The 55,730-nt window shown below is 71.9% G+C and carries 52 protein-coding genes and 1 pseudogene (1 of these 53 running past the window's edge); 25 read left to right on the forward strand and 28 right to left on the reverse strand.

Annotation, left to right across the window (positions count from 1 at the left end):
• The first annotated feature begins 119 nt into the window (after nt 1–119).
• Entirely contained in the window at nt 120–956 is an 837-nt protein-coding gene (locus ACZ6ZR_RS26215; RefSeq protein WP_465646233.1) for a beta-galactosidase small subunit, read from the forward strand.
• Nucleotides 957–1,073: 117 nt separating this feature from the next.
• Nucleotides 1,074–1,838 (forward strand): hypothetical protein, encoded by a 765-nt coding sequence (locus ACZ6ZR_RS26220; RefSeq protein WP_465646235.1) that lies wholly within the window; start codon nt 1,074–1,076, stop codon nt 1,836–1,838.
• A 244-nt stretch (nt 1,839–2,082) separates the two neighbouring features.
• Here the strand turns inward: ACZ6ZR_RS26220 and ACZ6ZR_RS26225 are convergent, their stop codons facing one another.
• The 3 genes from ACZ6ZR_RS26225 to ACZ6ZR_RS26235 form a co-directional block, all read right to left on the reverse strand.
• Nucleotides 2,083–3,111 carry an ABC transporter permease gene (locus ACZ6ZR_RS26225; protein WP_465646237.1) on the reverse strand — a complete coding sequence of 343 codons (1,029 nt, stop codon included), beginning with the start codon at nt 3,109–3,111 and terminating at the stop codon, nt 2,083–2,085.
• On the reverse strand, nt 3,104–4,651 hold the full coding sequence (locus ACZ6ZR_RS26230) for a sugar ABC transporter ATP-binding protein (protein WP_465646239.1): 1,548 nt from the start codon (nt 4,649–4,651) through the stop codon (nt 3,104–3,106). Before ACZ6ZR_RS26230 ends, ACZ6ZR_RS26225 begins: the two co-directional genes overlap by 8 nt.
• A gap of 73 nt (nt 4,652–4,724) precedes the next feature.
• Complete coding sequence (locus ACZ6ZR_RS26235) at nt 4,725–5,777, reverse strand: sugar ABC transporter substrate-binding protein (RefSeq protein ID WP_465646241.1); 1,053 nt, start codon at nt 5,775–5,777, stop codon at nt 4,725–4,727.
• A gap of 423 nt (nt 5,778–6,200) precedes the next feature.
• Here ACZ6ZR_RS26235 and ACZ6ZR_RS26240 point away from each other — a divergent pair, with 423 nt between their 5' ends.
• Genes ACZ6ZR_RS26240 through ACZ6ZR_RS26280 form a run of 9 tightly spaced genes read left to right on the forward strand, consistent with a single transcriptional unit; the run spans nt 6,201 to nt 14,362 of the window.
• Entirely contained in the window at nt 6,201–7,052 is an 852-nt protein-coding gene (locus tag ACZ6ZR_RS26240) for a fumarylacetoacetate hydrolase family protein (RefSeq protein ID WP_465646243.1), read from the forward strand.
• Between the two features lie 11 nt (nt 7,053–7,063).
• Nucleotides 7,064–8,389 (forward strand): enolase C-terminal domain-like protein, encoded by a 1,326-nt coding sequence (locus ACZ6ZR_RS26245; RefSeq protein WP_465646245.1) that lies wholly within the window; start codon nt 7,064–7,066, stop codon nt 8,387–8,389.
• Complete coding sequence (locus tag ACZ6ZR_RS26250; protein ID WP_465646247.1) at nt 8,386–9,147, forward strand: SDR family NAD(P)-dependent oxidoreductase; 762 nt, start codon at nt 8,386–8,388, stop codon at nt 9,145–9,147. Before ACZ6ZR_RS26245 ends, ACZ6ZR_RS26250 begins: the two co-directional genes overlap by 4 nt.
• The gene (locus ACZ6ZR_RS26255; RefSeq protein WP_465646249.1) at nt 9,144–10,133 is read left to right on the forward strand and encodes an aldo/keto reductase; all 990 of its coding nucleotides are present in this window, start codon (nt 9,144–9,146) and stop codon (nt 10,131–10,133) included. The genes ACZ6ZR_RS26250 and ACZ6ZR_RS26255 overlap by 4 nt, the downstream gene beginning before the upstream one ends.
• Nucleotides 10,133–10,873 carry a (Fe-S)-binding protein gene (locus ACZ6ZR_RS26260; RefSeq protein WP_465646251.1) on the forward strand — a complete coding sequence of 247 codons (741 nt, stop codon included), beginning with the start codon at nt 10,133–10,135 and terminating at the stop codon, nt 10,871–10,873. The genes ACZ6ZR_RS26255 and ACZ6ZR_RS26260 overlap by 1 nt, the downstream gene beginning before the upstream one ends.
• The gene (locus tag ACZ6ZR_RS26265) at nt 10,870–12,324 is read left to right on the forward strand and encodes a lactate utilization protein B (protein ID WP_465646253.1); all 1,455 of its coding nucleotides are present in this window, start codon (nt 10,870–10,872) and stop codon (nt 12,322–12,324) included. Before ACZ6ZR_RS26260 ends, ACZ6ZR_RS26265 begins: the two co-directional genes overlap by 4 nt.
• On the forward strand, nt 12,321–12,950 hold the full coding sequence (locus ACZ6ZR_RS26270; protein WP_465646255.1) for a LutC/YkgG family protein: 630 nt from the start codon (nt 12,321–12,323) through the stop codon (nt 12,948–12,950). Before ACZ6ZR_RS26265 ends, ACZ6ZR_RS26270 begins: the two co-directional genes overlap by 4 nt.
• Nucleotides 12,951–12,997: 47 nt before the next feature.
• Complete coding sequence (locus ACZ6ZR_RS26275; protein ID WP_465646257.1) at nt 12,998–13,693, forward strand: FadR/GntR family transcriptional regulator; 696 nt, start codon at nt 12,998–13,000, stop codon at nt 13,691–13,693.
• A 57-nt stretch (nt 13,694–13,750) separates the two neighbouring features.
• Nucleotides 13,751–14,362: a hypothetical protein gene (locus ACZ6ZR_RS26280; protein WP_465646259.1), complete on the forward strand. Its 612-nt coding sequence runs from the start codon at nt 13,751–13,753 to the stop codon at nt 14,360–14,362.
• Nucleotides 14,363–14,450: 88 nt separating this feature from the next.
• Here ACZ6ZR_RS26280 and ACZ6ZR_RS26285 read toward each other — a convergent pair whose 3' ends face one another.
• Nucleotides 14,451–15,371 (reverse strand): LysR family transcriptional regulator, encoded by a 921-nt coding sequence (locus ACZ6ZR_RS26285; RefSeq protein ID WP_465646261.1) that lies wholly within the window; start codon nt 15,369–15,371, stop codon nt 14,451–14,453.
• Between the two features lie 452 nt (nt 15,372–15,823).
• On the opposite strand from ACZ6ZR_RS26285, the gene ACZ6ZR_RS26290 reads away from it, so the two are divergent.
• Complete coding sequence (locus ACZ6ZR_RS26290; RefSeq protein ID WP_465646263.1) at nt 15,824–16,516, forward strand: SDR family oxidoreductase; 693 nt, start codon at nt 15,824–15,826, stop codon at nt 16,514–16,516.
• Nucleotides 16,517–16,579: 63 nt separating this feature from the next.
• Here the strand turns inward: ACZ6ZR_RS26290 and ACZ6ZR_RS26295 are convergent, their stop codons facing one another.
• The 7 genes and pseudogenes from ACZ6ZR_RS26295 to ACZ6ZR_RS26325 form a co-directional block, all read right to left on the reverse strand.
• Nucleotides 16,580–18,703, reverse strand: a complete 2,124-nt coding sequence (locus ACZ6ZR_RS26295) for a beta-galactosidase (RefSeq protein WP_465646265.1) — start codon at nt 18,701–18,703, stop codon at nt 16,580–16,582.
• A 392-nt stretch (nt 18,704–19,095) separates the two neighbouring features.
• Nucleotides 19,096–19,575 carry a hypothetical protein gene (locus ACZ6ZR_RS26300; RefSeq protein ID WP_465646267.1) on the reverse strand — a complete coding sequence of 160 codons (480 nt, stop codon included), beginning with the start codon at nt 19,573–19,575 and terminating at the stop codon, nt 19,096–19,098.
• Nucleotides 19,572–20,336 carry an SDR family oxidoreductase gene (locus tag ACZ6ZR_RS26305; protein WP_465646269.1) on the reverse strand — a complete coding sequence of 255 codons (765 nt, stop codon included), beginning with the start codon at nt 20,334–20,336 and terminating at the stop codon, nt 19,572–19,574. Before ACZ6ZR_RS26305 ends, ACZ6ZR_RS26300 begins: the two co-directional genes overlap by 4 nt.
• Nucleotides 20,333–21,376, reverse strand: a complete 1,044-nt coding sequence (locus ACZ6ZR_RS26310) for a zinc-dependent alcohol dehydrogenase (protein WP_465646271.1) — start codon at nt 21,374–21,376, stop codon at nt 20,333–20,335. The genes ACZ6ZR_RS26305 and ACZ6ZR_RS26310 overlap by 4 nt, the downstream gene beginning before the upstream one ends.
• A 4-nt stretch (nt 21,377–21,380) precedes the next feature.
• Nucleotides 21,381–22,271 carry an amidohydrolase family protein gene (locus ACZ6ZR_RS26315; RefSeq protein ID WP_465646273.1) on the reverse strand — a complete coding sequence of 297 codons (891 nt, stop codon included), beginning with the start codon at nt 22,269–22,271 and terminating at the stop codon, nt 21,381–21,383.
• Nucleotides 22,272–22,300: 29 nt separating this feature from the next.
• Entirely contained in the window at nt 22,301–22,639 is a 339-nt protein-coding gene (locus ACZ6ZR_RS26320; RefSeq protein ID WP_465646275.1) for an L-rhamnose mutarotase, read from the reverse strand.
• 175 nt (nt 22,640–22,814) lie between these two features.
• Nucleotides 22,815–23,543: pseudogene (locus tag ACZ6ZR_RS26325) on the reverse strand (DUF8034 domain-containing protein); the annotation flags it as partial.
• On the opposite strand from ACZ6ZR_RS26325, the gene ACZ6ZR_RS26330 reads away from it, so the two are divergent.
• Nucleotides 23,448–24,134, forward strand: coding sequence for a glycosyl hydrolase family 95 catalytic domain-containing protein (locus ACZ6ZR_RS26330; RefSeq protein WP_465646277.1), 687 nt, complete (start codon nt 23,448–23,450; stop codon nt 24,132–24,134). The pseudogene ACZ6ZR_RS26325 and the gene ACZ6ZR_RS26330 sit on opposite strands and share 96 nt — an antisense overlap.
• On the opposite strand, the gene ACZ6ZR_RS26335 is transcribed toward ACZ6ZR_RS26330, so the two are convergent.
• The gene (locus ACZ6ZR_RS26335) at nt 24,107–24,565 is read right to left on the reverse strand and encodes a DUF6326 family protein (RefSeq protein ID WP_465646279.1); all 459 of its coding nucleotides are present in this window, start codon (nt 24,563–24,565) and stop codon (nt 24,107–24,109) included. The two genes, ACZ6ZR_RS26330 and ACZ6ZR_RS26335, sit on opposite strands and share 28 nt — an antisense overlap.
• A gap of 162 nt (nt 24,566–24,727) precedes the next feature.
• Here ACZ6ZR_RS26335 and ACZ6ZR_RS26340 point away from each other — a divergent pair, with 162 nt between their 5' ends.
• The 3 genes from ACZ6ZR_RS26340 (at nt 24,728) to ACZ6ZR_RS26350 (ending at nt 27,091) form a co-directional block, all read left to right on the forward strand.
• Nucleotides 24,728–25,867, forward strand: coding sequence for a sensor histidine kinase (locus ACZ6ZR_RS26340; protein ID WP_465646281.1), 1,140 nt, complete (start codon nt 24,728–24,730; stop codon nt 25,865–25,867).
• Nucleotides 25,864–26,526 carry a response regulator gene (locus ACZ6ZR_RS26345; RefSeq protein WP_465646283.1) on the forward strand — a complete coding sequence of 221 codons (663 nt, stop codon included), beginning with the start codon at nt 25,864–25,866 and terminating at the stop codon, nt 26,524–26,526. The genes ACZ6ZR_RS26340 and ACZ6ZR_RS26345 overlap by 4 nt, the downstream gene beginning before the upstream one ends.
• 169 nt (nt 26,527–26,695) lie before the next feature.
• The gene (locus ACZ6ZR_RS26350) at nt 26,696–27,091 is read left to right on the forward strand and encodes a hypothetical protein (RefSeq protein ID WP_465646285.1); all 396 of its coding nucleotides are present in this window, start codon (nt 26,696–26,698) and stop codon (nt 27,089–27,091) included.
• A 134-nt stretch (nt 27,092–27,225) separates the two neighbouring features.
• Here ACZ6ZR_RS26350 and ACZ6ZR_RS26355 read toward each other — a convergent pair whose 3' ends face one another.
• Complete coding sequence (locus tag ACZ6ZR_RS26355) at nt 27,226–27,639, reverse strand: VOC family protein (RefSeq protein ID WP_465646287.1); 414 nt, start codon at nt 27,637–27,639, stop codon at nt 27,226–27,228.
• Nucleotides 27,640–27,732: 93 nt separating this feature from the next.
• The gene (locus tag ACZ6ZR_RS26360) at nt 27,733–28,332 is read right to left on the reverse strand and encodes a hypothetical protein (protein WP_465646289.1); all 600 of its coding nucleotides are present in this window, start codon (nt 28,330–28,332) and stop codon (nt 27,733–27,735) included.
• A gap of 181 nt (nt 28,333–28,513) precedes the next feature.
• On the opposite strand from ACZ6ZR_RS26360, the gene ACZ6ZR_RS26365 reads away from it, so the two are divergent.
• Entirely contained in the window at nt 28,514–28,888 is a 375-nt protein-coding gene (locus tag ACZ6ZR_RS26365) for a peptidase inhibitor family I36 protein (RefSeq protein WP_465646291.1), read from the forward strand.
• Between the two features lie 109 nt (nt 28,889–28,997).
• On the opposite strand, the gene ACZ6ZR_RS26370 is transcribed toward ACZ6ZR_RS26365, so the two are convergent.
• A complete protein-coding gene (locus ACZ6ZR_RS26370; RefSeq protein WP_465646379.1) occupies nt 28,998–29,255 on the reverse strand; it encodes a DUF7848 domain-containing protein in 258 nt (85 codons plus the stop codon).
• A gap of 64 nt (nt 29,256–29,319) precedes the next feature.
• Here ACZ6ZR_RS26370 and ACZ6ZR_RS26375 point away from each other — a divergent pair, with 64 nt between their 5' ends.
• Nucleotides 29,320–30,153 (forward strand): helix-turn-helix domain-containing protein, encoded by an 834-nt coding sequence (locus ACZ6ZR_RS26375; RefSeq protein ID WP_465646293.1) that lies wholly within the window; start codon nt 29,320–29,322, stop codon nt 30,151–30,153.
• An 11-nt stretch (nt 30,154–30,164) separates the two neighbouring features.
• Nucleotides 30,165–30,722: a class IV adenylate cyclase gene (cyaB, locus tag ACZ6ZR_RS26380; RefSeq protein WP_465646295.1), complete on the forward strand. Its 558-nt coding sequence runs from the start codon at nt 30,165–30,167 to the stop codon at nt 30,720–30,722.
• A gap of 310 nt (nt 30,723–31,032) precedes the next feature.
• On the opposite strand, the gene xylA is transcribed toward cyaB, so the two are convergent.
• A complete protein-coding gene (gene xylA, locus ACZ6ZR_RS26385; RefSeq protein WP_465646297.1) occupies nt 31,033–32,205 on the reverse strand; it encodes a xylose isomerase in 1,173 nt (390 codons plus the stop codon).
• Between the two features lie 96 nt (nt 32,206–32,301).
• On the opposite strand from xylA, the gene xylB reads away from it, so the two are divergent.
• From xylB to mmsB, 6 genes are all read left to right on the forward strand, one after another.
• The gene (gene xylB, locus ACZ6ZR_RS26390) at nt 32,302–33,729 is read left to right on the forward strand and encodes a xylulokinase (protein ID WP_465646299.1); all 1,428 of its coding nucleotides are present in this window, start codon (nt 32,302–32,304) and stop codon (nt 33,727–33,729) included.
• A 194-nt stretch (nt 33,730–33,923) separates the two neighbouring features.
• Complete coding sequence (locus ACZ6ZR_RS26395) at nt 33,924–35,138, forward strand: ROK family transcriptional regulator (RefSeq protein ID WP_465646381.1); 1,215 nt, start codon at nt 33,924–33,926, stop codon at nt 35,136–35,138.
• A gap of 64 nt (nt 35,139–35,202) precedes the next feature.
• A complete protein-coding gene (locus tag ACZ6ZR_RS26400; protein WP_465646301.1) occupies nt 35,203–36,225 on the forward strand; it encodes a LacI family DNA-binding transcriptional regulator in 1,023 nt (340 codons plus the stop codon).
• A gap of 181 nt (nt 36,226–36,406) precedes the next feature.
• Nucleotides 36,407–37,507: a multiple monosaccharide ABC transporter substrate-binding protein gene (gene chvE, locus ACZ6ZR_RS26405; protein WP_465646303.1), complete on the forward strand. Its 1,101-nt coding sequence runs from the start codon at nt 36,407–36,409 to the stop codon at nt 37,505–37,507.
• 87 nt (nt 37,508–37,594) lie between these two features.
• Nucleotides 37,595–39,136 (forward strand): multiple monosaccharide ABC transporter ATP-binding protein, encoded by a 1,542-nt coding sequence (mmsA, locus tag ACZ6ZR_RS26410; RefSeq protein WP_465646305.1) that lies wholly within the window; start codon nt 37,595–37,597, stop codon nt 39,134–39,136.
• Nucleotides 39,137–39,140: 4 nt separating this feature from the next.
• A complete protein-coding gene (mmsB, locus tag ACZ6ZR_RS26415) occupies nt 39,141–40,358 on the forward strand; it encodes a multiple monosaccharide ABC transporter permease (protein WP_465646307.1) in 1,218 nt (405 codons plus the stop codon).
• 64 nt (nt 40,359–40,422) lie between these two features.
• Here the strand turns inward: mmsB and ACZ6ZR_RS26420 are convergent, their stop codons facing one another.
• The 12 genes from ACZ6ZR_RS26420 to ACZ6ZR_RS26475 form a co-directional block, all read right to left on the reverse strand.
• The gene (locus ACZ6ZR_RS26420; RefSeq protein ID WP_465646309.1) at nt 40,423–41,757 is read right to left on the reverse strand and encodes a glycoside hydrolase family 43 protein; all 1,335 of its coding nucleotides are present in this window, start codon (nt 41,755–41,757) and stop codon (nt 40,423–40,425) included.
• Nucleotides 41,758–41,827: 70 nt separating this feature from the next.
• Nucleotides 41,828–43,270 carry a family 43 glycosylhydrolase gene (locus ACZ6ZR_RS26425; RefSeq protein WP_465646311.1) on the reverse strand — a complete coding sequence of 481 codons (1,443 nt, stop codon included), beginning with the start codon at nt 43,268–43,270 and terminating at the stop codon, nt 41,828–41,830.
• Between the two features lie 11 nt (nt 43,271–43,281).
• Nucleotides 43,282–44,760, reverse strand: a complete 1,479-nt coding sequence (locus ACZ6ZR_RS26430; protein ID WP_465646313.1) for a family 43 glycosylhydrolase — start codon at nt 44,758–44,760, stop codon at nt 43,282–43,284.
• Nucleotides 44,761–44,804: 44 nt separating this feature from the next.
• A complete protein-coding gene (locus ACZ6ZR_RS26435; protein ID WP_465646315.1) occupies nt 44,805–45,875 on the reverse strand; it encodes an aldose epimerase family protein in 1,071 nt (356 codons plus the stop codon).
• Between the two features lie 79 nt (nt 45,876–45,954).
• Nucleotides 45,955–47,463 (reverse strand): L-arabinose isomerase, encoded by a 1,509-nt coding sequence (gene araA / locus ACZ6ZR_RS26440; RefSeq protein WP_465646317.1) that lies wholly within the window; start codon nt 47,461–47,463, stop codon nt 45,955–45,957.
• Between the two features lie 11 nt (nt 47,464–47,474).
• Nucleotides 47,475–48,146, reverse strand: a complete 672-nt coding sequence (locus ACZ6ZR_RS26445; RefSeq protein ID WP_465646319.1) for an L-ribulose-5-phosphate 4-epimerase — start codon at nt 48,144–48,146, stop codon at nt 47,475–47,477.
• Nucleotides 48,146–49,849, reverse strand: coding sequence for a ribulokinase (locus tag ACZ6ZR_RS26450; RefSeq protein ID WP_465646321.1), 1,704 nt, complete (start codon nt 49,847–49,849; stop codon nt 48,146–48,148). The genes ACZ6ZR_RS26445 and ACZ6ZR_RS26450 overlap by 1 nt, the downstream gene beginning before the upstream one ends.
• Before the next feature lie 157 nt (nt 49,850–50,006).
• Nucleotides 50,007–50,993, reverse strand: coding sequence for a galactofuranose ABC transporter, permease protein YjfF (gene yjfF, locus ACZ6ZR_RS26455; RefSeq protein WP_465646323.1), 987 nt, complete (start codon nt 50,991–50,993; stop codon nt 50,007–50,009).
• Nucleotides 50,990–52,039 carry an ABC transporter permease gene (locus ACZ6ZR_RS26460; protein ID WP_465646325.1) on the reverse strand — a complete coding sequence of 350 codons (1,050 nt, stop codon included), beginning with the start codon at nt 52,037–52,039 and terminating at the stop codon, nt 50,990–50,992. Before ACZ6ZR_RS26460 ends, yjfF begins: the two co-directional genes overlap by 4 nt.
• Nucleotides 52,036–53,547: a sugar ABC transporter ATP-binding protein gene (locus tag ACZ6ZR_RS26465; RefSeq protein WP_465646327.1), complete on the reverse strand. Its 1,512-nt coding sequence runs from the start codon at nt 53,545–53,547 to the stop codon at nt 52,036–52,038. Before ACZ6ZR_RS26465 ends, ACZ6ZR_RS26460 begins: the two co-directional genes overlap by 4 nt.
• Before the next feature lie 111 nt (nt 53,548–53,658).
• Complete coding sequence (locus ACZ6ZR_RS26470; protein ID WP_465646328.1) at nt 53,659–54,645, reverse strand: ABC transporter substrate-binding protein; 987 nt, start codon at nt 54,643–54,645, stop codon at nt 53,659–53,661.
• Between the two features lie 276 nt (nt 54,646–54,921).
• A protein-coding gene (locus ACZ6ZR_RS26475) for a LacI family DNA-binding transcriptional regulator (protein WP_465646330.1) crosses the window boundary here: on the reverse strand, nt 54,922–55,730 show its 3' portion. 223 nt of this gene lie beyond the right edge of the window; 809 of the gene's 1,032 nt are visible here — the last part of the coding sequence; its start codon lies beyond the right edge, outside the window; its stop codon occupies nt 54,922–54,924.

Consider the following 55,730-nt stretch of genomic DNA (forward strand, 5'->3'; position numbering starts at 1 on the left):
GACCTGATCCATCTCCCCAGGTGTCACACACCATCAACGCGCCAACCGGCAGCAAGACACGCCACCGGCGAGTACACCTGACCAAGCCCTACTAGCACGCCGTACCGGCTCAGACCGAGGTGCGCTGGAACTGCTGGTTCGCCCCCAGCCCGCAGCGCGCCCCCACCGACAACGACCACGGCTGGCACCAGCGCGACGCCGCCTACTGGAAGGACCGCGGGCTGCACCGGCTGCGGCACCGCACCGTCTCCGTCACCCCTGACGCCCAGGGCCTGACCGTCGTCGTCCGCAGCGCCGCTGCCGCGGGCAACTCCGGCTACATCACCACCCACCGCTGGGACAGCGACGGTGACAGCCTGCGCCTGCGGGTACACGCCGAACCCGTCGGCCACTGGCCGGAGCGCGGTGACGACTTCCGGGACACCATGGCGGACCCGGCGCTCCCGCCGGAGGAGTACCAGGAGTTGCTGCGCAGGAACGGCTCACGCTCACTGGCCCGCATCGGACTCGACTGGGAGCTTCCCACCGACCGGTCCCAGGTGGAGTGGTTCGGCACGGGCCCGGGCGAGGCCTACCCCGACTCGCGACAGGCGGTTCGCGTCGGACGGTTCCGCGCGAGCGTGGAGGAGTTGCAGACGCCGTACGTCCGCCCCCAGGAGAACGGCAACCGTGCGGACACCCGCTGGGCCACCCTCACCGACGGGGCCGGGAGCGGGCTGCACGTCCTCGGCGAGGAGCCGTTCCACCTCGCCGCGCGCCGCTGGACCGACCAGCAGCTCGACGCCGCCCGGCACCACAGCGATCTCGTCCCGGGCCCTGTGATCCACCTCCACACCGACCACGCCGTCCAGGGCCTCGGCAGCGCCGCCGTGGGTCCCGGTGTCCTGCCTCAGCACCGGCTCGAACTCGGGCCGGTGGACTTCGCGTTCGTCCTGACGCTCCTTCAGCAGGACTGACAGCGCCGAACGCGCGTGCACGGCATCGGTGTTCCAGCGGATGCGCGGGCCGGGCGTACGCCTCACCGGAGGCGGCCGCCCGGCCCCGTCGAGAAGGCGGCCCCTAGACTCGCCGGAATGAACACCGCGATCCCCACCGAAGCCGACCTCACCCGCCTGGTCGAGGTGTTGCTGGCCACCTCCGATTCCGCCGGCCGTGACCGGGCCGGGTGGGAGCGGCTCGCCCGCGACGCCTTCACCGCCGAACGCCCGGACGAGCAGCCCGACCACTGGTGGCTGGCGGTCCCGGGCACCACGTACGAGGCCGCCTTCGAGGTGCTGGGCCTGCACGACCGGATCCCGGTGACGGTGCGGTACGGGCAGGAGGCCCAGCAGGAGGACACCAAGTACGCGCCGGGCGCTGTACACCGGGTGTTCGTCACCCCGGAGTACGCGGGCTGGCGGCTGATCTACGCCAACGAGCCGCTGGGGACGACCACTTGGGGTCCGTACGAGGTGATCGAGCGGCTCAGCAAGGCGTGCGGCCGGGCCCAGGTGTACTACCAGGACCCGTTCGCCGACGCGGTGATCTGGGCAGCGGCCGAGGAGGGCGAGGTGATCCGGGGCTACTGGCGCCACGAGGACTCCGAGTGGACCGGCACGCCGCTGCCCTGGGAGACCGTGCTGACCGAGGCGGACTTCGCGGACGACCCGGACGAGTACGAGGAGTACGCCGAGGACCCGGGCCGGGCGGAGACCACCGACGTCAACACCGCCGCCGCACACCTGTCGGTGGACCCGGCCGCGATCGACGCCGACACCCCCGTCCGGGGCCACGGCTGGCTCGCCCTGACGGCGGCCGGCGCCGGCCACGACGGCTTCGACGAGTACCCGGAGCTCTGAACCCACCTGCCCGCAGGCCTGTCGGCGAGGGCCGGCCGACCTGCGGGCAGGCGTGAACACTCCGCAGGGCGCGCTCAGTTGAGCTTGGTGAGCGTCCAGCCCTGCGGGGAGCCGCCGTTGACGGTCCATTGGATGACCGTGGCGCCCTCGGCGGTGGAGTTGCCGTTGTCCAGGGGTCGCGCTTGACCCGCTCGTCCTGGCCGACCGCCCCTCCCCGGCGGCTTTCGTCACCTCCGGGGAGGTGTCACTCCTGCTTCTCGCCGGAGGCGAACCGGGAGATGATCAGCGCGACGATGATGATCGCGCCGTTGAGGAACTGGTTCCACAGCGGCGGCACGCCCGCCAGGGTCATGACGTTGACGACCAGTTGGAGGGTGAGCACACCGGTCAGGGCGCCGAACAGGGTGCCGCGGCCGCCGTTGAGGCTCACGCCGCCGATGACGGTGGCGGCGAAGACCTGGAAGATCCAGCCGTTGCCCTGGTCGGCGGAGATGGAGCCGTAGTGGCCGGTGTAGAGGATGCCGGCGAAGGCCGCGAGCAGGCTGCCGATGATCAGCACCACCCAGCTGATCCGGTCGACCCGGATGCCCGCGGCGCGGGCGGCCTCGGCGTTGCCGCCGATCGCGTAGAGGGCGCGGCCGTGGCGCAGCCAGGCGAGGGCGCTGCCACCCGCGAGGAAGAGCAGGGCGCAGATCCAGATCGCGGCGGGGACGCCGAGCCAGCTGGTGCGGCCGAGGTAGGTGAAGGAGCTCGGCAGGTTGATGATCGACTGGCCCTGGGAGATGGCGACCTGAAGACCCCTCAGCAGGGTGAGCATGCCGAGGGTGACGATGAAGCCGTTGAGGCGCAGCTTGAGGATCAGGAAGCCGTTGACCGCACCGATCAGCGCGCCGATCAGCAGGCAGAGCGGGAAGGCCGTCCACTCGGGGAGGAGGCCGAGGCCCAGGAAGCGCGCGCCGTGGTCGGGCAGCACCAGCCAGACGGCGATCACCGGGGCGACGCCGATCGTGGACTCCAGCGAGAGGTCCATCCGGGCGGCGATCAGGATCAGCGCCTCGGCCAGCACCAGCAGGCTCAGCTCGGTGGCCTGCTGGCCTACGCCGAGCAGGTTGTCGGAGGTGAGGAAGGCGGGCGAGACGATGAACCCGATGAGGCCCAGCACCAGCAGGACCGGGACGAGCGAGAGGTCGCGGTAGCGGGCGAGCTGGAAGCGGCTCCCGCCGGGGGCGGCCACGGTCGCGGCGCCCGTGGCGAGCTCGGTGGTGTCAGACATGGGTTTCCTTCGGGTCGCTCGGGCCGGCCATGCCCTCCATGGCCGAGACCAGTTCTTCGTCGCTCCAGCCGTGGCCGAACTCGGCGACCACCCGGCCGTGGAACATGGCCAGCACGCGATCGCAGACCCGCAGGTCGTCGAGTTCGTCGGAGACGATCAGCGCGCTCTTGCCGGCGTCGGCGACCTGGCGGACGGTGCCGAGCAGGGCCTCCTTGGACTTGACGTCCACGCCGTTGGTGGGACGGATCGCGACCAGGACGTGCGGCTCGGTGGCCAGCGCCCGGGCGATCACCACCTTCTGCTGGTTGCCGCCGGAGAGCGCGGCGACCGGGGTCGAGGCGCCGGGCGTCTTGATGTCGAGGTCGGCGATCATCCGCTCGGCGAAGACCCGGGTGCGCGACGGCAGCACCGTGCCGAACGGGCCGAGCTGGTCGGTGACGGTCAGGGTGGCGTTCTCGGCCACGCTGCGCTGCGGGATGATGCCCTGGATGTGCCGGTCCTCGGGGACGAAGCCGATCCCGGCGGCCAGCGCGGCGGGGACCTGGCCGGTGCGCACGGGCCGTCCGGCGACGGTGATGGTGCCGGCCTGCGGGCGGTGCAGTCCGGCGATGGTCTCGCCGAGCCGGACGTTGCCGCTGGCGGCCGCTCCGGCCAGGCCGACCACCTCGCCGGGGCGGGCGGTGAGCGCGAAGTCCTGGTAGTGGCCGGCCAGGCTGAGCCCGGAGACCTCCAACAGCGCTTCGCCCTCGGCCTGTTGACGGCCGGTCACCGACCAGGTGGGCTCGCTGCCCCGCGAGCGCTCGCCGGTCATCGCCTCCACCAGCGCCTGCTGGTCGAGTTCGGCCACCGGGGCGGTGGTGATGTGCCGGGCGTCCCGGTAGACGGTGACGGTGTCGCAGAGGTCGTAGACCTCCTGGAGGTGGTGCGAGATGAACAGGAAGGCGACGCCCTGCCGCTGGAGCTCGCGCAGCTTGTCGAAGAGCTTCTCGATGCCGCGGGCGTCCAGCCTGGCGGTCGGCTCGTCGAGGATGATGAACCGGGCGCCGAAGGACAGGGCGCGGGCGATCTCGACGAACTGCCGTTGCTCGACGCTCAGTTGACCGGCCCGCACGGAGGGGTCCACGTCGACGCCGTACTCGGCGAGCAACTCGCCCGCCCGGTGGCGCAGTTGCTTCCAGCTGATCGGGCGCAGCGCGCCGGAGCTCTGCCGGTCCAAGAAGAGGTTCTCGGCGACGGTGAGCGCCGGGATGATGGTGGAGCGCTGGTAGACGCAGGCCACCCGGGAGCGCCAGGCGTCGGTGTCGCCGGGGGCGGGGGCGGGCTCGCCGTTGAAGCGCAGGGTGCCGGTGTCGGCGGTCTGCAGGCCGGTCAGGATCGAGACGAGGGTGGACTTGCCCGCGCCGTTGCGCCCGACCAGGGCGTGCGACTCGCCGGGGGCGACCGAGATGCGGGCGTCGGCGAGGGCGACGGTGGCGCCGAAGCGCTTGCTGATCCCGTCGGCCTCGACGACGGGGCCCCGGGCGGGGCTGGGATCCGCCATGGCGGGTGTCCTTTCCAGGTGGTCCCGTGAACGGCGGCCCCAAAGGGTGGGCCGCCGTTCACGGAGAAGGGGGCTACTTGCCGACGTTGTTGCCCCAGAGGGTCTTGTCGTCGACGTTGTCCTTGGTGACCACGGGGGCGGGGAGTTGGTCCTCCAGGCCGTTGGGCAGCTGGATGATGGTCGACTGGTGGTCGGTGGCGCCGGGCTGGAAGGTCTTGCCCTCGGCGGCGGCCTGGGCGTAGTAGAGGGCGTACTTGGCGTAGAGGTCGGCGGGCTGGGAGACGGTGGCGTCGATGTCGCCCTTGCGGATGGCGTCGAACTCCTGGGGGATGCCGTCGTTGGAGACGATGGCGATGTGGCCGGGCTGGCCGGCGGGCTTGAGCAGGCCCTTCTGGGTGAGCAGGGCGAGGGTGGGCTGCAGGAAGGCGCCGCCGGCCTGCATGTAGATGCCGCCCAGGTCGGGGTTGGCGGCCAGGGTGGACTGGAGCTTGGCCGAGGCCACGTCGCCCTTCCAGTCGGTGGCCAGCTCGATGACCTGGATGCCGGGGAACTTGTCCTTCATGCAGGAGGCGAAGGCCTCGGAGCGGTCACGGCCGTTGATGGAGCTGAGCGAGCCCTGGAGTTCGGCGACCTTGCCCTTGCCGTCGAGCTGCTTGCCGAGGACCTCGCAGGCCTTGGTGCCGTAGGCCTTGTTGTCGGCGCGCACCACCATGTAGACGTTGCCGGTGTCGGGGCGGGTGTCGACGCTGACGACGGGGATCTTCTTGGCGGCGAGCTGGTCGAGGGTGGAGGCGATGGCGCCGGTGTCCTGAGGGGCCATCACGACGGCCTTGGCGCCGGTGTTCTGGAAGACCTGGACGTTGGCGACCAGCTTGGTGACGTCGTTCTGGGAGTTGCTGACCGGCAGGGTGTTCAGGCCCTGGGCGGAGGCGCCCTGCTTGATGTACTGGGCGTAGGAGTTCCAGAAGTCGGAGTCCGCACGCGGCAGGTCGACGCCGATCGCCGGCTTGCCGCCGCCGGCCGCGCCGGTGGGCGAGTCGCTGCCCCGGTTGCAGGCGGTGGCGAGCCCCGCCAGGACGACCACGGCGGCGGCCGTGGCCGCGATTCTGGAAGAGCGAGCCTTCATGATGCCGATCTCCTTGGCTGAGCAGGAAGGTTGGGCGGAGCCGGCCACCCTCAAACCCTCACTCCTGAGGGGGCGGCCCCTGACACGCGGCGCTGAGCGGATGACCCAACAGCCCTCGCCGCGACTCCCGCAGTCATCGGATGGCTTGCGGTAACGAGGACGATACGAGCAGGACACTTTGACTGACAAGAGGAAACCTCGGACGAATCTCAACCGTGATCCGGAGGGCGTGATACCGCTTTTCTCGGCCCCTGCCTAGCCCCTTGAACTGGGTAAATCCTGAACCCCACAGCAGTTCGGGCAAATCGCTCACCCGCCACCCGGCACACCCCGAGACATCGGAGGACTTCTTGCAAAGAGCGATCGCCGCTCTTATGGTCGGGGCACCACAGATTCATCCGATGTTCCAAGGGAGACGGCGACATGAAGCTGCTGCGGATCGGTGCGCCCGGCGAGGAAGTCCCGGCAGTGCTCGACCAGGACGGGCACACCTACGCGCTCTCGGCGCTGACCAGCGACATCGACGGCGCCTTCCTCGCCGCCGACGGCCCGGCCCGGGTGCGGGCGGCGCTGGCGGCCGGGGAGCTCCCGCTGCTCGACCCGGCCGGCCTGCGGGTCGGCCCGCCGGTGGCCCGGCCCGGCAAGGTGGTGTGCATCGGACTCAACTACCGCGACCACGCCGAGGAGACCGGCGCCGCCGTGCCCACCCGTCCGGTGGTGTTCATGAAGGACCCGGCCACCGTGGTCGGCCCTTACGACGAGGTGCTGATCCCGCGCGGCTCGGTCAGGACCGACTGGGAGGTGGAGCTCGCGGTGGTGATCGGCCGTCAGGCCCGCTACCTGGACTCGCCGGAGCAGGCCCCGGCCCACATCGCGGGCTTCGCGATCAGCAACGACGTCTCCGAGCGCGAGTTCCAGCTCGACTACTCCGCCCAGTGGGACCTCGGCAAGTCCTGCGAGACCTTCAACCCGCTGGGCCCCTGGCTGGTCACCCCCGAGGAGCTGGGCGACGTCCAGCAGCTCGGCCTGCAGCTGGCCGTCAACGGGGAGACCCGGCAGCACGGCAGCACCAAGAACATGATCTTCGAGGTCGGCTACCTGGTCTGGTACCTGAGCCAGTACATGGTGCTCAACCCCGGTGACGTGATCAACACCGGCACCCCCGCCGGCGTGGCCCTCGGACTGCCCGGCACCCCCTACCTGCGCTCCGGCGACACCGTCGAGCTGACCGTCGACGGCCTCGGCACCCAGCGCCAGACCTTCGCCAACGCCTGAAAGGCACCCCCGTGTCCGTTACCACTGCGCGGATCACCGCGGTCGACACCTACGACATCCGCTTCCCCACCTCGCGGGAGCTGGACGGGTCCGACGCCATGAACCCCGACCCCGACTACTCGGCCGCCTACCTCGTCCTGCGCACCTCCACGGGCGGCCACGAGGGCCACGGCTTCACCTTCACCATCGGGCGCGGCAACGACGTGCAGGTCGCCGCCATCGACGCGTTGGCCGACCACGTCATCGGACGTTCCGTCACCGACCTGTGCGACGACCCCGGTTCGCTCTACCGCGACCTGATCGGCGACAGCCAGCTGCGCTGGCTCGGCCCCGAGAAGGGCGTGATGCACATGGCGATCGGCGCCGTGGTCAACGCCGTCTGGGACCTGGCCGCCAAGCGCGAGGGCAAGCCCCTGTGGCAGCTGCTCGCCGACGCCGACCCGGGCTGGCTGGTCTCCCAGGTGGACTTCCGCTACATCGCGGACGCGCTGACCCCCGAGGACGCGCTGGAGCTGCTCACCAAGGGCAAGACCGGCGCCGCCGGCCGGGCCACCGAGCTGCTGCGCCGCGGCTACCCGGCCTACACCACCTCGCCCGGCTGGCTCGGCTACTCCGACGAGAAGCTCACCCGCCTGGCCAAGCAGGCCGTCGAGGACGGCTTCACCCAGATCAAGCTGAAGGTCGGCGCCGACCTGGAGGACGACATCCGCCGCTGCCGCGCCGCCCGCGCCGCCGTCGGCCCGGACATCCGGATGGCGATCGACGCCAACCAGCGCTGGAACGTCGCCGAGGCGATCGAGTGGACCAAGGCGCTCGGCGAGTTCGACCCGTACTGGATCGAGGAGCCCACCAGCCCCGACGACATCCTCGGCCACGCCACCATCCGACGGGGCGTCAGCCCGGTCAAGGTGGCCACCGGCGAGCACGTACAGAACCGGATCGTCTTCAAGCAGCTGCTCCAGGCCGGCGCCATCGACGTCCTCCAGCTGGACTCGGCCCGGGTGGCCGGCGTCAACGAGAACCTCGCCATCCTGCTGCTGGCCGCCAAGTTCGGCGTCCCGGTCTGCCCGCACGCCGGCGGCGTCGGCCTGTGCGAGCTGGTCCAGCACCTGTCGATGTTCGACTACGTCGCGCTCACCGGCACGTTCGAGGACCGGGTCATCGAGTACGTCGACCACCTGCACCAGCACTTCCACGACCCGGTGGTCATCGAGCAGGGTCACTACAAGGCTCCCCGCGCGGCGGGTTTCTCCGCCACCATGCACCGGGCGAGCATCGACACCTACCGCTACCCCGACGGCGCGTTCTGGGCAGCAGACCTCAAGGAGCCTTCATGACCCCCGAGTTCGAGGGCCTCACCGCCCTGGTCACCGGCGGCGCCTCCGGCATCGGGCTGGCCACCGCGCGGCTCTTCGCCGAGCGGGGCGCGAACGTGGCCGTGCTGGACCTGGACCCCTCCGGGGTGCCCGCCCCGCTGCACGGCTTCACCGCGGACGTCTCCGACGACCTGTCCGTGCGCACCGCCGTCGCGGCGGTGGCCGAGGGGTTCGGCGGGATCGACGTCGTGGTCAACAACGCGGGCATCGGCGCCGTGGGCAGCGTCGAGGACAACGACGACGCACTGTGGGCGAGGGTGCTGGACGTCAACGTGCTCGGCATGGTCCGGGTCAGCCGGGCCGCCCTCCCTCACCTGCGCAAGTCCTCGAACGCGGCGATCGTCAACCTGGGCTCGATCGCCACCACCGCGGGCCTCCCGCAGCGGGCGCTGTATTCGGCCTCCAAGGGCGCGGTGCTCTCGCTCAGCCTGGCGATGGCGGCCGACCACGTCCGCGAGGGCATCCGGGTCAACTGCGTCAACCCCGGCACCGCCGACACCCCGTGGGTGGCCCGGCTGCTGGACGGCGCCGCCGACCCGATGGCGGAGCGGGCCGCGCTGAACGCCCGTCAGCCGATCGGCCGGCTGGTCACCCCCGAGGAGGTGGCCGCGGCGATCGTCTACCTGGCCTCCCCGGCCGCGGCGGCCGTCACCGGCTCCGTGCTGGCCGTCGACGGCGGCGTGCAGGGCCTGCGCCTGCGGCCGGAGCCGTCCCGGTGAGGGCGCGTCAGCTCGGGCACAGCCAGGTCCGGGTGAGCGGACTGGCCTTCGGGGCGGCGGGGATCGGCAACCTCTTCACCCCGGTGAGCGAGGAGCAGGCAGCCGACGCCGTCCGGGCCGCCTGGGGGGCGGGGGTGCGGTACTTCGACACCGCCCCGCACTACGGCCTGGGCCTGTCCGAGCGCCGCCTGGGCGCGGTGCTGCGCGAGCAGCCCCGGGACGGCTACGTGATCTCCACCAAGGTCGGCCGGCTGCTGGAGCCGGCCGCGGGTGACGGGGACGACCTGGCCAACGGCTTCGCGGCGCCCGCCACCCACCGCCGGGTCTGGGACTTCTCCGCCGCCGGGGTGCGCCGCTCGGTCGAGGACAGCCTGGAGCGGCTGGGGACCGACCGGATCGACATCGCCTACCTGCACGACCCGGACGACCACGCCGAGCAGGCCCTCACCGAGGCCTACCCCGAGCTCGAACGCCTGCGCGCCGAGGGCGTGTTGGGCGTGATCGGGATCGGGATGAACCAGTCCGCGCTGCCCGCCCGGTTCGTCCGCGAGACCGACATCGACGCCGTCCTGCTGGCCGGCCGCTACAGCCTGCTCGACCAGGACGGGCTCACCGAGCTGCTGCCGCTGGCCGAGCGGCGGGGCGTCAGCGTGGTCATCGGCGGGGTCTTCAACTCCGGGCTGCTGGCCGACCCCCGGCCCGGCGCCACCTTCGACTACGCCGCCGCCCCCGACGCGTTGCTGGCCCGCGCCCTGGACCTCAAGGCCGTCTGCGAGCGGCACGGCGTCCCGCTGCGGGCCGCCGCCCTGCGCTTCCCGTTCGGCCACCCGGCCGTGGCGAGCGTCCTGGTCGGCACCCGCAGCGCCGCCGAGGCCGAGGACGCCGCGCTGATGCTCCGCCACCCCGTCCCGGACGCGCTCTGGGACGAGCTGAGGGAACGGGGCATGCTGGCCCCCGAGATCCCCACCCCGAAGGAGGCGGGCTGATGCGCGTCGCGCTGTTCATCACCTGTTTCAACGACACCCTCTACCCCGGCACCGGCCGGGCCGTGGTCGAGGTGCTGGAGCGGCTCGGCCACCAGGTCGACTTCCCGCAGGAGCAGACCTGCTGCGGGCAGATGCACTTCAACACCGGCTACCGCCCGGACGCCGTACCGCTGGTGGCCCGCTTCGCCCGGACCTTCGCCGACTACGACGCGGTGGTCACCCCGTCCGCGTCCTGCGCCGGGATGGTCCGCGAGAACCACCCGCGCCTCGCCGCCGAGTACGGCCACACCGACCTCCAGCAGCAGGTCACCGAACTCGCCCCGAAGGTCCACGAGTTCACCGAGTTCCTGACCGACGTGCTGGGCGTCACCGACGTCGGCGCCCGCTACCCGCACAAGGTCGCGTACCACCCGACCTGCCACTCGCTGCGCGGCCTGCGGCTCGGGGACCGCCCCGAGCGCCTGCTGCGCGCGGTGAAGGACCTGGAGCTGGCCGACCTGGCCGGCTCCGACCAGTGCTGCGGCTTCGGCGGCACCTTCGCCGTGAAGAACGCCGACACCTCCGCCGCGATGCTCGCCGACAAGAACGCCGCGGTGCTGGCCAGCGGGGCCGAGGTGCTCTGCGCGGCCGACAACTCCTGCCTGATGCACATCGGCGGCGGCCTCTCCCGCCAGGGCGCGCCGGTGCGTACCGTACACCTGGCCGAGATCCTCGCCGCGACCGACGGAGGTACCCCGTGAGCGACCGTGGAGTGGTCTGGCTCGGCTCCCCGGCCTTCCCCGAGGCCGCGCGCGCGGCCCTGGCCGACACCCAGCTGCGGGCCAACCTCAAACGCGCCACCACCACCATCCGCGACAAGCGCCTCGCGGTCGCCGCCGAGCTGGACGACTGGGAGCAGCTGCGCGACGCCGCGGCCGCGATCAAGCGGCGGACGGCCCGTCACCTGGAGCGCTACCTGCTCCAGTTGGAGGAGTCCGTGACGGCGGCGGGCGGCACCGTGCACTGGGCCTCCGACGCCGCGGACGCCAACCGCATCGTCGCGGATCTGGTGAAGGCCACCGGCGAGCGTGAGGTGGTCAAGATCAAGTCGATGGCCACCCAGGAGATCGGCCTCAACGAGCACCTGGAGGCCGAGGGCATCCGGGCCTACGAGACCGATCTCGCCGAGCTGATCGTGCAGTTGGGCGACGACCGGCCCTCGCACATCCTGGTGCCGGCCATCCACAAGAACCGTACCGAGGTCCGCGACCTGTTCGCGGCCGAGATGGGCCACTGGGGCCGGCCGGCCCCCGAGGGCCTGACCGACGAGCCGCGCGCGCTGGCCGAGGCGGCCCGGCTGCACCTGCGGCAGAAGTTCCTCACCGCCAAGGTGGCCGTCTCCGGCGCCAACTTCGCCTGCGCCGACACCGGCACGGTGGTCGTGGTGGAGTCCGAGGGCAACGGCCGGATGTGCCTGACCCTGCCCGAGACCCTGATCACCGTGATGGGCATCGAGAAGGTGGTGCCCAGCTGGTCCGACCTGGAGGTCTTCCTCCAGCTGCTGCCGCGCTCCTCCACCGGCGAGCGGATGAACCCCTACACCTCCACCTGGACCGGCACCACCGACGGTGACGGCCCGTCAGCCTTCCACCTGGTGCTGCTCGACAACGGCCGCACCGACACCCTGGCCGACCAGGTCGGCCGCCAGGTGCTCGGCTGCATCCGCTGCTCGGCCTGCCTCAACGTCTGCCCGGTCTTCGAGCGCACCGGCGGCCACGCCTACGGCTCGGTCTACCCCGGGCCGATCGGCGCGGTGCTCACCCCGCAGCTGGTCGGCATCGGCAGTGACACGAAAAGCGGGGCCGCCTCGCTGCCGTTCGCCTCCACCCTGTGCGGGGCCTGCTACGACGCCTGCCCCGTGAAGATCGACATCCCCGAGGTGCTGGTCCACCTGCGCGCCGAGGCCGTCGAATCCAAGGGGCTGACGGCCGAGTCGCTGGCCATGAAGGCCGCCGCCAAGGTCTTCGACTCCCCCCGCCTGCTCGGCGCCGCCCAGAAGGCCACCTCCCTCGGCGGCCGCGCCCTCGCCCGCAACGGCAGGATCGGCCGCCTGCCCGGCCCGCTGGCCGGCTGGACCGACGCCCGCGACACCGCCGCACCCCCGGCGGAGTCCTTCCGCACCTGGTGGCGCAAGAACAGGGAGAACCAGTGACCAGCCGCGACGCCGTCCTCCGCCGCATCCGTGCCGCGCTCGCCGACGTACCCGCCGACGAGACGCCCGAGGACGTCCCCGTCCCCCGCGACTACCGCCGCGGCCACGCGGACGGGGACCTGGTCGGCCTCTTCGCCGAACGGGTCGCCGACTACCGGGCCGAGGTCACCCGCACCGACCGGGCCGGGCTGCCCGGGGTGATCGCCGCCCTGCTCACCGGGCACGGCGCCACCCGGCTCGCGCTGCCCGCGGGTTTCCCCGAGGAGCTTCTCCCGCAAGGGAGTTGGGAGTGGCACCGCGAGCCGCTGGACGTCCCCGGCCTGGACGGGCTGGACGGCGCCGTCACCCTGGCCGCCGTCGGCATCGCCGTCACCGGCACCATCGTGCTGGACGCCGGCCCCGGCCAGGGGCGCCGCGCCCTCACCCTGGTCCCGGACCACCACCTCTGCGTGGTCCGCGCCGAGCAGATCGTGGACGACGTCCCCGACGCGCTGTCACGGCTCGACCCCGCCCGCCCGCTCACCTTCGTCTCCGGCCCCTCCGCCACCAGCGACATCGAACTCGACCGGGTGGAGGGCGTCCACGGCCCCCGCACCCTCCAGGTCGTCATCGTCGAGACGTCCTGAGCCGCGCGGTGGCTATGCTGCACGGGTCAGCACCAGGGAGGTAGCACGTGCCGGTCACCGACGAGGCGATCGAGAAGATCAAGGAAATGATCGTCAGCGGTGAGCTGCGCCCCGGCGCACGCCTGCCGAAGGAGGCCGACCTCGCCGAGCGGCTCGGCTTGTCGCGCAACTCGCTGCGCGAGGCCGTGAAGGCGCTCTCGCTGATCCGGGTGCTGGACGTGCGCCAGGGCGACGGCACCTACGTCACCAGCCTGGAGCCCAACCTGCTGATGGAGGCGCTGGGCTTCGTCGTCGACTTCCACCAGGACGACACGGTGCTGCAGTTCCTGGAGGTCCGCCGGATCCTGGAGCCCGCCGCCTCGGCGATGGCCGCCCGGGTGATGTCCGACGAGGACATCACCGCCCTGCGCGAGGTCGTGGAGGACCTGCGCGACGACGCCTCCCTGGAGGAGGTCGTCGCCAACGACCTCGAGTTCCACCGGGCGATCGCACTCGGCTCCGGCAACAGCGTGCTCTGCTCCCTGATCGACGGCCTGTCAGGCCCCACCACCCGGGCCCGGATCTGGCGCGGCGCCACCGAGGAGGGCGCGGTCGCCCGCACCCGCGAGCAGCACCGCGCCATCGTCGACGCCATCGCCCGCCGCAGCCCCGAACTCGCGCACTCCTGGGCGACGGTCCACGTGGCCGGCGTCGAGCAGTGGCTCCGCGACCGCCTCGGCGCCGCCGGCTCCGCCCTCGGCTGAGCCCCCGTCAGCAGCGGTGCCGGGCTCGTGTCGCAGGGGCCTGCTATCACGGTGTGCATGACCTTGGAGCCGGCAGGTGCGTACGGTGAGGGCGAAGCGCTGTTCGACGAGGGGCGCGTGGCCCTGGCCGAAGGCCGCGCGGACGCGGAGCAGTTGTTCGAGCGCGCCGCCGCGGCGGCGGGGCCCGAGCTGCGGTGGCGGATCGTCGAGGCCTTCGTGGACGAGTTCGACGGGCCCCGGGCGACCGAGTGGCTGCGCCGTGCCGTCGAGTCGCCGGGCGTGCCGGGAGGGATCGAGGTGGATCCGGGCACACTGCCGGTCGTCGTCCGGTACGGAGACCCGGAGTACCAGAACTGGGAGATCGCGGTCAGGTGCTCGGACGAGGGCCGGACGGCGGTGCTGGCCGCCCTGACCGCGGCCGACCCGCGGCTGATGCGGGTCACCCACGACGGCCGCGAGGTGTCGCACGCGGAGCTGTACGCCGAGCTCACGGCGGGGATCAACACCTACACCCCGAACTACGCGGCGGTGGAGGCGGAGCCGGTGCCGCGGATCTGGCTGGACTGCAAGGACTCCATCTCCCCCTACATGACCCGCACCATGATCGGCGTGGTCATCCAGGAGCTGGAGTCCGCCGGCGTGCGGCGGGCCGTGCTGCACACGACCTGACACCGGTCATTCACGTGACGAAGTCCTCCCGGAATCGCGAAGCCTCAACACGTTCGTGGGGGACCCGTACCGGCGCCCTGATGGAACGTCACCGGTCAGGAGCGTCCGGGGTGGCGAACAGGCTCTGGAGGGTCTGGGCCGCCAGGTTGAGGAGCCAGGTGTGGGCGGGGTCGTCGTCGTAGCGCTGGTGCCAGAGCAGGTAGAGAGGGACGGGCGGCAGTTCGAACGGCAGCGGCAGCATCGTCAGGCCCAGTTGGTCGCGGGCGGAGCGGGTGACCGCTTCGGGGAGGGTGACCACGACGTCGGTGTCGCGGGCCAGTTGGAGTGCGGTGTCCGTCGCAGGGGCGGCGACGATGACACGGCGCTCGTGGCCCAGGGCGGCGACGACTTCGTCGACCCGGTCGCGCAGCTCCCCGCGCCGGGAGACGGTCACGTGATCGGCGGCCGCGTACCGCGCGACGGTCAGCGGCCCTTCGGTGAGCGGGTGTCCCGCCCGGAGGGCGAGGACGATCCGGTCCTGGCCGATGAGGCGGTGACGGATGTCGGGTTGGGGCGGCGGTCCGGCGCTGGAGGCCACGTCGACTTCGCCGCGACGCAGCTCAGGGCTGTCGTGGCCGGGCTCGACCGTGAGGCGTATCTTCACCTTCGGGGCCTGGCGGTGTACCGCGGCGACGAGGGCGCTCCCGCAAGCGGTGGTGAGGGCGTCGTGCAGGCGAACGGTGAACACCCGCTCCAGCCCGGCCAGGTCGAGGTCCGTGCGCGGGGACAGCAGTTGGTGGGCTTGCTGGACCAGGACGTGAACCTCCGTGCGCATGGCCAGGGCGCGAGGGGTGGGCGTCATGTGGCGTCCGGTGCGCACCAGGATCTGGTCACCGGTGGCCTTGCGGATGCGGCCCAGCGATCGGCTCATCGCCGGCGCGGTGACGTGGAGCCGGTCCGCGGCTCCGGCCACGCTGCCCTCTTCCAGCAGCGCGTCCAGGGCCGTGAGCAGGTTCAGATCCAGTTGCATTCCAGTCACTATAGGAGTGACGAACATGCACTTGGCACTGCTGGTGATCTTGGCCTTCGGCCACCGGTGAGCATGATGGTGCGTCAGTCTCGCGCTTGCGCATGGTCCGTAGGACTGACAAGGAGCGCGAGATGCCTGCGGCCCTGTCCGGGTGCCGATGTTCCGGCACTGACCGCGTGGACGGCGCGGGCGCGCAATCCTGGTGGCGGGACGGCGATGTGAGCGTGCGACCGTCTTGCTATCGGCCAGTCCAACCGCAACGCGGCGAAGGCGGTGCGATTGCCGGATCGATTTCCGAGGTGGTAGCGGGCCGACTGGCGTACGCCGGTGACGGTCCGTCAAGAGCACACGGGGGCAGTCGGTACGGCAAGACGGATCTGGCGGCAGGTCACCCCACGTATAGTGCAGGCGTTTTGGGGAACTGATCACCAACTCACCGAGGAGCCCGTCGCATGGAGCCCGTCACGCTGATCACCGGTGGATCGACCGGCATCGGTGCTGCCACCGCCCGTACCCTCCTCGGGCAGGGCCACCGCGTGGCGGTGACCGGGCGTGACGCGGGGAAGCTGGCCGACTTCGCCGCCTCCGCCCGGGCGGGTGAGCGGCTGCTGACGATCGCCGGCGACGCCGCCGAGGCGGAGGACGTCGCCGGTACCGTGCAGCGGGTGGTCGAGGCGTGGGGCCGGCTGGACAACGTCATCGCCAATGCCGGGTTCTCGCTGCCCGGAAACCTGGAGAGCCACGCCCCCGAAGACATGCGGGCCATGGTTCTCACCAACGTTCTGGGCCCGGCCCTGCTGGTGCGGGAGACCCTGCCGCGGTTGAGGGAGTCCCAGGGCCGGATCGTGTTCGTCGGCTCCGTGGCCGGGGTGCGCAACACTCCCGGGAACCTGTACTCGGTCACCAAGTGGGCCGTCCACGCGCTGGCCGAGAACACCCGGCTGCTGGTCGGCAAGGACCGGGTCGGCGTGACCGTCGTCGCCCCCGGGGTGGTGGACACGGCGTTCTGGGCCGAGCGCGGCGGCACCCCGGAGGAGGCGATGACCCCCGATCAGATCGCGGCCACGATCGCCTTCGTGCTCGACCAGCCTGCGGGCGTGGACATCAACCAGATCGTCATGCGGCCGACCGGGCAGCTCGGCTGACACGCGAGCGGCGAACCCCCGGTGCCCCGCTGACGGTCGTGGTTCAGCGGGGCACCGCCGGGCTCAGCCGGTGGGCGAGGTGAACACCCGGACGTCCCAGGCGCCGAACGACAGCTCTCCCCCCGCCGGGACGGCGGTGCCGGACAACGCGTCGGTCAGGGCTGCGGGGGCCTGGATGCTGACGGGCTGCCAGCTCCAGTTGTGGACCACGTGGACGCGGCGGCCGTCGCGGGCGGTACCGCTGGTGGCGGTGACGGTCTCGGGGAGGGAGGTCCAGCCGCTGCGCGGGGTGGGCGTGAGCCAGGTGGCGAGGGAGCGGGCCATCGCACGGTCCGGCACGGTGCCGACGTAGGTGATGCGGCCGGCGCCGTGGGGGCGGGTGGTGACGGCGGGCCAGCGGCCGAAGTGCGGGTGCTCGTACGAGGCGAGGACGGTGGCGTCGGTGACGGTGAGGCCGTCCACCCAGCGGGTGGCGGTGGTGCCCTCGGGGAGGGTCAGGCCGCTGCCGGGGACGGCGCGGACCGGAAGCCCGGCGGTCAGGTTGCTGAACTCCTCGTAGGAGACCCCGGCCGCGGCGGTCAGCCGGGCCGGGGCGGGCTCGTGGCGGGCCCGGGCCTCCTGGTCGGCGTAGCCGGTGCGCGGGCCGAGCACCAGGTGGCCGCCGGCCTCGGCGTAGGCGGCGAACCAGTCGAGCAGCGAGTCCTCGGCCAGGTAGAGCCCGGGGACGACCAGGACGGGGTGCAGCCGCGCCGCCTCCGACGGGGAGAGACCGTCCCGTTCGCCACGCGCGTCGTGCAGCTGCCGGGCGTGCAGGATGCGCACCTGGCGGCCGGCCTCGAAGGCGCCACGGTAGAAGGGGTCGAAGAGCCGCTGGTACGAGCCGTGGTCGGCGCTGCCGTCGGCGTGCATCAGCGGCGGATACTTCTGCATCAGCCACTTGCTAGGCATCGAGTACACCACCGCGATGTCCGCGTCCGGCTCGATCCCGGCGACCAGGGAGCCCGCCGTCTCGAACTCCGCGCCCAGCCGGGCGACTTCGGCAAACATCCGGCCGGGCCGGCCGCTGTGCGGGAGCACGCCGCCCCAGTAGGTCTCGGCGCCGAAGTGCAGGGTGTGCCAGTGCCAGTACTCGATCATCGCCGCGCCGCGCGAGACCAGCGCCCAGGCCGCCTGCCGCCACTGGCCGTCGTAGGCGGGGCGGGTGTCCTCGGTGCCGCCGATCGCCTGCGCGTTGGTCTCGGTGATCAGGAACGGTTCCTGCTTGGAGGAGAAGGTCCGGTCGGCGTCCCGGTACAGCGCCCAGACGCCGGTGGTCCTCCAGCCCTGCTCCAGGTCGTCGGAGGCCGGGTCGGGCAGGGTCAGGGCGTCCTGCATGTCGTAGTACGGATTGCCCGCGGTGACGTCGAGGGCGTCGGTGATCTCGTCGTCCTCGAGCGCGACGTGGTTGTAGTGCAGGCAGGTGGTGACGAACTGCCCGGGGCGGGCGTACTCGCGCACCAGGTCGGCCTGCCAAGCGATGAACTCGCTGGTCTGCCGCGCCTGGAAGGCCCGCCAGGCGACGTCGTACTGCGGCTGGGCGTTGCCGTCGGGCGTCCACAGGTCGGCCCAGGTGGTCAGCCGGTGGGACCAGTAGACCAGGCCCCACTCCTTGTTGAGGGTCTCCACGTCGCCGTACTTCTGCCGCAGCTCGTCGACGAAGCGCTCGAACACGCCCCGGTTGTGCGGCAGCCGGGCGCCCGGCTCGTTGTCCACCTGGTAGCCGATCACCGCCGGGTGGTCGGCGTAGCGGGCGACGATCTTCCGCACCACCCGCTCGGCGTGGAAGCGGAAGGCCGGGTGGCTGAAGTCCACCTCCTGCCGGGCGCCCCAACGGCCGGTCTGGCCGGTGGAGTTCTCGGCGCCGATCTCGGGGTACTGGCGGGCCAGCCACGGCGGCACGGCGTAGGTCGGGGTGCCGAGCACGACCGAGATGCCGCGCTGGTGGGCCCCGTCCAGGACGGGCTGCAGCCAGTCCAGGTCGAAGCGGCCGCTCGTAGGCTCCCAGGTGGACCAGACCGACTCGCCGACCCGGATGACGGTGAACTTCGCCGCCGCCATCAGGTCGAGGTCTTCCTTCAGCCGGTCGTAGGGCTGGTACTCGTGGTAGTAGGCGGCGCCGAACAGGACGCGCGGGGGCAGAACGGACATGTGGGGACCTCGGGTAGTGACGGGGTTCCGGCCGGCGGGGGTGCCGGGGCCGGAACGCGGATCGACGGAGCTTCGAACGGGCGAGCCGGTCACGGTGGTGCATCGCCTCGCCCTCTACCGGCTCTACCCGGGGTTGCTGCTGGTGATCGAGTGCGGTCCGCGCGGATTCGACGGCGATCACCGGCGGTTCCGTCGGTTGTCCAGCTGGACGAAGACCCGGTGCAGCCGGCGGTCACGGCTGTCGTAGGTGGCCGAACTCCCGCCTACGTCCTGCCGTGTTGCCATGGTGAAGCTCCCGGAGTGCGGCCATGCGGAATCGAGACGGTACGCCGAGCTGTACGCGCTACAGGCGCGCGGCTACCGGTGATCCGGGCCGGGCACCTGACGTCGGGTCAGCGGCGGACGGCGGCGGAGGCGCCGGACATCAGGGCCTCGACCTCCGCGCGGGTGGCCATCGAGACGTCGCCGGGGGTGGTCATGGCCAGGGCGCCGTGGGCCGTGCCGTAGCCGAGGGCGTACCGGAGGCCGGCGGTGGTGAGCGGGCCCGGGGCCGCGGCGACGCCCAACTCCCAGCACTTGGCGACCACTTCGGCGTCGAAACCCGGTGAGACCACGAATCGCGCCCCGGCCTCCACCGCCCGCTCGGCCTGCTCGGGGGTGAGGACGGTCCCGGCGCCGACGGTCAGCCCGCCGTGTGCGGCCATCGCCTTGAGCGCCCGCTCGGCGCCCGGGGTGCGGAAGGTGACCTCCGCGCACCGGGCGCCGCCCTCCGCCAGCGCGTCGGCCAGCGGAGCGGCGGCAGCCGGGTCGGGGACGACCAGCACCGGCATCAGCCGTGCGCCGTCCAGGACTTCGGCGAGGTCGGTGGTCATCGGCCGAGCCATCCACCGTCGACGGGAAGGACGGTGCCGTGGATGTAGGCGGCGGCGTCAGAGGCCAGGAACACGGTGGCGCCGGCCAGGTCGTCCGCGGCGCCCCAGCGGCTGGCCGGGATGCGGTCCAGGATCGCCCGGCTGCGGACCGGGTCGTCCTGGAGCGCCTGGGTGTTGTCGGTGGCGATGTAGCCGGGGGCGATCGCGTTGACGTTGACCCCGCGCCCGGCCCACTCGTTGGCGAGCGCCTTGGTCAGGCCCGCGACGCCGTGCTTGGCGGCGGTGTAGCCGGGCACGGTGATGCCGCCCTGGCAGCTGAGCAGCGAGGCAGTGAAGATGATCTTCCCCCGGCCGCGCGCCACCATCGCTGCGCCGACCGCCCGCGACAGCGCGAACTGCGCGCCGAGGTTGACCTGGAGCACCAAGTCCCAGTCCTCGTCGGGGTGTTCGGCGGCCGGGGCGCGCCGGATGGTGCCCGCGTTGTTGACCAGGATGTCCACCGGGCGCTCCCGCCCGGCCAGGTCGGCGCCCAGGGCGCGGACCGCCTCGCGGTCGGCGAAGTCGGTGCGGATCGCCTCGAAGGTGCGGCCCGCGGCCAGCACGTCCTTCTCCACCTCGCTGCCGGACTCCTCCAGCGAGGCGCTGACGCCGATCACGTCCGCCCCGGCCTGGGCCAGGGCTCGGGCCATCGCCCGGCCGATGCCGCGCCGGGCACCGGTCACCACGGCCAGACGGCCCGTCAGGTCGAAGGGGGTGCTCATGCGGTGGCTCCCTCGGTCTCGTCGGTGCAGTTCACCAGGATCTTCATCACGTCGCCGCCGCCCTCGAGCGCCTCGAAGGCCGCCGGAGCGTCGGTGAGCGGCACCACCTTGCTGATCAGCCGGTCCGCCGGGACGGTGCCGTCCGCGATCAGCTCGACCGCCCGCTCGAAGTCGCCACGGTCGTACAACCGGGCGCCCACCAGGGTGAGTTCGCGCCAGAAGAAGCGGTGCAGGTTCACCTCGCGCGGGCGCGGGTGGATCGCCACCAGGCAGAGCCGGCCGCGCACCCCGAGCGACTCGACCGCCGCGGCCACCCCGGCGGCCGCACCGGAGACCTCGAAGGCCACGTCCGCGCCCGCGCCGCCGGTCCACTCCCAGGCCAGCGCCGGCACGTCCTGGGTGGCCGGGTCCCAGGTGACCAGGCCCGACTCCTCCGCCAGCAGGCGGCGGTGGGTGCTGAGCTCGGCCACCCGCACCTCGGCGCCGACCGCCTTGGCGACCAGCGCGATCAGGATGCCGACCGGACCGCCGCCGACCACGACGACCTTCTCGCCGGCGCGCACCTCGGCACGGCCAACGTCGTGCACCGCGACCGCCGTGGGCTCCACCAGCGCGGCGTGCTCCAGCGGCACCGAGCCGGGCAGGCGCACCAGCGTCGAGGCGGGCACCGTCCAGCGCTGCTGCATCGCACCGGGCGAGTCGATGCCGATGAAGTCCAGGTTCTGGCAGACGTGCTGGTGACCGGCCAGGCAGGCCGGGCAGGTGCCGTCCCAGCGCAGCGGCATCACCGTGACGGCGTCGCCGGGCTGCCAGCCCTCGACACCCGCGCCGACCCGGACGACCCGGCCGGACATCTCGTGCCCGATCACCGCGGGCGTCTTGACCCGGGCGTCCATGTCGCCGTGGAAGATGTGCAGGTCGGTCCCGCAGATACCGACGAAGGCCGGGGCCAGCTCGACCTCGCCCGGCCCGGGCGTGGTGGTCTCCACCTCGGCCTGGTCCAGCTTGCGGGCCGCCGTGTAACGGACAGCTAGTGACATGGCGTCAGAGTCCTTTCCCGGTGACGGGGGGAAGTCGGTAGAAGGAGGTGGCGGTGCCGGCCAGCAGGGCCTGGAGGTCGGCGGCGGACCAGCCGGTGAGCAGCTCGTCCACGGCCTCGGCCCAGCGGTTCCAGCCGCCCGCCAGGTTGGCGACCGGCCAGTCCGAGCCGAACATCAGCCGCTCGGGGCCGAAGGCGGCCAGCAGCACGTCCCAGACCGGGCGAAGGTCGTCGATGGTCCAGGCGCGGTGGTCGGCCTCGGTGATCAGGCCCGACACCTTGCACACCACCTGGGGGTGGTGGGCCAGCTGCCGGATCCAGCGCTCCCAGTCCGCGAGCCGGCCACCGGCGATGTCCGGCTTGCCCGCGTGGTCGAGCACCTGGGGCAGCTCGGGGAAGCGCTCGGCCAGCCGGACGGCCTGGTCGAGCTGGTGGCTGCGGACCAGGACGTCGTAGCCGAGCCCTCGGGCCTGAAGCGCCGTCAACCCGCGCTCCACGTCCGGGCGTTGCAGCCAGGCCGGGTCGCTCTCGCCCTGCACCAGATGGCGCAGCGAGCGCAGGTGGCTGCCGCCCGGCCCGGCCAGCAGCCGGTCGAGGGCGTCGCCGATGCCCGGGGAGGTCAGGTCGGCCCAGCCGACCACGGCCGCGACCAGCGGCTCCCGCTCGGCGAGTGCGAGCAGGTCCTCGGTCTCGGGCTGGCCCGGGATGCACTGCACCACCACGGTGCTGCCGAGCCGCCGGCCCGCGATCGGGTGGGTGCCGGTGGCGCGCAGGTCCTCAGGGGTGAACGTACGGCGGATCGACGCCACGCCGGGGTCGTCCAGCCAGGGCTGGGGACGGTGGACGAGGTCCCACACGTGGTGATGGGCGTCGACGAGCAGGGCGGAGGTGGTCACGGGGGCATCCAAGTCGGCTGGGGCGCTGGTCAGTCGGTGGTGGGCTCGCTCAGGTGCCAGACCTCGGGGAGTTCGGTCCACTGGCGGGAGTCGCCCCGGTCCGGCCAGGGCTCCTGGCAGGGGTCGGTGTGGGTCCACCACTCCTGGGTGACCGGGTCGGCCTCGATCGAGGCCATGTCCGCCTCGAAGTCCTCGCCGTGGTACTCGAGGTAGGCGAACAGCACCTCGCCGTGCAGGAAGATGCTGTAGTTGCGGATGTTCGCCCGCAGCAGCGCGGCCTCGACCCCGGGCCAGACGGCGGAGTGCAGTTCTAGGTACCGCTCCCGGTACTCGGGCCGGAGCCGGATGGTCTGGGCCATGCGCTTCATGGTGGTTCCTTCGGGCGGATCAGCCGCATCACGCGGATACATGGGATGTATTCTCAGCTGCCCCGCCCCGTCGAGTCCAGGGCTTGGCGTGACAACTTACAAAGTTCCAGCAACATAGCGCTGTTGGCGACAGTCGGTGCCGAGTGGAGGTCCGATCTCTTCCTCAGACATGGGATCACCTGCTAGCCGCGTCGAACGGGGTGCGGTAGCTGGGGGTGCGTGCGCGCAGCCGGAGCCCGAGGGTCAGCCGGATCCGGGTGGATGCGGGCAGCCGGACCGTCAGAAAGCTGCTGTCGCAGTCCAGTTCCGCCTCGGTGACCACGGGCTCGGTGTGCCCGTAGTCGTACATGTCGCCGATCCAGCCCTCGTCCCTGCAGGTCGTGTACCGGACCGAGGTGATGGCGTGCTCGGCGAAGGCGCCCGCCTGGACGATCACCGTGCGGTCGGTCTCGGGGGCCAGGTTCACCAGCTCGACGGTGGTCGCCCCGGGCTCGATCGAGGTGACCAGTGCGGCCACCTCCGGCGGCAGGCCGGCCCGGCGGGCCTCGGCGTCGTGGTAGCGCAGCCGGGCCTGCTGGAGACCGCCGTTGTAGAGCACCTGCGGTCCGCCCCAGGTGAGTTGGACCAGCGCCTCGGTGGCCACCGGGTTGCACTGCTGCCAGACGTGGATGTCGGCCTCGGGCACGTCCAGGTCGCGGTAGCGGTCGATCCGGCGCAGCCGGTGGCGGACCTGGGCCTGGGCGGTGGCGAGGATGCGCTCGGGGTAGCCGGGGTCGTCACCGGCCAGGAAGGCGAACCAGGCCTTCTCGTGCGCCGACTCCTCCTTGGAGCGGAAGGGGCGCAGGGTGCGCCAGTCGATGCCGTCGCCCTCGGTCTCGCGCACCCGCTCCAGCCGGGCCCGGTCATCCTGCCCGACGAGGACCCCGGCCACCGCCACCTCTCCCACCTGTACGGCGTCTACCCGGGCAGCGCGGTCGACCCGCTGGCCGACGACACCCTGCTCGACCCGGCCCGCCGCGCCCTGGACCGCCGCCTGGAGCACGGCGGTGGCGGCACCGGCTGGAGCCTCGCCTGGGTGGCCGCGCTGGCCGCCCGCCTCGGCGACGGCCCGCTGGCCGGCCACGCCACCGAGCGGCTGCTGGCCACCTCCGTCGCGCCCAACCTGTTCGACCTGCACCCGCCGCAGCTCTTCCAGATCGACGGCAACTTCGGCATCACCGCCGCCGTCGCCGAGATGCTGGTGCAGAGCCACAACGGCGTCCTGCGCCTGCTCCCCACCCTCCCCCCGGGCTGGCCGGACGGCGAGGTGCACGGCCTGCGCGGCCGCGGCGGGCTCACCGTCGGCCTGACCTGGCGTCAGGGCGTGCTGCTGACCGCCGAAATCCGGTCGGCCGCGGACCGGACCGTGGACCTCTGGCTGCCCGAGGGCACCGGACGCCTCCGCGTGGACCTGCGTGCGGGGCGTTCCTACAACCTCTCCTTCGCCGGGGACTGAGCCCGGGCCGGGGTCGAGGTCCAGGCGTACCGCAGGATGAGGGCGAGCAGGACCAGCTCCAGGAGGACGCCGAGGCCGTAGAAGTACAGCCAGTCCGCGCCGACCACGTTGAACGCCGTGACGGGGACGTAGAGCGAGGCCACGGCGAGGTTCGCGATGCGGTTCGCCCTGGCGGGCAGCGTCATCGACAGCATCACCATGAGACTCGGGACGGCCACCAGGGTCAGCGCCGTGGTGGAGAAGGTCTGCGAGAGGCCGAACGTGAACACCTTGCCGTCGAGGACGTCCTGGACGACGCCGGGCGTGAAGAAGTTGAGGATGTCCACGTAGGCGTACAGGAACATGAAGCTCGTCCACGCTGCGGCGAGCTTGGCCCGTACCGGGACCTGCTGGTCCTCCGGTGCGGTGGTGGTGGGTTGACGCGTCGTCATCGCGGGCTCCGTGGTCGTGGTGCGGATCGGTGGCTCCACGATCGCCGGGCCGGGCGGCGGGCGCCTCGGCCCGGGGGCCGCGTTCCACCTGGCCGTTGGAACGGTCCCTCCCTCGTACTTCCGGCCGATCCGCCGGGGCACGAAGATCCCTACGCTGGAGCCGTGGTCACCTTCCGGCGCTCCGTCTGGTACGAGCCGCGGCCCGCCGACGCCCCACCCGTCGGCCGTCCCGACCGGCTGCTGGTGGGCGTGTTCACGGCCGCCGTCCTGGTCGAGGGCATCCTCCGGCCGGGCCTGGCCTGGCGCCCTCTAGTGGTGGTGCTCGCACTGGCCCTGGCGCCGGCCCTGCTCTGGCGGCGGGGCCGTCCGCTGACGGCCGCCCTGGTCGGGTGGGGGGTCGCCGGGCTGCTCTCGGTCCTCCGGCTGACCACGCACGCCGGAGACCTCGGCCTCCACTCCATGACGGCCATCCTGATCCTGCTCCACTCACTGGTGCGGTGGGGATCGGGACGGGAGATCGTCATGGGGACGGCATTCGTGGCGGTCGTCGTCGCGCTGGGGATGTACGCGTCCTCCGCGGGCCGGGCCGACGTCTTCGGCGGAAGCGTCCTCCTGATCCTGGTCGTCGCCCTCGCGGCGGCTCTCCGCTACCGCGCGGACCTCTGGCACCGCCAACAGCGTGAGATCCGCAACCAGGAGCGGATGGCGCTGGCACGAGAGCTGCACGACACCGTGGCCCACCACGTCTCGGCCATCGCCGTGCAGGCCCAGGCCGGTGGCGTGGTCGCCGACCTGCAGCCCGGGAAGGCCGCCGAGATCCTGGCCGCGATCGAGTCCGAGGCGTCGCGGACCCTCGCGGAGATGAGGTCCATGGTGCGGGTGCTGCGTGAGGAGGAAGCCGTCCCCTACGCACCGCAGCCGGGTGTCGCGGACCTGCCCGCTCTGGCGCGCGGCGACACGGCGCCCACCGTCGAGGTCTCCGTGGACGGTTCCTTCGCCCAGCTGGCACGCCCGGTGGACACCGCGCTCTACCGGCTCGCGCAGGAGTCCCTGACCAACGCCGTACGGCACGCCCGGAGCGTGACCCGCGTCGCGATCGACGTACGCCAGGAGGGCGACGCCGTCTGGCTGCGGGTCAGCGACGACGGCCAGAGGTCTCCGGGTCCGGCCCCGGAGCCCGGGTTCGGCCTGCTGGGCATGGCCGAACGCGCCCGGCTGCTCGGCGGATCGCTCACCGCAGGGCCGTGTCCCGAGGGGGGCTGGGTGGTCGAGGCCGTGCTGCCGGCGGAGGCGCCGGCATGAGCATCCGTGTCGTCGTGGCCGACGACCAGGACCTGGTCCGGACCGGGCTGGTGATGATCCTCGACGCGCAGCCCGGCCTGGAGGTCGTGGGCGAGGCGGCGGACGGGCTCACCGCACTCGACCTGGCGACCCGGCTGCGTCCCGACGTCCTCCTCGTCGACATCCGGATGCCCGGCCTCGACGGCGTCGAAGTGACGCGGCGTCTGGCCGGGCCGGACGTTCCGGACCCGATGGCGGTCGTCGTGATCACCACCTTCGACCTCGACGAGTACGTCCTCGGCGCCCTGCGCGCCGGCGCCCGCGGCTTCCTGCTCAAGGACGCCGGCCCGGCCCTCCTCGTGCAGGCCGTCCACGCGGCGGCCAACGGGGACGCACTGATCGCCCCCAACGTCACCCGCCGCCTGCTGGCGACCTTCGCCGACCAGGCAGCGGCCATTCCGGTCCAGCCGGTGGACCCGATCACCGAGCGCGAGGAGCAGGTGCTCGCACTGGTGGCACGGGGCCGGACCAACGCCGAGGTCGCCACCCAGCTCTTCATCAGCCTGAGCACCGTGAAGACCCACGTCGCCTCCTTGATGACCAAGCTCGGCGCCCGCAACCGCGTCGAGATCGCGATCTGGGCCCACGACACCGGACGCGCGCGAGCCGAGTGGCCGTAGGCGGACCGCTCCTCCCGCCTCGCCCTTGACGCCGGGTGGGCCTCAGCCATCGGCGTCAGCCAGTCCCGCTCAACTTGCCTGGGGCTGCGGCAGGTTGCCCCGCCCCCGGAAAGCCCCATCGGCCGAATCCGGTGGAACCCACCCACCGGTCGGCGGCTACGGTCCCGGCATGACCAGCCAGAACGAGCATCCGCCCCGGCCCGAGCTCGCCGCCATGCTCACCGACCAGACCGCCGCCTGCGCCCCGGCCCGCGAGGCGCTCCTGGCCGGCGGCAAGCTGCGGCTGTCCGACGGTGCCGCGCCCGACTGGATGGTGCGCGGCATCGCCGCCACCCGGCTCGGCTGGGCACGCAAGGCGGGCCTGGTCACCGTCGGCCTCGACTCGTCGGTCGAGATCCTCTCCCGACACCGCGACGTAGACTTCCGAACCGGCCTCCTCGAAGCGCCCGACCGGTCCTGGTTCTTCACCCTCTACTTCGACGCCGCCGACACCGAACTGCTCGCCTGCAACGCCGTCAAGAACCAGCCCTCGACCCGGAAGCGCACCCGGCGGCCCGGCGCGTAGCGGCCGCTGCTCCTCATGAACGAGGAACTGCGTCCGCGCGGCGACCGCCCGATTCCTCCGACGTGCTCCGTGGCCCGTGGGCGCACTCGGGTGGTCCGGCCGGACAGACCGTCGGCCAGCGGACCGTCGCACCCCTATGCCGAAGCGTTGCCCGCCTGCTCGCGCAGCGCCAGCCACTCCTGAAGCTCGATCAGATTCCCCTCCGGGTCCTCCAGGTAGGCGACCCGGATTCGGTCACCCATCGGGCCCGGATTCCGGAGGAACTCCGCTCCGCGCGAGGTGAGTTCGGCGTGTGTGGTGTCCAGGTCGTCCACCCGCAGCACCACCAGCGCCCGGTGTCCGTCCGGCTCCACCCCCAACCGAGCCAGCACGTCGGCCAGTTGCGCCCGGTCCTGCAGCGCGATCGCGGCGTGCCCGGTGTCGGGGCTCAGCTTGGCGTACGGACCGCTCTCGGCCTCGAACTGCGGCCGGAGCCCGAGCACGTCCCGGTAGAAGCGGTAGACGGCGGGGAAGTCGGACACCAGCAGGCGAATCTGGGTGAGTTCCATACCGACCTTTCTAGCCCGGATCCGGCTCCGCTTCCGGCCGATCGGACTCTCCGGTCGAGTACGCGGCCTGCTCTCGGGGACCTTCGGGTGGGATCAGGGGCAGGCCTCGCCGAACTTGACGACCCGGAGCGTCACCGGCTGTCCGTGGAACGCGGTGCCGGCCACCGGCTCCTGCGCGCAGACCTGCCAGTTGGAGTCGACCAGGACCACGCGGCTCTGCCGCACGTCCGTCAGCGTATAGCTGGTCGACCAGGGCAGTGCGTCCTTGACCGCGGAGACGGCCCTGCCCTTGAAGTCCGGCATCGTGCCGCCCGCCTTGGGCGTGGCGGCACCCTGGTCGGCGGCCGGACACTGCTCGTCGAGCTTCACCGTCCCGAAGTCCACCTTGGAGTCGACCGGTTGCCGCCCGGCGGCCGGGGCCTGGGTGCACACCTTCCAGTTCCGGTCGTCGACCTGGCCCCGGGAGCGGCCGAGGGCGTCGTGGGAGTGCAGGCTGTGGAATCCGGCGGCCTGCGCCCCGTCCTGGGCGGACTGCAGTCCCGAGCCGACGAAGTCGGGCAGCTCGCCGGTCCTGGGGGCGCTCGCGTGTGTTCCGGTCGCCCGTGCGGAGGTAGGGGTGGCCGTCCCGGGTGCGCAGGCGGTCAGGACCGCCAGCAGGCCGACAGCGGTGGTGGCGGTGATGCGGTGGGACAAGAGACCTCCCCGGCAAGGGTGCTGAGGAGAATCTAGGACTTCCCGGTGCCCGGACACCAGCGGATGCCGTCGAGTGCATCTCCAAAGCCAGGCGGCCTTCAGTGGACGCATTGCACCCGCACCCCCTGTCATGCCAGCATCAAGAGCACCAGTAGCACCACCGCCCCCGGAAGGAACTGCCATGCTCCGCCGCGCCGTTGCCGCCCTCGCCTCCTCCGCCGCCCTCGCGACCGTCTTCGTCTCCGCACCCACCGCCTCCGCCGAACCCAGCCCGGCCGACTGCCCGAAGGGCTACTTCTGCGCCTGGGAGGGACCGGACCAGACGGGCCGTCAGGTCGTCCGGACCGCGGGCAACTGGTCCGGCTCGGCCTGGTACCAGTCCTACTTCAACAACGGCTACGTCTCCCCCGGCGCCGACCACGTCGACCTGCACTACAACTGGCAGGGCCTGGACAGCAGCTTCTGCGTCCACTACAACCCGGGCCCCGGCAACTACAAGGGCAGCGTCTCCCCCGGCGTGATCATCACCGGGGTGGTGTGGCGCGGGGAGTGCTGACACCCACCCGGCCACCAGGGCCGTTCCCCAACTGTCCAGAGGGGAACGGCCCTTGACGTCCCCAACCCCGGTGGCCCGCTCGAAACGCTCGCCTGGCTGGGTTCTCCTCTCACGGCGGTGTACAGGTGGTGTGCGCGAGGTCGCCCGGGTCCGACCACGGCTCGGTGTCCGGCACCACGCTCCACGGCGTCGCGCGGACATGCCGGAACGACCGGTGGTCCGGATGCACCTCGAGGTGCTCGATCGCCCAGGCCCGGGTGGCCGGGAACGCCACGGTGACCGGCGACTGGGCGCCGCACAGCGTGCCGTCCTCCGCCTCGCTGGTACACACGAAGACGTGGTCGGTCGACGGGGCGTCAGGGTCGATACCCGGACGGTAATCTCACGGTGAGATACATCGGGGAGCGACGCGAGCGAGGACCACCGCGATCATGCCCGTCACCCTGCCTGACCTGGCCTGGCAGAACGCCGACCTTCGCACCGCACTGCGAGCCCGGGCGGTCGGCGACCTCTTCCGGTACGTCCAGCACCACAGTGGGATCAGCCAGGCCCGGATCGCGGTTGCCTGCGGGATGACCCAAGGACGCGTCAACGAGATCATGAACGGCCGGCGGGAGGTGTCCCGCCTCGACGTCTACGAACGGATCGCCGACGGCCTCACCATGCCGGACGACGCCCGGCGCCTGCTCGGCCTCGCCCCGCAACGCGAACGCCGAAGCGGCGGCGTCGCCTTCGACCTCGCCGCGTTCCCGGAGATCGTCCGGGTCTACGCCGACCAGGCCGCCGCAGCCACCGAGATCCAGCGGACCGCCCGCGCCGCGCACGAGCTGGACGTCCTCGCCGTGCGCGGCCTCGGCCTGCTCGGCCTCCGTGACTCCCTGCTCCGCCCCCACCTCGACCGCGACGGCGACGAGCCGCCCCGCCTCCGGGTCCTGTTGCTCGACCCGGACTCGGCCGCGCTCAACCGGCGGGCCGCTGAGATCGGGGAGTCCGCGGAGTCCCTCGCCGGCGGCATCAGGCTGGCCGAGGCCCGGCTGCGCGAACTGGCCGAGCTGGGCCGGGTCGAGGTCTACCGGTACCGGACGCTGCCCGTCTGGCGGGCCATCAGGCTCGACACAGCCCTGTACGTCTCGGCGTTCACCCCGGAGCGGGAAGGACACCAGTCCGCCACCTACAAGATCCTGGCGACCCCGGCGGGCCCCTTGTACAGCGGGTACCGCAGGCAGTTTGATGCGATGGTCGAGGACGCCGAGCGCGTCATCTGAGAGGAGAGCACGTGGCGATCGAAGCCGAGCTGAAGGCCCGGGTGCTGGACCCCGAGTCGGTCCTGGCCCGGCTGGAGGAGGCGTACGGCCCGGGCCGCGTCGAGGTCTACCAGGACACCTACTACGACGACCCGGCCGGCGCGCTCGACCAGGGCGACCGCGAGCTGCGAATCAGGACGGTGCACAGCGGCGACGACTCCCGCACGGTGCTGACCTACAAGGGCGCCCGGGTGGACGAGGCGTCCGGTTCGAAGCCCGAGCACGAGACCCGGGTCGAGGACGCGGAGGCCGCGCACGCGATCGTACGCGGGCTCGGCTACGTGCCGGTGATCGCGTTCGAGAAGCGGTGCCGCAACTACAGCTTCCACCACGGAAGTCGGGACCTGCTAGCCACTCTGGTGCAGGTCCCGGAGATCGACGGCACGTTCATCGAGGTCGAGACGGCGGCCGCCGAGGATGACGTGGCCGAGGCACTCGGCACGGTGCGCGCGGTGCTGGCCGAGCTCGGGATCGGCGAGGCCGACCTCACCACGGAGCTGTACACCGACGCCGTGGCCGCGGCCCGCTGAACTCCCCCGTCAGCCCTGCCGGACACCTCAGGAGCCGCGCCCCGCGGACTGTCGGCCGGCCACTGGGGAAGCCGCTACGTCTGGCGGTTGACCGGCTCGGACGCGCTGCTCGTCGCCCGGCTGCCACCGACCGGGGGCGACGCGGGTGCCGAGGATGTTGCGGAGCCGCCTCATCGGCGACCGGCACGAACCCACCTTCCCGCCCTCATGGTGCGTGCACCGCAGCCACCCGGCCTTTGTGCGACGGCCCGTCAGGGACACAGAGCGCCCCCGCCCCGCGAACGGGGCGGGGGCACGGGGCCGGAAGAGCTCAGCGGGCGCCGAGCAGGTGCTCCAGGGCGAGCTGGTCGAGCTGCTCGAAGGCCATGCCGCGGTCGGCGGCCGCGTCCACGTCGAACTCCTCGAAGGCCGAGCGGTCGCCCAGCAGCCCGGCCAGGCCGTCGGCCGCGGTGGGCTGCGCCAGCTCGGGCAGCCGGGAGGCGGCCAGCGCGGCCTGGACCTCGGGGTCGGCCCGGAAGGCGCGGGAACGCTCGGCCAGCAGCAGGTAGTTGCGCATGCAGGCGGCGGCCGAGGCCCAGACGCCGTCGAAGTCCTCGGTGCGCGGCGGCTTGAAGTCGAAGTGCTTCGGGCCGTCGTAGCCGGCGTTCTCCAGCAGGTCGACCAGCCAGAAGGCCTGGCGCAGGTCACCGGCGCCGAAGCGGAAGTCCTGGTCGTACTTGATGCCGGACTGGCCGTTGAGGTCGATGTGGAAGAGCTTGCCGTGCCAGAGCGCCTGGGCGATGCCGTGCGGGAAGTTCAGCCCGGCCATCTGCTCGTGGCCGACCTCCGGGTTGACGCCGACCCGGTCCGGGCGCTCCAACTCGTTGATGAACGCCAGGGCGTGACCGACCGTCGGCAGCAGGATGTCGCCGCGCGGCTCGTTCGGCTTGGGCTCGATGGCGAACCGGATGTCGTAGCCCTGCACCTCGACGTACTCGCCGAGCAGGTCGAAGGCCTCCTTCAGCCGGTCCAGCGCCACCCGCACGTCCTTGGCCGCGCCCGACTCGGCACCCTCCCGGCCGCCCCACGCGACGTACGTGGTGGCGCCGAGCTCGGCCGCCAGGTCGATGTTGCGGATGGTCTTGCGCAGCGCGTAGCGGCGCACGTCGCGGTCGTTCGAGGTGAACGCGCCGTCCTTGAAGACCGGGTGGGTGAAGAGGTTGGTGGTGGCCATCGGGACCTTCATCCCGGCGGCGTCCAGCGCCGAGCGGAAGCGCTTGACGGTCTGCTCCCGCTCGGTCTCGCCGGCGCCGAACGGGATCAGGTCGTCGTCGTGGAAGGTCACGCCGTGGGCGCCGAGGGCGGCCAGCCGCTGCACCGTCTCGACCGGGTCGAGCGCGGGCCGGGTGGCGTCGCCGAACGGGTCGCGCCCCTGCCAGCCGACGGTCCACAGGCCGAAGGTGAAGCGGTGCGCGGGGGTGGGGACGAGCGGGTCGGTGGTCATCGAGCGGCTCCGGATCGGTACGGGGGCTGTTTGTCAGGGCGAAAAACAAACTAGTATGCGGAGCCGTCCGAAGGAAACCCCCGCGGGAGGAAACGCATGGCCGTTCGGCAGGTCGTCATCGGCATCGACAGCTCCACCCAGTCCACCAAGGCGCTCGCCGTCGACGTGGAGACCGGCGAGGTGCTGGGCAGCGGCCGCGCCCCGCACACCGTGAGCACCGGCCCCGGCCGGGAGAGCGACCCCGAGCGGTGGTGGAAGGCCCTGGAGACGGCCGTGGCCGGCACCGGCCGGGCCGACCGCGCGGCCGCCTGCTCGGTGGCCGGCCAGCAGCACGGCCTGGTCACCCTGGACGCGGACGCCCGGCCGGTGCGCCCGGCCCTGCTGTGGAACGACGTCCGCTCCGCCCCCCAGGCCGCCGCCCTGCGCGAGCAGTTCGGGGCCTCGGAGCTGGCCGCCCGTACCGGCAGCGTGCCGACCGCCGCCTTCACCGCCGCCAAGTGGGCCTGGCTCTGGGCCAACGAGCCGCGGGCCGCCGCCCGGACGGCCGCGGTCCGGCTCCCGCACGACTTCCTGACGGAGCGTCTGACCGGCGAGGCGGCCACCGACCGCGGCGACGCCTCGGGCACCGGCTGGTGGGGCCCGGACGGGTACGACCACGCGCTGCTGGCCCGGATCGGCCTCGACCCGGCCCTGCTGCCGCCGGTCCTCCCCGCCGGGTCGCGGGCCGGCACCGCCCGCCCCGGCTCGCCGCTGCGCGCCGGCACCCCGGTCGCCACCGGCACCGGGGACAACATGGCCGCCGCCCTCGGCCTCGGCCTGACGCCCGGTCAGCCGGTGCTCAGCCTCGGCACCTCCGGCACCGTCTACGCCGTCGGCCGCTCCCGGCCCGCCGACCCGACCGGGACGGTGGCCGGCTTCGCCGACGCGCTGGACGGCTGGCTGCCGCTGGCCTGCACGCTCAACTGCACGCTGGCGGTGGACCGGTTCGCCACCCTGCTCGGCCGCGACCGCGAGCAGGTGGAGGCCGGCGGCACCGCCGTGGTCCTCCCCTACCTGGACGGCGAGCGCACCCCCGACCTCCCCGCCGCCTCCGGCCTGGTGCACGGGCTGCGCCACGACACCACCCCGGGCCAGCTGCTCCAGGCCGCCTACGACGGCGCCGCGCACGCCCTGCTGACCGCGCTGGCGGACGTGCTGCGCGCCGGCGGCGAGAGCGCGGACGACGACCGCCCGCTGCTGCTGATCGGCGGCGGCGCCCGCGGCCGGGCCTGGCAGCGGACCGTGCTCCGGCTCTCCGGCCGCCCGGTACAGGTGCCGGTGGCCGAGGAGTTGGTCGCCCTGGGCGCCGCCGCGCAGGCCGCCGCGCTGCTCACCGGCGAGCCCGCCGACGCGGTCGCCCGGCGCTGGCGCACCGCCGAGGGGCCGGTGCTGGAGGCCGTCCCCCGGGACGGGTCCACACTCGGGCTGATCACGGACACCCTGCACCGGGCCCAGGCTCTCCAGGTGGCCCCGCCCGCCCCCTGAACGGAAACCCGCACCACCCGGTACCCGAACCCGATCCCCGCGAGGAGTCCACGCTCGCACTGATCACGGATACCCTGCATCGAGCCGGGGCGCTCCAGGACGCCCCGCGCGGAGACCGAGCGGAGAGACGGCACGTGACGGGGATCGGCACGGCGGGCGGGGGCCAGGAGAACGCCCCCGCCTCGCAACAGGGGATGCGCCGGCAGAACCTCGCGGTGGTGCTCGGCGCCGTCGCCGCCCTCGACGCGCCCTCGCGGGCGGACGTCGCCGGGCACACCGGACTGACCAGGGCGGCCGTCTCCTCACTGGCGGACGAGCTGATCGCCCGCGGCGCGCTGACCGAGACCGAGGCCCAGCGCCAGGGCCGGGTCGGCCGGCCGGGCCGGGCCCTGGCGCTCAGCGACCAGGGGCCGGCCGGGCTCGGCCTGGAGGTCGGCGTCACCCACCTCTCCGCCTGCGTGGCGGACCTGCGCGGCCAGGCCCGGGTCTGGCGCCGGGTGGAGCGGGCCAACGCCGGCCGCCCGGCCGCGCAGGTGCTGGCCGAGGCGGCCGAACTGGCCGCCGAGGCCCAGGCCGAGGCCGAGGGGCTCGGGCTGCGGATCGAGGGCCGGGTGCTCGCCGTCCCCGGCGTGGTCCCGGGCGGCGGCGCCGGGCTGGTCGAGAACGCGCCCAACCTCGGCTGGCACACCGTCAGCCCCGGTGAGCTCTGGCCCGGCCCGGGCAGCGCGCCCGCCCCGGAGAACGAGGCCAACCTCGGCGCGCTGGCCGAACAGTGGCACTCGGACGACCCCGGCGGCACCTTCGTCTACGTCTCGGCCGGCTCCGGCATCGGCGCCGCCCTGGTGGTCGGCGGCGAACTGTTCCGCGGCACCCATGGCTTCGCGGGCGAGCTCGGCCACCTGCCCGTCCACCCGGAGGGCGCCCCCTGCGCCTGCGGGGCGCGGGGCTGCCTGGAGCAGTACGCGGGCAAGGCTGCGGTGCTCCGCGAGGCCGGGCTGGCCGGACCGGCCGACGGCGGCGATCCGGCGGCACACCTCGACCCCGCGGCGCACCTCGACCCGGCGGCGCTGCTCGATCCGGTGGCCCTGCTGGCCGAGCGCGCGGCCGCCGGCGACGCCGCCGTCCTGCGCGCGCTGGAGCGGGCCGGGCAGGCGCTGGGCCTGGCCCTCGCCTCGGCCGTCCAACTGCTCGACCCGGACCGGCTGGTGCTGGGCGGCGCCTACGCCGAACTGGCCGAGTGGCTGCTCCCGGCGGTCCGCGCCGAGCTGTCCGCCCGGGTCACCGTCCGCCCGTGGGACCCGCGGTCACTGCACCCGTCCGCCCTGGGCCGCCGCGGCCCGGTGCTCGGCGCGGCGCTGTCGACGGTGCGTCAGCTGCTGGCCGACCCGACCAGGCTGGCCCTCCGCTGACCGCGCCGCCCTCCCTCCCGGCCCCCGCAGAACCCGCAGAACCCGAACCGAAGGAAGCAGCGCGATGGTGACTCTCGCCGACGTGGCCCGGCACGCCGGGGTCTCGGCCAGCACGGTCAGCTACGCCCTCAGCGGCAAGCGCCCCATCTCCGAGGAGACCCGCGAGCGCATCCACCAGGCCGTCAGCGAGCTCGGCTACCACCCCAACGCCGGGGCCCGGGCACTGGCCGGCAAGCGTTCGCACATCATCGCCCTCGTCGTGCCCCTCACTATCGAGGTCCACGTCCCGACCATGACGGAGATCGCCATCGCCGTCACCGTCGCCGCCCGCGAGCACGGCTACGACACCCTGCTGCTCACCAGCGACGAAGGCCCCGGGGGCCTGCACAGGGTCGCCGCCACCGGCCTCGCCGACGGCGTGATCCTGATGGACGTCCGCCTGCACGACGAACGTGTCCCCCTGCTGCGCGGCCAGGACCTCCCAGCTGCCCTGATCGGCCTGCCCGACGATCCCGCCGGACTCTCCTGCACCGACCACGACTTCACCACGGCGGGCGCGCTGGCCGCCAACCACCTCGCCGACCTCGGCCACCGCCGGGCCGCCTTCATCGGCTACTCGACCGCCGTCTACCAACGCCACGCCGCGTACGCGCAGCGCACCCTCCAGGGCTTCAGCCACCAGGCGGCCCAGCGCGGGCTGCACCACCTGCACCGCCCCTGCGACGGCTCCTACGAGTCGACCGCCGGGACGCTCGCCCGCATCCTCACCGAACGCCCGGACACCACCGGCTTCGTGGTCCAGAACGAGGCCGCCGTCGGCCCGCTGCTCAACCTGCTGCGCGCGAGCGGACGCACCGTCCCCGAGGACGCCTCCGTCCTCGCCATCTGCCCCACCTCCCTCGCCAACCAGCACACGCCGCGCCTCACCCACGTCACCGGCCCGGGCAGCGACCTCGGCCGGATCGCCGTCCAGCAGCTGATGGCCCGCATCACCGCGCACGAGGCCGGCACCGTGCCGCAGGACGAACTGGTGCTGACGGCGCCGGAGCTGGTGATCGGCGAGAGCACCGGACCGGCCCCGTACTGAGCGTGCTGCCGCCGGGCGGGTGGGTTCCACGCGGGAATTGTTAGCGCTAACAATCGCCACGTCAAGCGCGTTCCGACGAGACGGAACGGTGACCTGAGATCCCTTGACGACCCCTCTGTGAGCGTTAACACTCAGGTACCGCCCCGCCCACACCGCGGCGCGGACCACCCCTGGAGGAACTGTGCGGAAGCTCTCGATCGGACTCGCGGCGGCGGGCCTCTCCCTCTCTCTGGCAGCCTGCGGCCAGAGCGCCAACGGCGTCGGCGACGGCCCGGCCAAGGCCGGCGACGCCAAGGGCGGCCTGGTCGGCATCGCCATGCCGACCAAGTCCTCGGAGCGCTGGATCAACGACGGCAACAACATCGCCAAGGAGTTCCAGGCCAAGGGCTACAAGACCGACCTCCAGTACGGCGACAACGTGGTGGAGAACCAGGTGTCGCAGCTGGAGAACATGATCACCAAGGGCGCCAAGCTCCTGGTGGTCGCCGCCATCGACGGCTCCTCGCTGACCAACGTGCTGCAGAAGGCCGCCGACGCCAAGATCCCGGTCATCTCCTACGACCGCCTGATCCGCGGCACCAAGAACGTCGACTACTACGCCACCTTCGACAACTTCAAGGTCGGCGTGCTCCAGGGCAGCTACATCGTCGACAAGCTCGGCCTGAAGGACGGCAAGGGCCCGTTCAACGTCGAGCTGTTCGCCGGCTCCCCGGACGACAACAACGCCACCTTCTTCTTCAACGGCGCGATGAGCGTGCTGAAGCCGTACCTGGACGACAAGAAGCTCGTGGTGCAGAGCGGCCAGACCGCCTTCAACCAGGTCGCCACCCTGCGCTGGGACGGCGGAGTGGCCCAGTCCCGGATGGACAACCTGCTCAGCAAGGCCTACACCGGCACCCAGGTGGACGCGGTGCTCTCGCCGTACGACGGCATCTCGATCGGCATCATCTCCTCGCTCAAGGGCGTCGGGTACGGCACCGGCGGCAAGGCCCTGCCGGTGGTCACCGGCCAGGACGCCGAGCTGGCCTCGGTGAAGTCGATCATCGCCGGGCAACAGACCCAGACCGTCTACAAGGACACCCGCGAGCTCGCCAAGGTGGCCGTGCAGATGGGCGACGCGGTGCTGAACGGCGGCAAGCCGGAGGTCAACGACACCAGCCAGTACGACAACGGCGCCAAGACCGTGCCCGCGTACCTGCTGCAGCCGGTGAGCGTGGACAAGGACAACTACCAGAAGGTGCTGATCGACGGCGGCCAGTACACCGCCGACCAGGTCAAGTAGGCCTCAAGTAGCCGCCCCACCAAGACCGGTGGTTCCGGGCCCACCCCAACGGGCCCGGGGCCGCCCTCGGCGAACGGAACCACCACCATGGCCGGACCCATCCTGGAGATGCGTTCGATCACCAAGACCTTCCCCGGCGTCCTCGCGCTCTCCGACGTCAACCTGAGCGTGGCGCCGGGCGAGGTGCACGCGATCTGCGGCGAGAACGGCGCCGGGAAGTCGACCCTGATGAAGGTGCTCAGCGGTGTCTACCCGCACGGCTCCTACCAGGGCGACATCCTCTTCGAGGGCGAGCCCTGCGAGTTCAAGGACATCCGGGCCAGCGAGAAGCGCGGCATCGTGATCATCCATCAGGAGCTCGCCCTGGTGCCCTACCTGTCGATCGCCGAGAACATCTTCCTCGGCAACGAGCACGCCCGCCGCGGCCGGATCGACTGGCACCGTACCCTGACCCACGCCACCGAGCTGCTCCGCCGGGTCGGGCTGCCGGACCACCCGCAGACCCGGATCGCCGACATCGGGGTGGGCAAGCAGCAGCTGGTCGAGATCGCCAAGGCGCTGGCCAAGGAGGTCAAGCTGCTGATCCTGGACGAGCCGACCGCCGCGCTGAACGACGAGGACAGCCACCAGCTGCTGGACCTGATCCTGGAGCTCAAGGCCCAGGGCATCGCCTGCATCATCATCTCGCACAAGCTCAACGAGATCGCCCGGGTGGCCGACTCGGTGACCATCCTTCGGGACGGCCGGACCATCGAGACCATCCCGGTCGAGGGCATCACCGAGGACCGGATCATCCGCGGCATGGTCGGGCGCGACCTGGAGCACCGCTACCCCGAGCGCACGCCGGAAATCGGCGAGGTCGCGCTGGCGATCGAGGACTGGACGGTCCGTCACCCGATCGACCACCAGCGCAAGGTGGTGGACGGGGCCTCGCTGAACGTCCGGCGCGGCGAGATCGTCGGCATCGCGGGCCTGATGGGCGCCGGCCGCACCGAGCTGGCGATGAGCGTCTTCGGCCGCTCCTACGGCCGCCACACCGACGGCCGGGTGCTGCTGGACGGCAAGGAGATCCGCACCCGGACGGTGCCGGAGGCGATCGGCCACGGCCTCGCCTACGTCACCGAGGACCGCAAGCAGCTCGGGCTCAACCTGATGGACGACATCAGCCGGAACATCTCGCTGAGCGCGCTCGGCAAGGTGGCCCGGCGCGGCTGGGTGAACCAGCACGAGGAGACCAAGGTCGCCGAGCGGTTCCGCTCCGCGATGAACATCAAGGCGCCCTCGGTCTTCGCGCAGACCGGCAAGCTCAGCGGCGGCAACCAGCAGAAGGTCGTGCTGAGCAAGTGGATCTTCACCGAGCCCGAGGTGCTGATCCTCGACGAGCCGACCCGTGGCATCGACATCGGTGCCAAGGCGGAGATCTACACGGTGATCGCCGACCTGGCCGCCCAGGGACGGGCCGTGCTGGTGATCTCCTCCGAACTCCCCGAGCTGCTCGGTCTGTGTGACCGGATCTACACCATGGCCGAGGGCCGGATCACCGGTGAGGTGAGCCGGGCCGAGGCGACCCAGGAATCCCTGATGCGGCTGATGACCCAGACCGCGGACCGACGACACGAGCAGGTGTAAGGCAATGGCCCAGATAACCACCGAGACCCCCCTGAAGGCCGAACGGCCGGAATCGGTCGGGCTGTTGACCAGGGTGCTGCGCGGCAACGTCCGCCAGTACGGCATGCTGGGTGCGCTGGCGCTGATCGTGCTGCTGTTCCAGATCTGGACCGACGGCATCCTGCTCCAGCCGCTGAACATCACCAACCTGATCCAGCAGAACGGCTACATCCTCATCCTGGCCATCGGCATGATGATCGTCATCATCGCCGGGCACATCGACCTGTCGGTCGGCTCGCTGGCCGCCTTCGTCGGCGCGGCCTCGGCCGTGATGATGGTCAAGCACCAGGTGCCGTGGCCGGTGGCCATGGTCGCCGCGCTGCTGATCGGCGCGCTGGCCGGCGCGTGGCAGGGCTTCTGGATCGCCTACATCGGCATCCCGTCGTTCATCGTGACGCTGGCCGGCATGCTGCTGTTCCGCGGTGGCACCCAGATCATCCTGCAGGGCCAGTCGGTGGCACCGTTCCCGGCCGGTTTCCAGAAGATCAGCAGCGGCTTCCTGCCGGAGGTCGGCCCGCAGACCAACTACCACAACCTGACCCTGCTGGTCGGCGCGGCCGTGCTGGCCGTGGCGGTCTTCCAGGAGATCCGGGGCCGCCGTCAGGCCGCCTCGTACGGGCTGGAGCTGCTGCCGGCCGGGCTGTTCGCGGCCAAGCTGGCGGCGATCGCGGTGGCGGTGCTGGCCTTCACCATGCTGCTGGCCAGCTACCACGGTGTGCCGATCGTGCTGCTGATCCTCGGCGCGCTGCTGGTCAGCTTCGGCTACCTGATGCGCAACTCGATCCTGGGCCGCCACACCTACGCGATCGGCGGCAACGAGGCGGCGGCCAAGCTCTCCGGTGTGAAGAGCAAGCGGGTGGTCTTCCTGGCCTTCGTCAACATGGGCGTGCTGGCCGCACTGGCCGGCCTGGTCTTCGCCGCCCGGCTCAACGCGGGCACCCCGCAGGCCGGCATCAACTTCGAGCTGGAGGCGATCGCGGCGGCCTTCATCGGCGGCGCCTCGGCCAGCGGCGGTGTCGGCACCGTGCTCGGCGCGATCATCGGCGGTCTGGTGCTCGGCGTGCTCAACAACGGCATGTCGCTGGTCGGCGTCGGCACCGACTACCAGCAGGTGATCAAGGGCCTGGTGCTGCTGGCCGCCGTCGGCTTCGACGTCTACAACAAGCGCAAGGCCGGTTCCTAGCGGCCTGCCCCCGACGGAACTGCCCGGCTCCCCTCGGAGGGGAGCCGGGCAGTTCCGCGTGTACTCAGCTCCAGGGGCTGACGGCCTGGAAGGAGCTGTCGGCGCGGAAGGTGTCGCTGTCCTGGTAGACGTCCATGCTCAACTGGTAGTCGTAGTGGCGCAGGTAGCGGCCCGGGTAGTTGTAGGACTCCAGCGAGACCGAGCCGGCCACCGAGCCGGGGCGCGGGCAGAAGGTCGCGTCGCCCTTGAAGACGGCGGAGCCGTCGTCGGTGCCGAGGCGGAGCTTGAAGTCCCAGTGGCGCAGGTAGCGGCCGTCGGCGGCGCGCAGCGAGTGGCAGTTGGGGTCGGCGAGGCCGGGGACGACGGTGACGGTGGCGGCCTGCTTGGCGGCGGCGCTGCTGGAGGAGGTCACGGCGGCCAGGCTGCCGTCCGAACTGACGTAGCGGGAGGGGTAGTTGACCGACTGGAGGGAGCGGGTGGTGTTCACCGGGAGGGTGGCACCGCCGGGGACCGTCTCCCGGAGCACGGTGAAGTGGCGGGCGAAGCCGCTGAGTGCGGGCAGTTCGGTGGGGGTGGTCCAGGTGGACAGGTTGTCGTAGCTGTCGCTGTAGTAGTACTTGTGGGCGGAGTAGCCGTCGTAGTAGATCCGCCAGCCGCCGTTGTCGAGCTGGACCAGCGCCGGGCCCTCGACCCAGTTGCCGAAGCCGGCCCAGTTGCCGGTGCCGGTGAAGGTGTAGGGGCCGCCGAGGCTGGTGGCGGTGGCGTGCTCCAGGTACTTGGTGGTCTCGTTCTTGGTGATCGCGTGGTAGGTCGAGCCGATCTTCACCACGAAGGTGTCGATGTGGTTGCCGGTGATGCCGGCCAGCGGGGTGGGTGAACTCCACGACGTGAGCGCCGCGTTGGTGGCGGTCAGCCGGTACGGCGCGAAGTCGGCGCCGGAGGCGGAGGTGGAGAGCGAGACGATCACGTTGACGCTGCCGTCGGAGTCGACGTGCCACTCGGGCGCCCAGGTGCGCTGGAGGCCGGCCAGCGGGATGGTGTGGTTGCCGAGGAAGGTCCAGTTCACCCGGTCGGTGCTGGTGGCGAAGCCGATGGTGTTGCCGGACCAGTTGGTGGTGTAGGTGAGGTAGTACCGGCCGTCGGTGTGCCGGATGATGCTCGGGTCCCGGATCAGGCCCGAAGGCGGGGTGTACGCCGAGGACTTGACGATCCGGTAGCCGGTGGCGTCCGGGGAGTCGTAGACGTACATGTTGGATTCACTGCTGTTGGTGAACGCGGTCATGGTGTACCGGGTGGCGCTGCCGGCCGGGGGTGCGGCGGCCTCGGCGGTGCCGACCGGCAGCAGGCCGCCGGCCAGGGTGACGGCGGCCGCGGCGGCCAGGTGGCGGAGCTTGGACATGTGAGCACTCCTCGGGTACGGGTCGGGCCGTGATCTGGCGTCAGATCACGGCCGGCCAGGGGTGGGGGTGTTACTGCTGGTAGAAGGTCGCGTCGGCCCGGTCGACCGTGCTGGTCACGGCCTGCACGCGGAGCAGGTAGTCGAAGTGCCGGACGTACTGTCCCGGCAGGCTGTAGGACTCGTACGAGACGGCGGCCGGGTCGGCGAGGCCGGAGCGCTGGAAGAAGCTGGCGCTGTCCTTGAAGGCGGCGGAGCCGTCGCTCCTGTCCACCCAGACCTCGCCGTTGGCCCGCGAACGCAGGTAGTAGCCGGGGAAATTGGCGGACTCCAGGGAGACGGTGCCGGAGCCGGCGAGACCGGGGACGGTGCGGAACTGCGAGTCGGCCAGGTTGGTCACGTCGGCGTCGAGGCGGGCGCGGTACTCCCAGTGGCGGATGTAGCGGTCGGGGAAGTTGTAGGAGGAGAGCCGCTTCGGGGTGGCGCCGTCGGCCACCGGGATGCCGAAGTTGGGGGTGCCGTCGGCGTTCCAGTAGAGCTTCTGCACCCGGGTGCGGCGGTTGGGGTCGTTCAGCGGGTCGCCGCTGATGTCCTTGTAGCCGCGGTCGTGGTAGACCAGGATGTCGCTCTTGCCGTCCTCGGAGACGGTGAACTGGTTGTGGCCCGGGCCGTACTGGCCGGTGTTGGCGTTGCTCTTGAAGACCGGGGTCGGGCTCTTGGTCCAGGCCGCCGGGTCGAGCAGGTTCGCGGAGGCGGAGGCCGAGAGCAGGCCGAGGCAGTAGTTGCTGTCGGTGGCGGAGGCGGAGTAACTGAGGAAGACCTTGCCGCCGTGCTGGATCACCGCCGGGCCCTCGTTGACCTTGTAGCCGACGGTCTCCCAGCTCAGCGTCGGCACGGTGAGCCGCACCGGCGCACCCGCGAGGGTCCACGGGTTGCTCAGCTTGGCGAGGTAGACGTTGGAGTTGGTGGCGATCGCCGGATCCTGCTGGGCCCAGCTGAGGTACCGGGTGCCGTTCACCGTGAAGGTGGTGGCGTCCAGCGAGAAGCTGTCCATCGGGGTGGCGATCTGGCCCTTCTCGGTCCAGCTGCCGGTGACGGGGTTGGCGTCCGAGCTCTCCAGCACGTACATCCGGATCTTCCAGATGTCGGTGGTGCTGCCGGCCGCGAAGTAGACGTACCACTTCCCGTCGATGAAGTGGATCTCCGGCGCCCAGATGTGCGCGCCCATCGCGCCGGTGGCGTGCTTGGTCCAGATCACCGTCTCGGGGGCGGAGGCCAGGCCCTGGATGGTGGTCGCGCGGCGCAGGATGATCCGGTCGTACTCGGGGGCGGTGGCGGTGAAGTAGTAGAAGCCGTCGGTGTGCTTGTAGATCTGCGCGTCGGCGCGCTTCTCGATCAGGGTGTTGCTGTACGAGACGGCCGGCGAGGCGGGCACGGCGGCCTCCGCCGGCGCGACCGGCAGCAGGGCGGCGGCCAGTACGGCGGCGGCGACCGCGAGCAGACGGTTGCTGGTCATGTGGGTTCCCCTCAGTTCGCGGTGAGCTGCCACTGCTGGCAGGCGTTGTTCAGCCAGGACCACTGGCGCACGTCGGCGCCGTCGGCGGTGCCGCAGTTGGTGACGTCGGCGACCTTGCCACTGCTCGCGTTGACCAGCCGCACCCAGCCGCCGGAGGCGCTGAGCACGAGCCGGAACCGCTGGCAGCTGTTGTTCAGCCAGGACCACTGCCGCAGGTCGGCACCGTCGGCGGCCGAGCAGTCGGCCAGGTCCAGCACCTTGCCGCTGGCGACGTTCACCAGCCGGCTGGTGTCGTCCGCCTGGTCCTCCACCCGCCACTTCTGCGCGGCCGATCCGTTGCAGGACCAGAGCCGCACGTTCGCCCCGTCGGCAGCCGAACCGTCCGCCAGATCAAGGCACTTGCCACTGTTCCGGTTCACGAAGGAGTAGCTGGTCGGCGTCGCCGCCGTCTCCCCCGACGGGCCCGGCAGCGCGGTGCCGAGCGCGACCGGGGTGCCGAAGTTCGGCGTGCCGTCCGCGTTCCAGCTGAACTTCTGCGCGCGGGTGGTCCGGTTGTTGTCGCAGCCGCCGCTCGCCGAGTCGTTGGCGTGGTAGACGATCCAGTCCTCGGTGCCGTCCGGCGACTTGAAGAAGCCGTTGTGCCCGGGCCCGTACACGCCCGCCGCGTCGTTGCGCTGGAACACCGGGGTGAACTTCTTGGTCCAGGAGGAGGCCGACAGCGGGTTACTGCCCGTCAGTTCGAGCTGGCCGAGCTTGTAGTCGGGGGTGGTGCAGTAGCTGCCGGAGTAGACGATGAAGGTCCGGCCGTCGTGGTAGAGCGGTTCGGGGCCCTCGTTGACAGCCGCGCCGGACTTCTCCCAGGCGTACGTCGGCGTCGAGATGGCGCTCAACGCGCCGCTCACCGTGTAGGGGTTGCTCATCGGCGCGATCACCAGGTTCTGGGTGCCGCCGCTGAACGCGCTGCCGAGCAGGTAGAGGGCGGTGCCGACCTTGAGCACGCTGCCGTCGATCAGCCAGGTGTCGCTGCCGGGCGCGGCCAGGTCGTTCTTGAAGGCGTACGGGCCCATCGGGTCGCTGCCCGCGCTCTCGGCCACGTGCATCCGCTGGGTGGAGTTGTAGTCGGCGATGCCCTGGCCGGCCACGTAGTAGAGGTACCAGCGGCCGTTGAAGAGGTGCAGTTCGGGTGCCCAGATGTTGCAGCACCGGTTGGGGTCGGTGTCCTTGAACACCTGGATGCTCGGGGCGGTCGCCAGCCCGGCCAGGGTCGGCGACTTCCGCATGGTGATCTCGGCGGACCAGGAGGTGGTCACCAGGTAGTAGTTGCCGTCGTAGTACTCCAGCCACGGGTCGGCCCCCTTCTGGGACTTGACCGGATTGGTGTACGTCCGCCCGGCGGCGGCGCCGGCCGGGTGCCCCTGGGCGGCGGCGCCGAGCAGGGTCAGGAGGACGACGAGCAGGGCGAGCCAGGCGCGTGGGTGGGCGCGGGGCACGGGCGTATCCCTTCGGGTGGGGGTCCGGCGGGTAAGGGGTCCGGCTACTCCACCGAGATGCGGTAGACGGTGGTGGACTCGTAGCGCTCGCCCGGGCGGAGGACGGTGGTGGGGTAGTCCGGGAAGTGCGGGGAGTCGGGGTAGTGCTGGGTCTCCAGGGCGATGCCGGCGTAGGCGCGGTAGCGGCTGCCGCCGGGGCCGGTCAGCGAGCCGTCGAAGTGGTTGCCGGTGTAGACCTGGATGCCGGGTTCGGTGGTCAGGCAGTCCAACCGCCGTCCGCTGCCGGGGTGTTGGAGGGTGGCGGCCTGGCGCAGGCCGTCGCCGGGGCGGAGCACCCAGTTGTGGTCGAAGCCGTCCCCGGCAAGCCAGAGCTGCGGGTCGGCGGCGGAGATCCTGCCCCCGAGGCCGGCCGCCGTGGTGAGGTCGAAGGGGGTGCCCTTGACCGGTTCGGGCGCGCCGAGCGGGATCAGGGTGGGGTCGACCGGGAGGTAGGCGTCGGCCTCGACCCGGAGCAGGTGGTCCAGGATCAGGCCGCTGCCCTCGCCGCCGAGGTTGAAGTAGGCGTGGTTGGTCAGGTTGACCACGGTCGGGGCGTCGGTGGTGGCGCCGTAGGAGATGGTCAACTCGCCGTGCCGGTCCAGCAGGTAGCTCACCGACACCTCGAGCGCCCCGGGGAAGCCCTGGTCGCCGTCGGGGCTGTAGAGGGTGAGCCGGACGCCGACCCGGCCGTCCTCCTCGATGGCCTCGCCGTCCCAGAGCCGGGTGGCGAAGCCGTCCGGACCGCCGTGCAGGGTGTGGCCGTTCTGCTGGGTCGCGAGCCGGTGCACCGCGCCGTCCAGCGGCAGCAGACCACCCGCGATCCGGTTGCCGTAGCGCCCCACGGTCGCGCCGAAGTACGCGGCCTCCCCGAGCAGTTCGGCCACCGAGCCGCCGCCGAGCAGGACGTTGGCCCGCCGCCCGTCCCGGTCCGGGGCGTGCAGGGACTGCAACCGGGCACCCAGGCTCAGCACCTCGGCGGTGACCTCGCCGGCGGTGCCGAAGACCCAGCGGTCGATGGTGCTCCCGTCGGGCAGCTCACCGGCGGGGTACTGGTGGATGGTCAGCTCAGCGGTCATGGCGCGGTGCTCCCTCTCGTGAGAACGCGGCGGGGCGGCACCCGGTGCCAGGTGCCGCCCCGAGGAGGTTGACGCAGGATCAGAAGCCCTGGGCCAGGCGGTGGTAGGCCTGGTTCCAGCGCAGCTCGCGGGTGAACTGGCGGATCGTGGTGTCGGCGTCGATCAGCACCAGCTCGGTGCCGAGCATCTCGGCCAGGTCGTCCAGCTGCTCGGCGCCCAGCGCGCTGGAGAGCACGGTGTGGTGCGGGGCGCCGGCGGCCAGCCAGGCCTCGGCCGAGGTGCGGAAGTTGGGCCGGGGCTTCCAGACCGCGCGGGCGACCGGGAGCTGGGGCAGCGGCTCGGCCGGGTCGACCACGTCGATCTCGTTGGCGACCAGCCGGAACCGGTCACCCATGTCGGCCAGGCCGGCCACCACGGCCGGGCCGGGCGCGGCGTCGAAGACCAGGCGGACCGGGTCCTCCCGGCCGCCGATGCCGAGCGGGTGCACCTCGCAGGACGGGGTGTCGGCGGCGATGCTCGGGCAGACCTCCAGCATGTGCGCGCCGAGGATCAACTCCTGCCCGGGCTCCAGGTGGTAGGTGTAGTCCTCCATGAAGGAGGTGCCGCCGGGCAGGCCGGTGGCGGTCACCTTGAGGGTGCGCAGCAGCACCGAGGTCTTCCAGTCGCCCTCGCCGCCGAAGCCGTAGCCGTCGGCCATCAGCCGCTGGACGGCCAGGCCGGGGAGCTGGCGCAGGCCGCCGAGGTCCTCGAAGTTGGTGGTGAAGGCGCGGAAGCCGCCCTCGGTCAGGAAGGTGCGCAGACCGGCCTCGATCCGGGCCGCGTACCGCAGGGACTCGTGCCGCTCGCCGCCCGGACGCAGGGCGGGGGCGAGGCGGTAGCTGTCCTCGTACTCCTTGACCAGCTCGGAGATCTCGGCCTCGGAGGCGGCGTCGACGACCTCGACCAGGTCGTTGACGCCGTAGGTGTTGACCGAGACGCCGAACTTGCGCTGGGCCTCGACCTTGTCGCCCTCGGTCACGGCGACGTCGCGCATGTTGTCGCCGAACCGGGCCAGCTTGAGGGTGGCCAGCTCGGCCCGGCCGGCCGCGGCGCGGGCCCAGGAGGCGATCCGGGAGGTGACCACCGGGTCGCTGACGTGCCCGGCGACGGTCTTGCGGGCGACGCCGAGGCGGGACTGGATGTAGCCGAACTCGCGGTCGCCGTGGGCGGCCTGGTTCAGGTTCATGAAGTCCATGTCGATGGTGGACCAGGGCAGGTGGGCGTTGGCCTGGGTGTGCAGGTGCAGCAGCGGCTTGCGCAGCGCGTCCAGCCCGGCGATCCACATCTTGGCCGGGGAGAAGGTGTGCATCCAGGCGACCAGGCCGACGCACTCGTCGGCCGCGTTGGCCTCCAGACAGACCCGGCGGATCGCGTCGGCGTCGGTGAGCACCGGCTTCCAGATGACCTTGACGGGCAGCTCAGGAGAGCCGTCGAGCTGCTCCGCTATCCGCCGCGACTGCTCGGCGACCTGACGCAGCGTCTCCTCGCCGTACAGGCCCTGGCTGCCGGTCAGGAACCAGACCTCGCGGCCTTCGATGGGCTTGCTCATGGTGGTGCTCCTCACCGGCCGGACTGCTGCTGGCCGTACACGTTCTGGTAGCGGAAGTTGAGGCTGTCGATGTCGGCCTGGGCGATCGGCAGGGGTTCGCCGAGCTGGCGTGAGATGTGCACGGTGCGGGCGACGTCCTCGCACATGACGGCGGCCTTGACGGCGGACTTGGCGTCCTTGCCGATGGTGAAGACGCCGTGGCTCTTCATCAGGACGGCGGGCGAGCGGTGGCCGTGCAGGGTCTCCACGATGCCGCGGCCGATCGAATCGTCGCCGATCAGGGCGAACGGGCCGATCGGGATCTCGGCGCCGAACTCGTCGGCCATCGCGGTGAGGACGCAGGGGACCGCCTCACCGCGGGCGGCCCAGGCGCAGGCGTAGGTGGAGTGGGTGTGCACCACTCCCCCGACCTCGGGCATGTGCCGGTAGACGTAGGCGTGGGCGGCGGTGTCGGAGGAGGGCGAGTGCACGCCCTCGACCACGGTGCCGTCCAGGTCGCAGAGGATCATGTTCTCCGGCGACAGCTCGTCGTAGGAGACGCCGCTGGGCTTGATCACCATCAGGTCCTCGCCGGGCACCCGGGCGGAGACGTTGCCGGCCGTCCAGACCACCAGGCCGTAGCGGACCAACTCCTGGTGCAGGTCGCTGACCTGACGGCGGATCAGGTCGATGAGGTCGGTCATCACGCCTCGCTCTTCTGGGTCAGGGCCTCGTTACCCAAGGCGGAGTTGCGCAGTCGGCGCAGCCGGTGCAGCTGCTTGTCGGCGGCGGTGCCGAAGTGCTCGTGCAGTTCGCGGTACTCGGCGAACAGCGCGTCGTAGGCGTCGGCCCGGGCCGGGTCGGGCAGGTACGCGGCGCGCTCGACCCGGCCCATCGCGGCGGCGGCGGTGCGCACGTCGGGGTGGGCGCCGGCCGCGACGGCGGCGTGGATCGCGGAGCCGACGGCCGGGCCCTGGGTGGAGACCGCGAGCGAGACCGGGCGGCGCAGCACGTCGGCGTAGATCTGCATCAGCAGCGGGTTCTTCTTCAGCCCGCCGGTGACGATGAACTCGGTGACCGGGACGCCGCCGCCCTCCAGGGCCTCGACGATGGTGCGGGTGCCGAAGGCGGTGGCCTCCAGCAGGGCCCGGTAGACGTCCTCGGGGCGGGTGGCCAGGGTGAGGCCGACGATCACGCCGGAGAGGTGGTGGTCGACCAGGGTGGAGCGGTTGCCGTTCAGCCAGTCCAGGGCGACCAGGCCGTGCCCGCCGACGGGCTGGGTGGCGGCCTTGCGGGTGAGCAGCTGGTGGGCGTCCTCGCCGGTGGCCGCGGCCTCGACGAGGTACTCGGCGGGCAGGCCCTGGCGCAGCCACCAGGCGAAGATGTCGCCCACCGCGCTCTGGCCGGCCTCGTAGCCGTAGGCGCCCTCGACGATGCCGCCCTCCACCACGCCGCAGATGCCGGGGACGTCGGCCAGGGTGGCGCCGTTGACGACGTGGCAGGTGGAGGTGCCCATGATGGCGAGCAGCTGGCCGTTCTCGACCGCCTGCGCGGCGGGGGCGGCGACGTGGGCGTCGACGTTGCCGGCCGCGACCGCGATGCCCGCGGGCAGGCCGGTCCAGGCGGCGGCTTCGTCGCTGAGGCCGCCGACCAGGGAGCCGAGCGGGGCCAGCGGGTGGGCCAGCCGGGTGCGGGCGAAGTCGGCGAACTCCGGGTTGAGGGCGGCGAGGTAGTCCTCGGAGGGGTACTCGCCGTCCTGGAAGATGCCCTTGTAGCCGGCGGTGCAGGTGTTGCGGCTCTCGGTGCCGGTGAGCTGCCAGACGATCCAGTCGGCGGCCTCGATCCAGCGCTCGGTGGCGGCGTAGACCCCCGGGTCCTCCTCCAGCAGTTGGAGGGCCTTGGCGAACTGCCACTCGGCGGAGATCTTGCCGCCGTACCGGGCGATCCACTTCTCGCCGCGCTGGTGGGCGAGTTGGTTGATCCGGTCGGCGTGGTCCTGTGCGGAGTGGTGCTTCCAGAGCTTGGGCCAGGCGTGCGGGCGGTCGGCGAGCGCGGTCTCGGCGAGCGGGGTGCCGTCGGCGGTGACCGGCAGCACGGTGCAGGCGGTGAAGTCGGTGGCGATGCCGATCACGGTGGCCGGGTCGACGCCGGAGGCGGCGAGTGCGGCGGGGACGGCGGTCTGCAGTACCTGGCGCCAGTCGGCCGGGTGCTGGAGCGCCCAGTCGGGCGGCAACTGCTCACCGGTGCCCGGGAGTTCGGTCTCGATCACACCGTGCGGATAGTCGTGGACGGCGGTGCCCAGCTCCTCGCCGTCGCTGACCCGGACCACCACGGCGCGGCCGGAGAGGGTGCCGAAGTCGACGCCGATGACGTGGCGCTCCGGGGAGGAGGTTGGTGGCACGTTCATGTCCTTACGAGAAGAGGGTCTGGTACCGGCCGCCGGGAGGCTCCGCGACGGTGCGGGCCCGGCGGCCGGTCTGCCCGTCCGAGCGGACGGGGCCGCACGGTCCGGGCCGGCCGAAGCGGGGTGGCCGGCCCGGTGAGCGGGGTTCTTGTCAGCCGCGCTAACGGCGCTGACGGGCCGTCATGAGGCGCTGGAGCAGGATGAAGACGAACAGCAGGGCGCCGATCACGATCCTGGTCCACCAGGAGCTCAGGGTGCCCTGGAAGCTGATCACGGTCTGGATCAGGCCGAGCACCAGCACGCCGAGCACGGTGCCGAGCAGGTAGCCGGAGCCGCCGGTCAGCAGCGTGCCGCCGATCACCACGGCCGCGATCGCGTCCAACTCGAGCCCCACCGCGTGGAGTCCGTAGGCGGAGAGCATGTAGAAGGTCATCAGCACGCCGCCGAGCGCCGAGCAGAAGCCGCTCACACCGTACACCGCGATCTTGGTCCGGCCGGCCGGCAGGCCCATCAGCAGCGCGGACTGCTCGCTGCCGCCGATCGCGTAGACGTTGCGGCCGAACCTGCTGTAGTGCAGGACGACGAACGCGGCGGCGACCACCAGCAGGGCGATCAGCACGCTCGGGGAGATGAACAACTCCCCCAGCGGGATGCGGGTCTGGGCCATCGCGGTGTACGTCGGGTCGGTGATCGAGATCGAGTCGATGCTGATGGTGTAGCAGAGGCCGCGGGCCAGGAACATGCCCGCCAGCGTCACGATGAACGGCTGGATCTCGAAGGTCTGGATCACCCAGCCCATCGCCAGCCCGGCTCCGGTGCCGATCGCCAGCACCAGCGGAATCACCAACAGCGGCGGCCAGCCGTGGAGTTGGACCAGCCAGGCGGAGATCATGGTGGACAGGGCGACCATCGCGCCGACCGACAGGTCGATGCCGCCGGTGAGGATCACGAAGGTCATGCCGACCGCGACCACCAGCAGGAAGCCGTTGTCGATCAGCAGGTTGAGCAGGACCTGCCCGGAGAAGAAGCCCTCGTAGCTCACCGACCCGGCGGCGAACATCACCACCAGCAGCACCGAGGTGACCAGCATGGGGAGTTGACCCCGGCCGCGCCGGGTGAGGGTAGACACTACGGTGCCGGTGCTCATGCTCCGACCTCCAGCTTCTCGGGCGCCGCCGGCCGTACGCCGTGCCGGCTGCGGGAGCGCCGCCGGGCAGCCTTGGCGCGGAACACGGGCGACTGGACCAGGCAGACGGTGATCACCACGACGGCCTTGAAGACCAGGGTGGTCTCCGGCGGGATGCCGATGGTGTAGACGGTGGTGGACAGGGTCTGGATGACCAGTGCGCCGAGCACCGTGCCGCCGAGCGAGAACCGGCCGCCGTTCAGCGAGGTGCCGCCGACCACCACGGCCAGGATGGCGTCCAACTCGATCCACAGGCCGGCGTTGTTGCCGTCCGCGCTGGAGACGTTGGAGCTGATCATCAGCCCGGCCAGCGCCGCGCAGAGCGCGCTGACCACGTAGACCAGACCGATCAGCCGGGCCGCCTGGATGCCGACCAGCCGGCTGGCCACCGGGTTGCCGCCGACCGACTCCAGCAGCAGCCCGAGCGCGGTGCGCCGGGTGAGTGCGGAGGCCAGCAGCACCACGGCACCGGCCAGCAGCACCGAGAACGGCACCGTGAGCCAGTAGCCGCCGCCGATCAGCTTGTAGGGCTCGCTGGTGATGGTGATGATCTGACCGTCCGTGATGAGCTGGGCGACGCCGCGCCCGGCCACCATCAGGATCAGCGTGGCGATGATCGGCTGGACGCCGACCCTGGCCACCAGGACGCCGTTGGCGGTGCCCAGCACCACGGCCACGCCGAGCGCGATGGCGACGGCCGTCAGCACGGTGGTGAGGCTGCCCGGGTCGGGCGCCTCGCTGATGTGCAGACAGGCCAGCGCGGCGGCGATCGCGACGGTGGAGCCGACCGAGAGGTCGATCCCGCCGGTGGCGATCACCAGGGTCATCCCGAGGGCGACCAGGATCAGCGGGGAGCCGAAGTGCAGGATGTCGATCAGGCTGCCGTAGAGGTGGCCGTCCTTGAGCCGGATCGCGAGGAAGTCCGGGGTGAACGCCAGGTTGGCGAGCAGCAGTGCCAGCAGCACCACGGCGGGCCAGAACAGGCGGTGTCTGGCGATTCGGCTCACGACGCGGCTCCGCTCGCGATGGTCTCCATGATCCGCTCGGGGGTGAGCGTCCCGTCGTTGCGCAGCTGGGCGACCATCCGGTGGTCGCGCAGCACGCCGATCCGGTGGCTGAGCCGCAGCACCTCCTCCAGTTCGGCGGAGATGAAGAGCACCGACATCCCGTCACCGGCCAGCTTGGCCACCAGCTTCTGGATCTCGGTCTTGGCGCCGATGTCGATGCCGCGGGTGGGCTCGTCCAGGATCAGCAGCTTGGGGTCGGTGATCAGCCAGCGGGCCAGCAGCACCTTCTGCTGGTTGCCGCCGCTCAGGTTGCGGATCAGCGCCTCCGGGTTGTTCGGCCGGATGTCCAGCGCGCGGATCCACCGCAGCGCCAGCTCGTCCTGGGCCGAGCGGGAGAGCGGGCGGGTCCAGCCCCGGGCGGCCTGCAGGGCCAGCACGATGTTCTCCCGCACCGTCAGCTCGCCGACCAGGCCCTCGGTCTTGCGGTTCTCCGAGCAGAAGGCGATGCCGTGGCCGATCGCGGCCCGCGGGCTGCGCAGCGCGGCGGGCGCGCCGTCGATCTTGACGGTGCCCTGGTCGTTCTGGTCGGCGCCGAACAGCAGCCGGGCCGCCTCGGTCCGGCCGGAGCCCAACAGGCCTGCCAGGCCGATCACTTCACCCGGCCGGATGGACAGGTCGTACGGCTCGACCGCGCCCCGGCGGGCCAGGCCCTCGGCCCGCAGGAAGGAGGTTCCGGTGGGCTCGGTGCGGGTGGCGCCGGCCAGCTCGGCCAGACCGGACAGCTCGCCGCCGATCATCCGGGCGACCAGCTCGACCTGGCTGAGCTCGCTGGTGAGGTACTCGCCCTCGTGGCGGCCGCCGCGCAGGATGGTCATCCGGTCGCAGATCTCGTAGATCTGGTCCAGGAAGTGCGAGACGAACAGGATCGCCACTCCCCGGTCGCGCAACCTGCGCATCACGGCGAAGAGTTGGCGCACCTCGTCGCGGTCCAGGCTGGAGGTCGGCTCGTCCAGGATCAGCACCTTGGCGTCGACGTCCACCGCGCGGACGATCGCCACCAGCTGCTGGACCGCGATCGAGTGGTCGGACAACGGGGTGGCGACGTCGATGTCCAGGTCCAGCGCGGCCACCGACTCGGCCGCCCGGCGCCGGAGTTCGGCCCACTGGATCAGGCCGAGGCGGCGCGGCTCGCGGCCGATGAAGATGTTCTCCGCCACCGACAGGTTCGGGCAGAGGTTCACCTCCTGGTAGACGGTGGAGATCCCGGCCTGCTGGGCCTCGAGCGGCCCGCCGATCCGGACCGTCTGCCCGGCCAGGCTGACCTCGCCGCCGTCGGACTCGTACACGCCGGTGAGGACCTTGATCAAGGTCGACTTGCCGGCGCCGTTCTCACCCATCAGCGCGTGCACCTCGCCGGGGAAGAGCCGGAAGTCGACCCCGTCCAGTGCCACCACGCCGGGGAACTCCTTGCGGATTCCCCGTACTTCCAGGACCGGCTGCGCTCGCATCCGCTCCTCCTCTCGTGGCCGGCGGGCGGGCGGCCCTCCGCCGAGGGCCGCCCGCGCGCCGGGCTGTGTGGTTCCGTCAGTACGTCAGGCGCCGTTGGGGCGCCGCATGGGTCAGTACTGGCGGGAGGGCAGCGCGGCGGCAGCCTGGTCCGCGGTGAAGACGCCCTCGACGGTCTTGATCCTGCGCTCGACGGGCTGGCCCGCCTTGACCTTCTTCACCAGCTCCATGAGCTGGTCACCGAGCAGCGGGTTGCACTCGACCACGACGTTGATCTTGCCGGCGGCCATCGCGGTGAAGGCGTCCTTGACGCCGTCGACGGAGATGATCTTGATGTCCTTGCCGGGCACCTTGCCGGCCTCCTCGATCGCCTGGATCGCGCCGAGGGCCATGTCGTCGTTGTGCGCGTAGAGCACGTCGATCTTCGGCTGGGACTTCAGGAAGGCCTGCATGACCTCCTTGCCCTTGGCCCGGGTGAAGTCACCGGTCTGCGAGGCGACCACCTTGAACTTGGACTCGCCCTTGATGACGTCGCCGAAGCCGGACTTGCGGTCGTTCGCCGGGGCGGAGCCGGTGGTGCCCTGGAGCTCCACGATGTTCACCGGGTCGGTCTTGCCCTGGTACTCCTTGACCAGCCAGTCGCCGGCCTTCTTGCCCTCCTCGACGAAGTCCGAGCCGAGGAAGGTGGCGTAGAGCGACTCGTCCTTGGAGTCCACCGCGCGGTCGGTGAGCACGACCGGGATCTTGGCGTCCTTGGCCTCCTTGAGGACGGTGTCCCAGCCGGACTCGACCACCGGCGAGAAGGCGATGACGTCCACCTTCTGCTGGATGAACGAGCGGATCGCCTTGATCTGGTTCTCCTGCTTCTGCTGGGCGTCGGAGAACTTGAGCGTCACCCCGGCCTTCTTCGCGGCGTCCTGGACCGACTTGGTGTTGGCGGTGCGCCAGCCGCTCTCGGCGCCGACCTGGGAGAAGCCGACGGTGAGCTTGCCGGAGTCGCCGCCGGCGGCCGCGTCCTTCGAACCGCCGCCGGAGCCACAGGCGGTGAGGGCGACGGCCATCGCGGTGGCGACCAGGGCCACCGCAGCTCTCTTGGACATGTTCGGGTTCCTCTCGGGTGGGGGTGCTGGGACGGGAGTGGTGAGCACCCCTCGTTCCGCTGAGGGAATTGTTAACGCTAACAATTGGCCCGGACAAGAGGTAACGCAGGAGTTACCCAATCTTGACCGGCGGCGCGGCCGGGTATGCGGCGGTGAGCAGGCCGCGCCGGCGGCCGTATCCGAACAGGTCAGCCGGGCAGGCGGGTTGATGCGCGGGTCGGCAGGCGGGGCAGCACCCGGGCCGGCGCGCCCGGGGTCAGACCACCACCGCCGTGGTCAGCGGCGCGAGGCCGGGCCGCTGCTGCGGCGGAGCACCAGCTCCGGGGAGATCAGCGCATGCTCCCGCGCGCTCGCGGACGCCCCGCCGGAGACCTGGTCGACCAGCAACTCCAGTGCGCGGCGCCCGAGTTCGGCGAAGTCCTGACGGACCGTGGTGAGCGGCGGAGTGAAGTACGCCGCCTCGTGGACGTCGTCGAACCCGACCACCGAGACGTCCCCCGGCACCGCACGGCCGGCCTCGTGCATCGCCCGCAGCAGCCCCAGCGCCATGTGGTCGTTGGCGCAGAACACCGCGGTGACGTCGGACTCCTCCGCCAGTCGCAGCCCCGCCTGGTACCCGGAGCGGGCGCTCCAGTCCCCACTGCGCACCTCGGGCGCCCGGGCGCCGGCTGCCTCCAGCGTCTGCCGCCAGCCGGCCTCCCGGTCCTGGCTCTCCAGCCACCCGCCCGGCCCGGCCACGTGGTGCACCGTCGCGTGCCCCAGGTCGAGTAGGTGCCGCGTGGCCTCCGCGGCGCCGAGCAGGTTGTCCACCGACACCATCGGCACCCGGCTCTGCCGCCCCGACCCGACCGCCACCACCGGCACCGAACTGGAGAGTCTGGCAACCGAACTGACGGCGGAGATCTGCGGGGCGATCACCACCACGCCCTCCACCCCCTGGTCCCGCAGCCGGTCCACCGCCTCCTGCACGGAGCGGCTGTCCAGCGAGCGCAGACTCGCCACGCTCACGAAGAACCCGGCGCTGCGGGCCGCCCGCTCGATGCCGTCCAGCATCGAGGCCGGACCGTAGAGCGTGGAGTCGAAGC

The sequence above is a fragment of the Kitasatospora sp. NPDC088742 genome (assembly GCF_055584905.1).

Excerpts from the sequence above, each read along its gene's own strand:
- ACZ6ZR_RS26220 (WP_465646235.1), top strand. The coding sequence starts at position 1,074 with ATGAACACCGCGATCCCCACCGAAGCCGACCTCACCCGCCTGGTCGAG.
- ACZ6ZR_RS26225 (WP_465646237.1), bottom strand. The coding sequence starts at position 3,111 with ATGTCTGACACCACCGAGCTCGCCACGGGCGCCGCGACCGTGGCCGCC.
- ACZ6ZR_RS26230 (WP_465646239.1), bottom strand. The coding sequence starts at position 4,651 with ATGGCGGATCCCAGCCCCGCCCGGGGCCCCGTCGTCGAGGCCGACGGG.
- ACZ6ZR_RS26235 (WP_465646241.1), bottom strand. The coding sequence starts at position 5,777 with ATGAAGGCTCGCTCTTCCAGAATCGCGGCCACGGCCGCCGCCGTGGTC.
- ACZ6ZR_RS26240 (WP_465646243.1), top strand. The coding sequence starts at position 6,201 with ATGAAGCTGCTGCGGATCGGTGCGCCCGGCGAGGAAGTCCCGGCAGTG.
- ACZ6ZR_RS26250 (WP_465646247.1), top strand. The coding sequence starts at position 8,386 with ATGACCCCCGAGTTCGAGGGCCTCACCGCCCTGGTCACCGGCGGCGCC.
- ACZ6ZR_RS26260 (WP_465646251.1), top strand. The coding sequence starts at position 10,133 with ATGCGCGTCGCGCTGTTCATCACCTGTTTCAACGACACCCTCTACCCC.
- ACZ6ZR_RS26280 (WP_465646259.1), top strand. The coding sequence starts at position 13,751 with ATGACCTTGGAGCCGGCAGGTGCGTACGGTGAGGGCGAAGCGCTGTTC.
- ACZ6ZR_RS26285 (WP_465646261.1), bottom strand. The coding sequence starts at position 15,371 with ATGCAACTGGATCTGAACCTGCTCACGGCCCTGGACGCGCTGCTGGAA.
- ACZ6ZR_RS26290 (WP_465646263.1), top strand. The coding sequence starts at position 15,824 with ATGGAGCCCGTCACGCTGATCACCGGTGGATCGACCGGCATCGGTGCT.
- ACZ6ZR_RS26295 (WP_465646265.1), bottom strand. The coding sequence starts at position 18,703 with ATGTCCGTTCTGCCCCCGCGCGTCCTGTTCGGCGCCGCCTACTACCAC.
- ACZ6ZR_RS26300 (WP_465646267.1), bottom strand. The coding sequence starts at position 19,575 with ATGACCACCGACCTCGCCGAAGTCCTGGACGGCGCACGGCTGATGCCG.
- ACZ6ZR_RS26305 (WP_465646269.1), bottom strand. The coding sequence starts at position 20,336 with ATGAGCACCCCCTTCGACCTGACGGGCCGTCTGGCCGTGGTGACCGGT.
- ACZ6ZR_RS26310 (WP_465646271.1), bottom strand. The coding sequence starts at position 21,376 with ATGTCACTAGCTGTCCGTTACACGGCGGCCCGCAAGCTGGACCAGGCC.
- ACZ6ZR_RS26320 (WP_465646275.1), bottom strand. The coding sequence starts at position 22,639 with ATGAAGCGCATGGCCCAGACCATCCGGCTCCGGCCCGAGTACCGGGAG.
- ACZ6ZR_RS26335 (WP_465646279.1), bottom strand. The coding sequence starts at position 24,565 with ATGACGACGCGTCAACCCACCACCACCGCACCGGAGGACCAGCAGGTC.
- ACZ6ZR_RS26345 (WP_465646283.1), top strand. The coding sequence starts at position 25,864 with ATGAGCATCCGTGTCGTCGTGGCCGACGACCAGGACCTGGTCCGGACC.
- ACZ6ZR_RS26350 (WP_465646285.1), top strand. The coding sequence starts at position 26,696 with ATGACCAGCCAGAACGAGCATCCGCCCCGGCCCGAGCTCGCCGCCATG.
- ACZ6ZR_RS26355 (WP_465646287.1), bottom strand. The coding sequence starts at position 27,639 with ATGGAACTCACCCAGATTCGCCTGCTGGTGTCCGACTTCCCCGCCGTC.
- ACZ6ZR_RS26365 (WP_465646291.1), top strand. The coding sequence starts at position 28,514 with ATGCTCCGCCGCGCCGTTGCCGCCCTCGCCTCCTCCGCCGCCCTCGCG.
- ACZ6ZR_RS26375 (WP_465646293.1), top strand. The coding sequence starts at position 29,320 with ATGCCCGTCACCCTGCCTGACCTGGCCTGGCAGAACGCCGACCTTCGC.
- xylA (WP_465646297.1), bottom strand. The coding sequence starts at position 32,205 with ATGACCACCGACCCGCTCGTCCCCACCCCCGCGCACCGCTTCACCTTC.
- xylB (WP_465646299.1), top strand. The coding sequence starts at position 32,302 with ATGGCCGTTCGGCAGGTCGTCATCGGCATCGACAGCTCCACCCAGTCC.
- ACZ6ZR_RS26395 (WP_465646381.1), top strand. The coding sequence starts at position 33,924 with ATGCGCCGGCAGAACCTCGCGGTGGTGCTCGGCGCCGTCGCCGCCCTC.
- ACZ6ZR_RS26400 (WP_465646301.1), top strand. The coding sequence starts at position 35,203 with ATGGTGACTCTCGCCGACGTGGCCCGGCACGCCGGGGTCTCGGCCAGC.
- mmsA (WP_465646305.1), top strand. The coding sequence starts at position 37,595 with ATGGCCGGACCCATCCTGGAGATGCGTTCGATCACCAAGACCTTCCCC.
- mmsB (WP_465646307.1), top strand. The coding sequence starts at position 39,141 with ATGGCCCAGATAACCACCGAGACCCCCCTGAAGGCCGAACGGCCGGAA.
- ACZ6ZR_RS26420 (WP_465646309.1), bottom strand. The coding sequence starts at position 41,757 with ATGTCCAAGCTCCGCCACCTGGCCGCCGCGGCCGCCGTCACCCTGGCC.
- ACZ6ZR_RS26425 (WP_465646311.1), bottom strand. The coding sequence starts at position 43,270 with ATGACCAGCAACCGTCTGCTCGCGGTCGCCGCCGCCGTACTGGCCGCC.
- ACZ6ZR_RS26435 (WP_465646315.1), bottom strand. The coding sequence starts at position 45,875 with ATGACCGCTGAGCTGACCATCCACCAGTACCCCGCCGGTGAGCTGCCC.
- araA (WP_465646317.1), bottom strand. The coding sequence starts at position 47,463 with ATGAGCAAGCCCATCGAAGGCCGCGAGGTCTGGTTCCTGACCGGCAGC.
- ACZ6ZR_RS26445 (WP_465646319.1), bottom strand. The coding sequence starts at position 48,146 with ATGACCGACCTCATCGACCTGATCCGCCGTCAGGTCAGCGACCTGCAC.
- ACZ6ZR_RS26450 (WP_465646321.1), bottom strand. The coding sequence starts at position 49,849 with ATGAACGTGCCACCAACCTCCTCCCCGGAGCGCCACGTCATCGGCGTC.
- yjfF (WP_465646323.1), bottom strand. The coding sequence starts at position 50,993 with ATGAGCACCGGCACCGTAGTGTCTACCCTCACCCGGCGCGGCCGGGGT.
- ACZ6ZR_RS26465 (WP_465646327.1), bottom strand. The coding sequence starts at position 53,547 with ATGCGAGCGCAGCCGGTCCTGGAAGTACGGGGAATCCGCAAGGAGTTC.
- ACZ6ZR_RS26470 (WP_465646328.1), bottom strand. The coding sequence starts at position 54,645 with ATGTCCAAGAGAGCTGCGGTGGCCCTGGTCGCCACCGCGATGGCCGTC.